Annotated in this window: 18 protein-coding genes and 2 pseudogenes (1 of these 20 running past the window's edge); 17 read left to right on the forward strand and 3 right to left on the reverse strand. The window is 46.1% G+C overall.

Annotated features, from left to right (window positions below):
* From V756_RS0121290 to nrnB, 12 genes are all read left to right on the forward strand, one after another.
* Positions 1–3823 (forward strand): non-ribosomal peptide synthetase (locus V756_RS0121290; protein ID WP_024716447.1); only part of this gene is annotated, 3823 nt, incomplete at its 5' end.
* A gap of 7 nt (positions 3824–3830) precedes the next feature.
* Positions 3831–7673, forward strand: a complete 3843-nt coding sequence (locus tag V756_RS0121295; protein WP_081719956.1) for a non-ribosomal peptide synthetase — start codon at positions 3831–3833, stop codon at positions 7671–7673.
* 107 nt (positions 7674–7780) lie between these two features.
* Positions 7781–8173 (forward strand): DUF1360 domain-containing protein, encoded by a 393-nt coding sequence (locus V756_RS0121300; protein WP_024716449.1) that lies wholly within the window; start codon positions 7781–7783, stop codon positions 8171–8173.
* A gap of 152 nt (positions 8174–8325) precedes the next feature.
* Positions 8326–9858, forward strand: coding sequence for a glycoside hydrolase family 10-like protein (locus V756_RS0121305; protein WP_024716450.1), 1533 nt, complete (start codon positions 8326–8328; stop codon positions 9856–9858).
* Positions 9859–10135: 277 nt separating this feature from the next.
* Entirely contained in the window at positions 10136–11278 is a 1143-nt protein-coding gene (locus tag V756_RS0121310; RefSeq protein WP_024716451.1) for an acyl-CoA dehydrogenase family protein, read from the forward strand.
* 42 nt (positions 11279–11320) lie between these two features.
* A complete protein-coding gene (locus V756_RS0121315) occupies positions 11321–12970 on the forward strand; it encodes an AMP-binding protein (RefSeq protein WP_024716452.1) in 1650 nt (549 codons plus the stop codon).
* Positions 12971–12979: 9 nt separating this feature from the next.
* Positions 12980–14314 (forward strand): acetyl-CoA carboxylase biotin carboxylase subunit, encoded by a 1335-nt coding sequence (locus V756_RS0121320; protein WP_024716453.1) that lies wholly within the window; start codon positions 12980–12982, stop codon positions 14312–14314.
* A 14-nt stretch (positions 14315–14328) separates the two neighbouring features.
* Positions 14329–14550, forward strand: coding sequence for an acetyl-CoA carboxylase biotin carboxyl carrier protein subunit (locus tag V756_RS0121325; protein ID WP_024716454.1), 222 nt, complete (start codon positions 14329–14331; stop codon positions 14548–14550).
* Positions 14551–14564: 14 nt separating this feature from the next.
* Positions 14565–15464: a hydroxymethylglutaryl-CoA lyase gene (ldeG, locus tag V756_RS0121330; RefSeq protein WP_024716455.1), complete on the forward strand. Its 900-nt coding sequence runs from the start codon at positions 14565–14567 to the stop codon at positions 15462–15464.
* Between the two features lie 19 nt (positions 15465–15483).
* Entirely contained in the window at positions 15484–16266 is a 783-nt protein-coding gene (locus V756_RS0121335; RefSeq protein ID WP_024716456.1) for an enoyl-CoA hydratase, read from the forward strand.
* Positions 16267–16276: 10 nt separating this feature from the next.
* Positions 16277–17812 (forward strand): acyl-CoA carboxylase subunit beta, encoded by a 1536-nt coding sequence (locus tag V756_RS0121340; protein ID WP_081719957.1) that lies wholly within the window; start codon positions 16277–16279, stop codon positions 17810–17812.
* A gap of 170 nt (positions 17813–17982) precedes the next feature.
* A complete protein-coding gene (gene nrnB, locus V756_RS0121345) occupies positions 17983–19182 on the forward strand; it encodes an oligoribonuclease NrnB (protein WP_024716458.1) in 1200 nt (399 codons plus the stop codon).
* Between the two features lie 47 nt (positions 19183–19229).
* On the opposite strand, the gene uptA is transcribed toward nrnB, so the two are convergent.
* From uptA to V756_RS0121360, 3 genes and pseudogenes are all read right to left on the reverse strand, one after another.
* The gene (gene uptA / locus V756_RS0121350; RefSeq protein WP_024716459.1) at positions 19230–19826 is read right to left on the reverse strand and encodes an undecaprenyl phosphate transporter UptA; all 597 of its coding nucleotides are present in this window, start codon (positions 19824–19826) and stop codon (positions 19230–19232) included.
* Between the two features lie 61 nt (positions 19827–19887).
* Positions 19888–20469, reverse strand: a pseudogene (locus V756_RS1000000123790) (hypothetical protein).
* Positions 20459–20866: a GtrA family protein gene (locus V756_RS0121360; RefSeq protein WP_024716461.1), complete on the reverse strand. Its 408-nt coding sequence runs from the start codon at positions 20864–20866 to the stop codon at positions 20459–20461. The pseudogene V756_RS1000000123790 and the gene V756_RS0121360 overlap by 11 nt, the downstream one beginning before the upstream one ends.
* 128 nt (positions 20867–20994) lie before the next feature.
* Between V756_RS0121360 and V756_RS1000000124665 the strand changes: the two are divergent.
* The 5 genes and pseudogenes from V756_RS1000000124665 to V756_RS0121390 all read left to right on the forward strand — a co-directional run.
* A pseudogene (locus V756_RS1000000124665) lies at positions 20995–21197 on the forward strand (6-carboxyhexanoate--CoA ligase); the annotation flags it as partial.
* A 703-nt stretch (positions 21198–21900) separates the two neighbouring features.
* Positions 21901–23103, forward strand: a complete 1203-nt coding sequence (fabD, locus tag V756_RS0121375) for an ACP S-malonyltransferase (protein ID WP_024716462.1) — start codon at positions 21901–21903, stop codon at positions 23101–23103.
* Between the two features lie 19 nt (positions 23104–23122).
* Positions 23123–35071, forward strand: a complete 11949-nt coding sequence (locus tag V756_RS0121380) for a non-ribosomal peptide synthetase/type I polyketide synthase (protein ID WP_024716463.1) — start codon at positions 23123–23125, stop codon at positions 35069–35071.
* Positions 35072–35116: 45 nt separating this feature from the next.
* Positions 35117–51211, forward strand: a complete 16095-nt coding sequence (locus V756_RS0121385) for a non-ribosomal peptide synthase/polyketide synthase (protein ID WP_024716464.1) — start codon at positions 35117–35119, stop codon at positions 51209–51211.
* Positions 51212–51299: 88 nt separating this feature from the next.
* A protein-coding gene (locus V756_RS0121390) for a non-ribosomal peptide synthetase (RefSeq protein ID WP_024716465.1) crosses the window boundary here: on the forward strand, positions 51300–57671 show its 5' portion. The gene runs 1446 nt beyond the window's last position; the window shows 6372 of its 7818 coding nt (coding positions 1–6372); the start codon lies at positions 51300–51302; the stop codon falls past the right edge of the window.

A 57671-nucleotide genomic window follows, 5' to 3' on the forward strand; every position in this document is an offset into this window, starting at 1 on the left:
CTTAAGCGGACAGGAGGATATCATCGTCGGCTCGCCAATTGCCGGCCGTCCGCACAAGGATCTGGAGCCGATACTCGGCATGTTCGTGAACACGCTGGCGCTGCGGACACGCCCGGAGGGCGGGAAGCCGTTTGTGCAGTATTTGCAGGAAGTGCGCGCCACAGCATTGGAAGCCTATGAGCATCAGGATTATCCGTTCGAAGAGCTTGTCGATAAGCTTGGAGTGACGCGGGATATGAGCAGAAACCCGCTATTTGATACCATGTTAGTTGTCCAAAATAATGATTACGAGCCATTGCATCTGCATGATTTGCAAATGAAGCCGGCAGAAGTTTCTCATCTCGTTTCTAAATTCGACTTGACACTACAAGCATCTGAGGGTGACGGGAACATTCATTTTCTTTTTGAATATTCAACCGCACTGTTTGAGAAAACCACCATGGAACGCTGGGCATCTCATTTGACAAATGTACTTCGCATCATCGGAAAAAATCCAGAGGTGACACTCAACCGTATCGACATCCTGACCCAAGAAGAGCGGAACCAGCTGCTCAATGAGTTTAACATCAAGAAAGCAAATCAATACGAAGAACAAACAATCAGTCAATTGTTTGAGCAGCAGGCTGCACGAACACCAAAAGCCTCTGCACTTGTCATCGGAGACAAAACACTCACATATCAGGAGCTTGACGAGTGGTCCAATGGAATCGCACACACATTGCGCAGCAGAGGTGTTAAACCGGACACACCAGTAGGTATCATGATGCCTCGTTCGTTCAGCATGATAGCAGCAATACTTGGTGTGTGGAAAGCAGGCGGCTGTTACGTTCCCATTGATCCTGAATACCCATCGGAACGGAAACGCTATATTCTCAGCGATAGCGGAACGAAACTGCTGATGACAGTAAATGAAGCGGATTGGAGAGCTGATGATGATTTTGAAGGAGAGATCTTGACCGTCGAAAACGCGGAGACATACGACAAATCACCGCTGCCGCAAGTATCGTCTGCTCATCATTTAGCCTATATCATTTATACATCAGGAACGACGGGCCGCCCAAAAGGGGTAATGGTCGAGCACCGCAATGTAATCAGTCTCTTAAAGCATCAAAATCTGCCTTTTGAATTTGGCCATGAAGACGTCTGGACGTTTTTTCATTCATATTGCTTTGATTTCTCTGTATGGGAAATGTTTGGTGCGTTATTGAACGGAAGTACACTCGTTGTGGTCTCTAAGGAAACAGCCCGTGACCCTCAGGCATTCCGATTATTGTTAAAGAAAGAACGCGTCACTGTACTCAATCAGACCCCGACAGCTTTTTACGGCCTGATGCATGAAGAGCAAAACCATTCGGATCGATTAAATATCCGATACGTCATTTTTGGCGGCGAAGCTTTACAGCCCGGCATGCTTCAAAGCTGGAATGATAAATATCCTGATACTGATTTGATCAATATGTACGGTATTACAGAAACGACGGTACATGTCACATTCAAAAAATTGTCCGCAGCTGATATTGCCGCAAATAGAAGCAATATCGGACGGCCTCTTTCAACTCTGCAGGCTTATGTGATGGATGCTCATATGAACCTGCAGCCGATCGGAGTTCCAGGGGAGCTTTATATAGGCGGTGAAGGCGTGGCACGGGGATATCTCAACAGAGTTGAGCTGACCGCTGACCGTTTTGTACCCAATCCGTATCTCCCGGGGGACAGATTATACCGAACGGGAGACCTTGCGAAACGCCTGTCAAATGGCGAGCTGGAATACTTAGGCCGCATTGATGATCAGGTGAAAGTCAGAGGGCACCGTATTGAGTTGGGCGAAATCCAAGCGGCTCTTCTTCAGCATCCGATTATTAAAGAGGCAGCTGTCATTACAAGGGCAGATGAGCAAGAACAAACAGCTATTTATGCATACATGGTGACAAAAGATCAACAGGCCGCGAATCCATCAGATATCAGGGCTTCTCTAAAAACCATGCTGCCTGACTTTATGCTGCCGGCCCGTTTGATACAGATTGAAAGCATCCCGCTGACTGTTAATGGAAAGCTTGATCAGAAAGCCCTGCCTGAACCCGAGAAACACGCTTATCCTGCAGATGATATCAGCCCAAGAAACGAGATTGAAAAGGTGGTGGCAGAAATTTGGGAGGAGCTTCTTAATGTGGATGAGCTGGGCGTAAACGCTAATTTCTTTGAGCTGGGCGGAGATTCTATTAAAGCGCTGCAAGTTTGCGCCAGACTGAAGCAGCGCGGATTCGAAACGACAGTACGTGAGATGTTTGAACATCAGACTCTTGGTGAACTGTCCGTTCGGGTTCGAAAAGCCGTGCGCGTCATTGACCAAGCTCCGATTGAGGGAGACGTGCAATGGTCGCCTGTTCAGAAATGGTTTCTTTCTCAAGATATAAAAGAAAAACACCATTTTAATCAGTCCGTCATGCTGCAGCGGAGCACCTCTATACAAGAAGACGCACTGCGCAAAACATTAAAAGCAATAACAAGTCATCATGATGCGCTGCGGATGGTATTTTCACAGAATGAACAAGGAGATTGGGGTCAATATAATCGGCCGATCAGTCATTCGGACGATGCACTGTATGGCCTTCAGATGATTGATTTATCAGCTCCAGAAGGCACTAACGGAAATAGAGCGTATGAGCCTATTATCAAACGCCATGTACGTGATATTCAGCAGAAAATGGATTTGAAGAATGGTCCGCTGCTGCAAGCCGGTCTTTTCCGCACAACTGACGGTGATTTCTTATTTTTATCGGCTCATCACTTCGTCGTTGACGGCATCTCATGGCGGGTTCTGCTTGAAGATTTGTCTTTAGGGTATCGCCAAGCTGCTGGCGGGGAGGATATCAAACTGCCGCCTAAAACAAGCTCGTTTAAAGCGTACGCGAAAAAGCTTTCTGGCTATGCAGAAAGCCAGCAGCTTATAAAACAGCTCAAGTATTGGCGCGAAACCGAAGAATATCAAACAGAGGCACTGCCTTTTGATCACATCGACGGACCCATAGCAAACGAGAGAAAACGATCCACCATTTCGTTTACATTAAACGATAAAGAGACAGCTGCGCTTTTAAAAGATGCCAACAGCGCATACAACACAGATACTCAGGATTTGCTTCTCGCTTCTGTCATTCTCGCGCTGCGCCATTGGACCAATCAATCCGCCTTCAAGCTATCATTAGAAAGCCACGGGCGAGAGGATGTATTAGACGGGGTTGATGTGAGCCGTACGGTTGGATGGTTTACCGCCATTTATCCGTTATTGGTCAAACTGAACGCAGACTTGCCAGATTCGGAAGAAGGCATCGTTCATGTGCTAAAAACAACAAAAGATACACTGAGACGTGTACCGGACAAAGGGTTTGGCTACGGTGTCATCAAATATTTGACACCGCCTGACAAAAAAGACATCCATTTCACAGGCGCGCCAGAAATCAGCTTCAATTATTTGGGGCAATTTGAAAGCGGCAGCCCAGCTGAAGCACCTGAGGAGGACACCTTCTCATTCTCTCCCCTTGGTGCCGGGGATGATATCAGCACAACCTGGAACCGTGAACAGTCGCTGGATATCAGCGCAATCGTTGCAGAAGGAAAACTGTCTGTCAATATGACTTATGACAATGCCCGCTTTCAGCGCAAAACCATCGAACAGCTTAGCGAAACATGCCGTCAATTTTTATTACAGCTGATCGAACACTGCCAGAACAAAAGCGAAACAGAAAAGACCATCAGTGATTTTGATGATCAAGAACTGACCGAGGACGCGCTGCAAGAGATTGCTGATATGCTCAGTTTTCACTAATGAATCCGTGAAGAAAGGTGCAGATACTATGGATAACATCAAAAAAATCAAGAACATTTATCCTCTGAGTCATATGCAGGAGGGAATGCTGTTTCATTCCTTCCTCCGTAAAGAGGAGGGGGCATACGTTGAGCAGTCGCTCTTCACCATTAAAGGGAGCCTCAGTTATGAATGGTTTCAGCGCAGCATTCAAACCATCATCGACCGCCATGACATTTTCAGAACCGTGTTTTTGCCGCACGTCCCGCATTTGTCGGGACCTCGGCAAGTCGTGATGACAGAACGCGAATTCCATTTGTACAGCGAAGACATTTCCCATCTGCCAACAAACGGGCAAAATGAGTATATTGAATGCTTTAAGGAGAAGGACAAGCAAAAAGGCTTTGATTTGCAAAAAGACATGCTGATGCGGATTTATCTATTCAAAACAGCTGAAGAGGAACATGTTTGCATCTGGAGCCACCATCACATTTTAATGGACGGCTGGTGCCTTGGCATCGTTCTTCAGGAATTTATGCGGATTTATCAATCGATTCATGCAGGAAAACCGCTTTCTTTAGACCCTGTCCGTCCGTACAGCACCTATATTTCCTGGCTGACAAACCGTGACAAAGAAACAGCGGCGGAGTACTGGGATTCATATTTAAAAAACTACAGCACCCCGTCACCGCTGCCTCGTGTGTCTGATGAAGAAACAAAAGAGGGTTATCAACGTGAAGATTTGATATTTTCATTAAATAAACCACTGACAGACAAGCTCAAAGAGACTGCCAAACAACATGGCGTCACGCTTGCCACCTTTATTCAGGCAGTTTGGGGTGTGATGCTGCAGCAATATAACCGCACTGACGACGTTGTATTTGGCGCGGTTGTCTCAGGCAGACCGTCAGAAATTCCGGGTGTGGAACAAATGATAGGATTGTTTATCAATACCATTCCGGTTCGCATTAAAACATTTCAAGGCGAAACGTTTCAGGAGCTGGTCAGACGACGCCAGAAAGAAATGCTGGAAGCTGAGCCGTTTACCTGCCAACCTTTATTTGATATTCAGGCAAACACCGCTTTAAAACAGGAACTGATTGATCACATTATTGTCTTTGAAAACTATCCGATACAGCAGAAAATCGCCGATCCCGCTGATCAAACCGAATCACCGCTGCAAATCGATCAAGTGAAGGTATCCGAGCAATCAGGATATCACTTTAATCTTGTCATTGCTCCCGGAGAAGAATTGATCATCAAATTCAGCTATAATGCATTCGTTTACGATGCTGCCTGGATCAGCAGTATCAAAAGGCAATTTACACAAGCGCTAAGCACAGCGGCCCATCACCCTGATACGCCAATTGCTGATTTTTCTTTTCTTGATGCTATAGAAAAAGAACAGATTGTCACACAGTTCAACAATACAAAAACAGAATATCCAAAGAATCATACAATTATAGATTTATTTCGTGAACAAGCAGAAAAGACGCCAGACCATATCGCACTTGTGTGTGGGAATTTGACTTTTTCATATGAAGAACTTGATAAACGCTCTAATTCACTCGCCAGAGCTTTATATCAAAAAGGGTTTCGGAAGAACGAGACAGCCGGCATATTGGCTGCTCATTCTGCCGAATTCATGATCAGTGTGCTTGCCGTTTTAAAAGCAGGGGGAGCATACCTCCCGCTTGATGCCGAGCTTCCGCCTGAACGTGTCAGCTTTATGCTTGAGGAAACGCAGGCAAAAATACTGATTGTTCAAAAGGGGCTGGAGCAAAACGCTGCGTTCTCAGGGACATGTATCATTTCAGATGCGCAGGCATTGACGGAAGAGAATGATATCCCAATCAATATCACCTCCAGCCCGGATGATCTTGCATACATCATGTATACCTCAGGATCAACAGGCCGGCCGAAAGGCGTCATGATCACCAATCGCAATGTCGTGTCCCTTGTCAAAAACAGCAATTACACGTCTGTGTCCGTTGATGACCGATTTATTCTGACTGGATCTATCAGCTTTGACGCCGTCACCTTTGATATGTTCGGGGCACTTTTACATGGTGCAAGTCTTCATATCATTGATAAATCGACACTGCTGTCACCCGATCGGTTTGGGGTATATTTGCTTGAAAATGGCATCACAGTGCTATTTTTAACTACGGCTCTTTTTAATCAGCTGGCACAGGTACAACCAGACATGTTCCGCGGTCTTCATACGTTATATGTCGGAGGCGAAGCACTCACGCCTGCCCTTATGAATGCTGTCAGACACGCCTGTCCAGATTTGGCACTTCATAATATTTACGGGCCTACGGAAAACACGACATTTTCAACCTTTTTTAAGATGGAAAGAGACTATGCAGGACCCATCCCAATCGGAAAACCAATCAGCAATAGCACCGCTTTGATCTTAGATGCAAAAGGCCGTCTTTTGCCGATAGGCGTTCCCGGCGAACTTTGTGTCGGCGGCGATGGAGTTGCAAAAGGCTATTTGAACAGAGATGATCTGACAAAGGCTGCTTTTTCTCCTCATCCTTACTTGTCTGGAGAAAGAATATATCGCACTGGTGATTTGGCGCGCTGGCTGCCCGATGGAAACTTGGAATACATCAGCAGGATTGACAGGCAGGTAAAAATCCGGGGAAAACGAATTGAGCCTGCCGAAATTGAAGCGCGCCTATTAGAAGTGGAAGGCGTGCAGGAAGCGGCAGTGACATTGAGAGAAATTGACGGAGAGGGACAGCTGTACACTCACTACGTCGGCGATGATAAACGAACAGAAAAGGAGATACGTGCCGATTTGGCGCGTGTGCTTCCAGACTATATGATCCCGCAGCACTGGGTGCGTGTAGACCGGATGCCGCTTACCGGAAACGGAAAAATAGACCGCAGCGCTCTTCCTATACCAGAAAATAAACCTGACAAACGGAAGGACATTACACTGCCAAGAAACTTGGTTGAAGAAGAATTGGCGAACATTTGGAAGCATGTTCTCGGAGTCAACCCAATCAGTATTGATGATGACTTCTTTGCTCTTGGCGGACATTCACTAAAAGCGCTGCAAGTCATACACACATTGAAGCATCAGCAGCAAATAGACATACCGATTGATTTCTTATTCGAATATCCGACAATCGCTCAGCTTGCTGAAAAACTTTATTCTAAACAGCTGACAGCGGCAGATGAACAGCATGTGATCAAACTGAACCAGCACGGCGAGCGAAACCTTTTCTGCTTTCCGCCAATATCAGGATTTGGCATTTATTTCAAAGATCTTGCTTTATTGCTGAATGACAAGGCATTTGTCTACGGATTTCACTTTATTGAACATGACAACCGCATTGAACAATATGTCAATTACATCACGGACATACAGCCAGAAGGCCCATACGTGTTATTAGGCTACTCCGCAGGCGGAAACCTGGCCTTTGAAGTGGCGCAGGCGATGGAGCGCAAAGGATTGGATGTCAGTGACCTCATTATCGTGGACGCTTATCTAAAAGAGCGGCCTTTACTTGTCGATACCGTGAATGACGAATCTGCAGTATACCTGCCTGAAGCGGTCAGGGAAAAGGTGATGAAGAAAAAAAGAAATTATCATGAATATTGGGCGCAGCTGCTGAATGAAGGGCACCTCAAAGCGAACATTCATTTCATTGAAGCTGGAATTCAAACCGAAACCAGTGAGAATACAGGCTTAACGAAATGGAAAGGTGCCGCTTACGGAAACTACAGCGAATACACTGGTTTTGGCGCTCATAAAGACATGCTGGAAGGCACATATGCTGAAAAAAACGCTGACATCATCCTCGGCATTTTAGACAAGATCGCTTCAAATAAAGCACTGCTGCACAAACGATAAAGCGATTTAGCGGACAGAGGCATTCTCGGTCCGTCTTTCTTTTTACATCAAGAATGGATATAGAACACGAGGGAATGATAACATCATCCTTTTTGTTGGAGGCTGTTATGGACCATTTCTCTTGGCTTACTTTTATCATGCTGATTTTAGCCAGCTACAGGCTGACACATTTAATTGTATTTGACAAAATCACGGAATTTATCCGGAAACCATTTATGAAAAAGAAAAAAATCGTTGATCAAAACGGTCATGTGAACGAAAAAAGCGTGCCGGCTTCTAACTTTGGATATATGCTCAATTGCTATTGGTGTGCCGGCGTTTGGTGTGCCATCTTGATCGGACTGGGCTATCTCTTTTTGCCTCGTATCGCAGTTCCAGTAATCTTTATTTTAGCCATCGCAGGAGCTCAAGCGATTCTTGAAACAGCTGTCGGGGTCGGCGTAAAACTGATTGATGTGTTAAAGAGCCTGCAAACTATGATAAATGATAAAAAGTCCTAAAGCGGCGGACAAATGCTTCAGGACTTTTTTCGTTTGTCTGGTGATATACACATAAATCCTAATTTCTTCAATTTCATTAAGCACCCTTTTCCCCCCTGGGAATACGGTAATAACGAATAGTGAAAGCGATGTAATGGGGGAGAAGAAATAGAATGAATGTTCGACAAAAGCCGATTGTCCGTTTCCTTGTCAGCTTGATCATCGGGACGTTTGTCATCTCCGTTCCGTTTATGGCCAATGCGCAGCCTGACAGGGAACTGAGAGCCGTATGGATTGCTTCCGTATTAAACATTGATTGGCCGTCAAAAAAGGGGTTATCAGCCGAAGAACAGAAGGCGGAGTATATCAAGCTGCTGGACGATGTGCAGACACTGGGAATGAATGCCGTTATTGTTCAGATTAAACCGACTGCAGACGCCTTTTATCCATCCGATTATGGACCTTGGTCCGAATACTTAACCGGTGTCCAAGGGAAAGACCCGGGCTATGACCCGCTTAAATTTATGATTGAAGAAACCCATAAACGAAATTTGGAGTTTCACGCATGGTTTAATCCTTACCGCATTACGATGAATCATACGGATCTCAATAAATTGTCTGAAGATCACCCGGCAAGAAAGCATCCAGACTGGGTTGCCGCATACGGAAAGCAGCTTTATTATCATCCGGGCATTCCCGAAACCAGAGATTTTATCGTCAAAGGCATTGAAGAAGTGGTCAAACAGTATGATATCGATGCCGTTCATATGGACGATTATTTTTACCCTTATAAAATAGCTGGACAGGAATTTCCTGATCAAGCTCAGTATGAACAATACGGAAAAGACGCTTTTCCCAATATTGATGATTGGCGGCGGGATAACGTGAACCAGCTGGTCAAACAAATCAACGATACGATTAAAGCCGCAAAACCGTATGTCAAATTCGGCATCAGCCCCTTTGGCGTATGGAGAAACGCAGCAGATGACCCGACCGGATCAAACACGAAAGCAGGCGTCAGAAATTATGACGATCTATACGCAGATACGAGACATTGGATTCAACAAGGCGACATTGATTATATCGCCCCGCAAATATATTGGAGCATCGGCTTCAACGCAGCGGCGTACGACGTATTGGCTGATTGGTGGAGCAATGAAGTCAAAAATAAGCCGGTCCATTTATATATTGGCCAGGCAGCTTATAAAATCAATAACAATTTTGACGCGCCATGGTCTGACCCCGAGGAATATGTACGACAAATCAACTTGAACCGTCAACTTGCGCTTGTAAAAGGAAGCATGCATTTCAGCCTTAAAGACCTCAACAAAAATCCGCTCGGCATCAAAGACAGGCTCACCACCGAGCTTTACAGCAAGCCGGCACTCATTCCGGAAATGCCTTGGCTTGACAGTACCGCCCCCAAAAAACCAAAACTTACGAAAGTGACTAAAGACAAAAACGGCAATCTTCTGCACATTCAAGACCACCCATCAAATCAACAATCGAAAGAAACAGCCTATTATGCGATATACAGAGCCGAAGGGAAAAAGCACAAAACATTGCTGGCAACCGCAAGAAAAACAAATGAGCAGCAAACCTACTTAGATGACACGGCAGACCCAAACAAGAAGTACACGTATTATCTCACTTCAGCAGATCGGCTTCATAACGAAAGCAAGGCTTTCAAACGAACAACAAAATAAGAAATGAGAAATGAGAAGGACGGCTTTCTATAGTCGTCTTTTTTTCGGCTGAAGAACCCTCTCGTTCTTTCTCTGTCAAAATCTCGATCTCCCTTTGTAATCATCCCATTATCTTCCTCGTACGATCCAAAAGGCGAGTCATTGCATTTGCTCTATGGATGGCTTACTCATTTTCACTAAAAAATGAACTAATTTCAATTTTCAGATTTCTTTTGTCAGGGAATGATTACAGAACTTGCCTAATAGGATGTTACAAAGATGTGAAGGAGGAAACTACGTGAATTTTGAGCTGACAAAAGAACAGCAAATGGTGCGTGAAATGGTAAAGGATTTTGCGAAAAAAGAAATTGCTCCTCACGCTGAACACGTAGATCAAACGGGCGAGTTCCCGATTCAAACATTTAAAAAAATGGGTGAACTCGGACTGATGGGCATTCCATTTCCAGAAGAATACGGCGGATCGGGAGGAGATACGATTTCATATGCCTTAGCCGTTGAAGAAATCGGCAAAGCCTGCGGCAGTACTGGATTAAGCTATGCAGCAGCGGTCTCACTCGGCGCAAGTCCTCTTTATTATTTCGGAACAGAAGATCAAAAGCGGGCGCATTTGACTCCGCTGGCTTCTGGCAAAGCGCTCGGGTCATTCGGTCTGACGGAACCAAATGCCGGCTCAGATGCAGGAGGCACTCAAACAAAAGCGGTAACAAATGGTGACGAGTATGTCATCAACGGCGAAAAATGCTGGATCACGAATGCAAGCTATGCACGAACGGTGATTGTAACCGCGGTAACAGGCAAAAACAAAGACGGAAAAAACATCATCTCCGCTTTGATCGTGCCAACCGACACACCCGGACTTACGATTACGAGCTCGTACGATAAAATGGGCGTCCGCGGTTCAAATACGGCGGAAATTTTGCTTGAGGATGTCAGAGTGCCTGCTGGCAACTTACTCGGCGATCCGACAAAAGGGTTTAAACAGTTTTTGTACACGCTGGACGGCGGACGGATCTCCATCGCCGCGCTTGCAGTCGGCATCGCTCAAGCGGCATTTGAAGCATCATTAGCCTATGCGAAAGAACGAAAGCAGTTCGGACAGCCGATTTCTTCCTTTCAGGCGATTCAATTTAAGCTTGCCGACATGGCGATGGAAATTGACTTGGCACGGCAAATGGTGTTAAAAGCCGCTTGGCTGAAAGACCATCATCGCCCGTTCACAAAAGAAGCAGCGTATGCCAAGCTGTTCGCATCAGAAATGGCGACAAGAGCTTGCAATCAAGCCATTCAAATCCATGGAGGTTCAGGCTATATGAAAGAATATGGGGTAGAACGGATGCTGCGGGACGCCAAATTAATGGAGATCGGTGAAGGCACATCTGAAATTCAGCGTATTGTGATCGCCAGACAGCTTTTAACATAAAATGCAAACGCTTTCCGATCGCTTGGAAAGGAGGAACAATGTATGGCTGAACTCATCCATTTCACAATCGGCAGGCTGCTCGAACAAACCGCTGAAGCCTATCCTGATCAAGAAGCGGTAGTTTATCCAGACAGACATATCCGCTATACGTACGCCCAATTTAACAGCCTGTGCCGTCAAACCGCTAAAGGACTTATGCGGATGGGAATTAGAAAAGGAGATCATGTCGCCATATGGGCTTCAAATATCCCCGAATGGCTTGCCGTTCAGTTTGCCACCGCAAAAATCGGAGCCGTGCTTGTGACCGTCAATACGAATTATCAAGCTCATGAGCTCGATTACTTGCTGAAGCAATCAGATGCCGCCGCGCTTATTGTCATGGAGTCGTACCGCGGCACTTCTTACACAAACATCTTGAAGAACCTCATTCCCGAGCTGCAAGAAGCAGAGCCCGGCCAGCTGACATCAGAACGATATCCCTTTTTAAAAACGCTGATTTATATCGGTGAAAAACGTGTGCCCGGCATGTATCATTGGAACGATACAGAGATACTGGCGAAAACAGTGACAGATGCTGAGCTGGAAGCGAGAATGAACAGCCTTGAAAAAGACGATGTGATGAACATGCAGTATACATCAGGGACGACGGGGTTTCCTAAAGGAGTCATGCTGACCCATTTTAATGTCATCAATAACGCCGCCAATATCGCAGAATGTATGGCATTAACCTCTCAAGACCGCATGTGCATCCCGGTTCCGTTTTTTCACTGCTTCGGATGCGTGCTCGGGGTTTTGGCGTGTGTGTCGGTCGGAGCAGCCATGATACCTGTACAAGAATTTGATCCCGTTACCGTCCTTAAAACCGTCGAAAAAGAGAAATGCACAGCGCTCCACGGCGTGCCGACCATGTTTATCTCAGAGCTGCATCATCCGGATTTTCATGCATATGATTTATCGACGCTCCGAACAGGCATCATGGCCGGCTCTCCTTGTCCGAGAGAAGTGATGAAAGCCGTCATTGAAAGGATGGGCATGAAAGATATTACGATCGCCTATGGACAAACCGAAGCCTCACCGGTCATTACGCAAACGAGGGCAAATGATTCGTTCATCAGGAGGGTCGAAACAACCGGCCGCGCCCTGCCTCATGCAGAAGTAAAAATTGTAGAACCAGGGACATGCCGAGAAGTTCAAAGAGGCGTGCAAGGTGAGCTATGCACCCGCGGATACCATGTCATGAAAGGCTATTATAAAGATGAAGAAGCGACTAGAAAAGCAATCAATCCCGATGGATGGCTGTACACCGGAGACCTTGCTGTCATGGATGAAGAGGGGTACTGCCGCATTACCGGGAGATTAAAAGACTTGCTCATCAGAGGCGGTGAGAACATTTATCCGCGGGAAATCGAAGAATTTTTATACCGGCATCCCGCTATTTTAGATGTACAGGTCGTTGGTGTGCCTGACGCCAAATTCGGGGAGGAGGCGGCTGCCTGGATTAAGCTGAAAGACGGAAAAACCGCTTCATCTGAAGAGCTTAAAGCCTATTGCAAAGGGAAAATCGCCCGCCACAAAATTCCGCGTTATGTGATTTTTACAGACGAGTACCCGATGACGGCTTCAGGCAAAATTCAAAAATATAAACTGCGTGAAAAAACGATTGAAATGTTCAACTTATCATCATGTCAATGAGGTGAAGTCATGTTTACAAAAGTACTGATCGCCAACCGCGGAGAGATTGCAATGAGAATTATCCGAACGTGTAGCCGTCTCGGTATCCAAACGGTCGCGGTTTATTCAGAAGCAGACAGGGACGCACCCCATACAAAGGCGGCCACAGAGGCTTATTTGATCGGAGAATCAAGAGTCAGTGAAAGTTATTTAAATATAGAGAGAATCATAGAGACGGCGAAAAAAGCAAACGCCGACGCCATCCATCCCGGCTACGGGTTATTATCAGAAAACAGCCGGTTCGCTGAACGCTGCAAGCAAGAAAACATTGTGTTTATCGGCCCTGCACCCGGTATCATCGCAAAGATGGGCAGCAAAATTGAAGCGCGAAAAGCAATGGAAGCGGCCGGTGTCCCTGTCGTTCCCGGTGTTTCTGAATCCCTCGGAGATATCCAGGCGGCCTGCCGTACTGCAAGCCAAATTGGCTATCCAGTCATGCTGAAAGCCTCAGCGGGCGGAGGCGGCATCGGTATGCAGCTTGTTCAAAATGAGGAAGCATTGATAAAGGCGTACGAGGGGAACAAAAAGCGCGCAGCAGATTTTTTCGGCGACGGGTCGATGTATATCGAAAAAGTCATTGAACATGCCCGCCACATTGAAGTTCAGCTTTTGGCCGATCAGTACGGCCATACAGTACACCTGTTTGAGCGCGATTGCTCTGTTCAAAGGCGGCATCAAAAAGTCATTGAAGAAGCGCCGTCACCATTTGTAGACGATGATCTCAGAATGAAGCTCGGGCAAACGGCGGTAAAAGCAGCAAAAGCGATCGGCTATACGAACGCAGGCACCATCGAATTTTTAGTAGATCCGAATCAACACTTTTATTTCCTCGAAATGAATACGAGATTGCAAGTTGAACACCCCGTAACTGAAGAAATAACGGGGCTGGATTTAGTTGAGCAGCAGTTGCGGATAGCTGCGGGCTATACACTCGCATTCTCTCAGCAAGATATCAAACGAAACGGGCATGCGATCGAAGTTCGAATATACGCGGAAGATCCCAAGACATTCTACCCGTCACCAGGTACGATCACTGTGTTTTCACTTCCGAACCAAAAGGGAGTCAGGCACGAATGTGCAGTGGCTAAAGACAGCACTGTTACCCCTTTTTATGATCCAATGATCGCCAAGATGATTGTCAAAGGCCAAACGAGAGCGGAAGCAATTGAAAAGCTGGAGACAGCGCTCCGCGACTACCGGATAGAGGGCATCAAAACAAACCTTCCGCTTCTTATCCAGGCTGCAGAAACAAAAGCATTTAAAGAAGGGGATATCACGACTGACTTTTTGAAACAACACTTATAAAGGAGGCAGCTGTCATGACAGTTAAGATACAAATGGCGGGAAACTTGTGGAAAGTGCATGTCAAAGCCGGCGACCACATTGAAAAAGGCGAGGAAGTTGCCATTTTGGAATCTATGAAAATGGAAATCCCGATCGTTGCAGACAGAAGCGGAACTATAAAAGAAGTCAAAAGACATGAGGGCGATTTCGTGAATGAAGGAGACGTGCTGCTCGAACTGATCGATTCCACCCAATAATCTGGAGGAAGGCCATGTTATATCCTAAAAAAGTGAAGATCAAAGAAGTCGGCCCGCGTGACGGCTTACAAAACGAGAATGTATGGATCGCAACAGAAGATAAAATCTCTTGGATCAACCAGCTTTCCCGGACTGGGCTTTCGTATATCGAAATCACATCCTTCGTTCACCCGAAATGGATCCCGGCGCTTCGAGATGCAATAGACGTGGCAAAAGGCATTAACCGTGAAAAAGGGGTGACGTACGCGGCACTTGTCCCGAACCAAAAGGGGCTGGAGAATGCCCTTAAAGGAGGCATTGACGAAGCCTGCGTCTTTATGTCAGCCAGCGAGACGCATAACAGAAAAAACATCAATAAATCCACTGCTGACACACTTCATATCCTCAAACAAGTAAACGATGACGCAAAAAAAGCAAACCTCACAACAAGAGCCTACCTTTCAACCGTTTTCGGCTGTCCGTACGAAAAAGATGTCCCCCTTGAACAAGTCATCCGCCTTTCTGAAGCATTATTTGAGTTCGGGATTTCTGAATTGTCGCTTGGAGATACGATTGGAGCGGCAAATCCCGTCCAAGTTGAAATCGTTCTTGAAGCTCTTTTGGCACGCTTTCCGGCCAAGCAAATCGCCCTGCATTTTCATGATACGAGAGGAACGGCGCTGGCCAACATGGTCACAGCTCTCCAAATGGGCATTACTGTGTTCGACGGCTCGGCAGGCGGTCTTGGGGGCTGTCCATATGCTCCGGGTTCGTCAGGAAACGCCGCAACTGAGGATATCGTGTATATGCTGGAACAGATGGACATCAAAACCAATGTAAAGCTCGATAAGCTGCTATCTGCGGCCAAATGGATCGAAGAGAAAATGGGCAAACAGCTGCCAAGCCGAAATCTAAAGGTATTCAAATCATCCTGATAAAAGAGAGGACAAAAACATGGAAGAAACGATTCTTTTTACTGTCCAGAATGATCACATTGCCGTCATCACGTTACACAGACCTCAGGCGGCAAATGCTCTTTCAGCTGAAATGCTGAGAAGCCTGCAATCGATTCTTCAGGAAATTGAATTCAACTCAAACATTCGCTGCGTCATCCTCACAGGCACCGGCGAAAAAGCGTTTTGTGCGGGGGCTGACCTAAAAGAAAGGATCAAGCTGAAAGAAGATCAGGTTCTTGAAAGTGTATCTCTCGTTCAAAGAACTGCGGGTTTACTTGAAGCCTTGCCTCATCCAGTCATAGCTGCGATAAACGGAAGCGCATTAGGCGGCGGTCTTGAACTGGCATTGGCATGCGACCTTCGCATCGCAGCTGAAACTGCCGTGCTGGGCCTTCCAGAAACAGGGTTAGCCATTATCCCGGGGGCAGGAGGAACCCAAAGACTGCCTCGTCTGATTGGCAGAGGAAAAGCAAAAGAACTCATTTTCACAGGCAGACGCGTAACAGCACATGAAGCAAAAGAAATAGGTCTTGTAGAGCATGTCACGGCTCCTTGTAACCTTATGCCAAAAGCAGAGGAACTGGCCGCAGCAATTTCTGCCAATGGGCCGATCGCTGTCCGGCAAGCAAAATTCGCGATCAATAAAGGATTGGAGACAGACCTCGCCACAGGTCTGGCAATTGAACAAAAAGCATATGAACATACCATTCCGACAAAAGACAGGAGAGAAGGGCTTCAGGCGTTTCAAGAAAAAAGACGGGCTGTATACAAAGGCATATAAAAGGGAGGACATGCTCATGGATTATGAAAAGGAACGGACAGAGCGGGCCGAAAGGATACAAAAAGGCGGGGCGGAAAAGTATCATCAGAGCAACAAAGAAAAAGGCAAGCTCTTTGTCAGAGCGCGGCTTGCTCTTTTGTTTGATGATGATATTGAGCTTGAAGACGCTTTTTTTGCGGAATGCATGTCAGACGGGCTTCCGGCTGACGGTGTAGTAACTGCCCTCGGCAAAATTGGCGGCCGAACCGTTTGCGTCATGGCCAATGATTCGACGGTGAAAGCAGGCTCATGGGGAGCAAAAACTGTTGAAAAAATCATCCGCATTCAAGAAACAGCCGAAAAATTAAACTGCCCGCTCATTTATTTAGTCGATTCGGCAGGCGCCAGAATCACTGACCAAATCAATGTTTTTCCAGGGAGACGCGGGGCAGGAAGAATTTTTTACAACCAAGTCAAACTATCGGGACGAATTCCGCAGATCTGCCTGCTTTTCGGACCGTCTGCGGCAGGGGGCGCATATATCCCGGCCTTCTGTGACATAGTCGTCATGGTAGACGGTAACGCCTCCATGTATCTAGGCTCGCCGCGGATGGCAGAAATGGTCATTGGCGAAAAAGTGTCTCTCGAGGAAATGGGAGGCGCCCGTATGCATTGCTCAATCTCAGGCTGCGGGGATATTCTTGCAGATACAGAAGAAGAAGCCATACGTTTGGCGCGGACTTATTTGTCGTACTTCCCGGCAAATTACCAAGAAAAAGCGCCCATGCAAGAGAATCACCCGCCAAAACGCTTCGATATCCCTCTTGCCGACATCATTCCGCAAAACCAAAATGCGCCTTTTGATATGAAAGAGCTGATTGAGCGGGTCATTGACGAAGGTTCACTTTTTGAAATCAAGGCTTTATTCGCACCTGAATTAATAACGTGCCTCGCGCGAATTCACGGACAGCCTGTCGGCATTGTTGCAAATCAGCCAAAGGTCAAAGGAGGCGTCTTATTTCACGATTCAGCGGATAAAGCAGCTAAATTTATTACCTTATGTGACGCATTCCATATTCCATTGCTGTTTTTAGCAGATATCCCCGGCTTTATGATCGGCACAAAGGTAGAACAAGCGGGCATTATCAGGCACGGAGCAAAAATGATATCAGCGATGTCGGAAGCAACCGTTCCAAAGCTCTCTGTCATTGTCCGAAAAGCGTACGGAGCGGGTTTGTATGCAATGGCAGGACCGGCCTTTGAACCAGATTGCTGTCTAGCGCTCCCAACCGCCCAAATCGCGGTCATGGGCCCTGAAGCAGCTGTAAACGCCGTTTACGCGAAAAAAATCGCCGAGCTGCCGAAAGAAGAGAGGGCACAATTTATCAGCAGCAAACGCGAGGCATACAAAGAGGACATTAATATCTACCGGCTGGCTTCAGAAATGATTGTCGATGCCGTGATCCCGGCTAATTCGCTGCGTGATGAGCTGGCAAAACGGCTTAAAGCATATTCGACAAAGGAAATGACATTTACCAACCGAAAGCACCCGGTTTATCCTGTATAGAAAAGCAAAGACTTAAGGAGCGCCAAAAGCGCTCTTTTTATATTTACAATAAACACATTATGTAAACTAATCAGTTTTTGCATAAAACCCTATGTTTTTTAGAATAGTAAATAAAGGCTGCCGCATCTCTGGCGGCAATTGTCAGTTCATCATAAAAAGGGGCCTACATTATGTATCATTTATATTCACATAACGACTTGGACGGAGTAGGGTGCGGAATCGTAGCAAAATTGGCATTCGGAAAAAACGTTGAGGTCCGGTATAACTCTGTCAACAGTTTAAACGCACAGGTGCAGTATTTTTTAGAGAAAGCGAAAGAGAGCAACAGACAAGACGCGTTATTCATTACCGATCTCGCCGTCAACGAAGAAAACGAAGAGAGATTGAATGAGTATGTTCATGCGGGCGGGAAGGCGAAGCTCATTGACCATCATAAAACAGCCCTTCATTTAAATGAGCACGAATGGGGATTTGTCCAGGTGGAATACGATGATGGACGGCTCACATCCGCGACATCGCTTTTATATGGCTATCTCATTGAAAATGGCTTCATGAAACCGACAAACGCCTTAGATCAATTTGCAGAGCTCGTCCGCCAATATGATACTTGGGAGTGGGAGCGGTACGATCAAAAACAGGCGAAGCGGCTTAATGATCTGTTCTTTTTGCTGTCAATCGATGAATTTGAAGAAAAAATGATTCAGCGTCTTTCTGCGCATGACAAATTTTTCTTTGATGATTTTGAAGAAAAGCTGCTTGATTTAGAAGACGCGAAAATCGAGCGCTATCTCCGGAGAAAGAAAAGGGAAATGGTGCAAACCTTTGTTCACGAACACTGTGTGGGCATTGTTCACGCAGAATCTTATCATTCTGAGCTGGGAAACAGGCTCGGAAAAGAAAATCCGCACCTCGATTATATTGCGATTTTAAGCATGGGGTCAAAACGGGTCAGCCTGCGCACGATTCATGATTACATCGATGTGTCAGAAATCGCCGGCCGATACGGAGGCGGCGGACATGCTAAGGCATCCGGCTGTTCAATCACCGACGACGTATATGAATTGTTTGTGGCTGAAGCATTCCGAATTGATCCTGTGCGGCCGGATGCTTTCCGTAATATCTATAATGTAAAGGGATCTGCGAACGGATCATTATACGAAAATCGGGAACAAATGAGATTTTTTCTGTTTCCTTTAGACAGCGAGTGGAATATCCAAATGAACGGAGAAACACAGGATGAAACATTCGCAGCGTTTGAAGAAGCTGAATGGTTTATTAAGAGAAATTATGCCGCATCGCTTGTGCGGGACGAAGTATTTGTCGCATTTTTAGCAGAGCATTTGAAGCTGGCAAATCAGCATCACAGGTAAAAAAATATGCATAGGGGAGATCAGCCGTCCCTATGCATATCCGCTAGCTACCGTTTAAAGATGGCTGCCCGTTTTTTAATCACAAAATAAAGCGCAATCACGACAATAGCCAGTATCATAATCGGTGTTGTATAAGTGCCCGCAATGTTCTCAACATGATCCCACTGGCTTCCGAGCTGAATGCCTAAATAAACAAAAAGGATAGACCACGGGATGATCGCAAGCACAGTCAGTGCCACAAATTTAGAAAAAGGCATTTTGGCAATGCCTGCGGGAATCGATATCGCATGTCTGACAACCGGTATAAAACGTGCCGAGAAGACAACTCCAGCGCCGTACTTTTGAAACCAGTTTTCTGACATGTCAATATGATGCTTCTTAATGAATAAGTACTTCCCGTATTTGTCCAAAAACGGTCTGCCGCCATACCGCCCGATCCAATAAATAAAGATCTGGGCAATGGTGCCCCCGATAACACCCGCAATAATGGCGCCAATAAATCCAATCGTGCCTTCCGATACCATATAGCCGCCATAGGCCAATACAATCTCACTCGGAATGATTTCAATCATCAATCCAAGCGCAATACCCGCATATCCCATACTCGTCAGCCATGTTAAAATTTCGCTTATCAAACTGCCCACATTCTTCACAACCTGTCCTAATCTTTTTCACTATTATATGACTGATGAACGAATAAGATGGTTACAATTTTTTTCGCAGCATTTCTTTCGTTTCCCGTTTGATCACATCCTCTAAATAAGCCAAAAGCTGAGATCTCATATCGGGGCGCATTAAGCCGATTTCAGTGCTCGCTTTAAAAAACAGCCCAGCTTATCGCCAATGTCCCATAACGGCGATTTCTGAAGGTGTTCTTGACTATATCCTTCACGTCATACACATCCCATGAGATCCAGAAGTATTTATTATACCATATTTGCTGACATCCTCAGGGTGGACTGGCCGCACGCCGACAAAGCATCGTATACATCTATTAATTACCGTAGAGCTGGTTTTTCAGACACCGTACTATCATCACCTAAGGGCTCATCTCTGATAAAATGCTCCGCACCCAGCACGCATCACCTAATCCGGGCGGCTCTTTCTCGCGGTTGTAATGAATGTTGGCCAAATCTGCGAATCTGCGGCCTCTTCTACAACATATTGGATTGCTGGTTTGTCCACGATTGGGAGCATTTCTTTCCGCCACACTTTTGTCGCCGGCAGAAATCCTAAACCAGCTGCGGGGATGACCGCTTTTCTCACTTTTTTCTCTTCACTCCTGATCCTGTATGTTTTTCAACGAATCTCCAAATACCCAGATTCGGTTTCCGATAAAATTCATCACCATTCCGCCGATAGTGGCAGTGAGCTTACTCACCAAAAGCGAACAGCCGCCTTTTTGAAACAAATAAAGCAGCAAAAAGGTGATCCCCGAGGCAGCAATATTCATCGTGAGAAAACGCACGATCTCTTTCCCGTCAGCCTTATGTTTAACACCAAACGTCCAATTGCGATTCCACACATAGCTGTTGGTGATACCTGCAGAATAGGAACAGATCTGCGCCGGCAGATAAGGGACATGACAAGCGGTAAGAAGAAAGAAGACACCAAAATCGATCAGCGTATTGCCGACACCCACGGTACAAAAACGGCCTAATATCTTTATTTTTTCTTTCAGCATAACGGCACCCGGCTTTGACCTCCCATCATAAAAGATGCAGATGGCTTTCTTATTTGTTGATATGGATTACTTTAGCGGACAGTGTTGAAAAAACAATTAATAAAATATGAACAAAACATGAAAAAGAAATGAGAGCTTCTCCGGATGCCTTCATGAACAAGGCGGAAAACACATTTCCTGATGAGATCGGCTCATCACTTACAGCGTTTACAGGAAGCGGTGGATAGCTTATTACATAAAGGCTTCTCGGACACCATGCAGATGCAGCTTGAAAGCGTTAATGAACCGAGCAAAACGATCCGCCCTATTACCGATTGCCGTACATCAAAGCCTTGTTCACAAAAAGTTGACAAAATATGACGGATTTCGAAAGGGGGTTTGCGAATGATAACGAAATGTCTTATAAAGAAGTACAATGCAAACAGAAATCAGCGGAAGAAGCAGCCGGAATTCAATAGATTGAGAGGTTCCGCGCCTTGATTCCCTATCAGCCAAAACAATTTGTTTCTAATGATAAATTCCTCTTATGAAGATGCAGCTTGCATTCAGCAATGGTGTGGATCGATTTACTGCATCAATCAGTATCCAGGCAAGATCATTCATATCATTCTATGTCATATTTCATCATTGCAGATTTTTCTCATCCATATCCATTCCTTGTACAACATCTAATCGAGCGGAATCAATTTACAATCCTCGACAGATACATAGATGAATTTTTACAATTAATAAATAATGTATAATTTCTGACACAATTATGTCGATAGACCTAAAACATATGAGGGGAGGTCTTAGTGAAGAAGAGTCGGTAACAGCCTTCTATCCCGGCTCTTATCCCCTTTCTTTAAGACTGATTGTTCGGTGCAGCCCCATCTTCTATTTCATGAATAAATGTATCCAGTTCCTTCGTAAAATCGAACAATAACCCCTCCAAAAGTATTCTATACACATTTGTTATAATCATGCTAGGATGTTATATAAAGGCATAATTTGTATGATATTGTATTTCTATTCGATATGATCGGAGGAATCTCATGAACAATCTTGCCTTTTTGTTTCCTGGACAAGGGTCTCAATTTGCAGGAATGGGCAAACATTTTTGGAATGATTTTGCGCTCGCAAAGAGATTGTTTGAAGAAGCCAGTGATGCGATTTCCTTGGATATGAAAAAGCTGTGTTTTGACGCTGATTTGAATGAATTGACAAAGACAATGAACGCGCAGCCGGCAATTTTAACGGTCAGTGTCATTGCTTTTAAAGTGTATATGCAGGAAATAGGGGTGAAGCCGCGCTTTCTTGCAGGTCATAGCTTAGGTGAATATTCAGCGCTTGTCTGTGCCGGCGCTCTTTCTTTTCATGATGCCGTTACACTTGTAAGGCGGCGGGGAATTCTTATGCAAAATGCGGATCCCCAGCAGCAGGGGACAATGGCCGCCGTGACTGAGCTTTCTCTTCAAACATTGCAGGAAATATGTTCGAAAGTGTCGACGGAAGAATGTCCAACAGGTGTTGCCTGCATGAATTCAGACCGGCAGCATGTCATTTCCGGACATCGGCAAGCTGTGGAGCGTGTCATCAGGATAGCGGAGGAAAAGGGAGCTAGACATACTTTTTTGAATGTCAGTGCGCCTTTTCACAGTTCGATGATACAACCAGCATCCGAACAATTCCAGACTGTATTACACCAGTATTCCTTCCGGGATGCCGCATGGCCGATCATTTCAAATGTCACCGCGCGCCCATACAGCAGCGGAAATTCGATCAGCGAACATCTCAAGCAGCACATGACGATGCCGGTAAGATGGGCGGAATCAATGCATCACTTGCTTTTACAAGGAGTCACGGAAGTCATCGAAATGGGGCCGAACAATGTCTTATCCGGTCTGCTGAAAAAAATAACGAATCATATTGCACCTTATCCTTTAGGACAGACATCTGATATTCACCAGCTTTCCAACTCAGCGGAAAGAAATAAACATGTTGTCCGTTTACGCAAAAAACAACTGAATCAATTAATCATTCAATCCACTATTGCGAGAAATTACAACAAGGATTCATTGGCTTATTCCAACATGACGACGCCATTATTTACGCAAATCCAAGAGCTGAAAGAGAGAATGGAAAGACATGACGAAGAGCTTTCAGAACAAGAGCTCGAACATTCGATCCATTTATGCAATTTAATTTGCGAGGCTAAACAGCTTCCAGCTTATGAACAATTGCGGATTTTAAAATAAAGCGCCCAGGAGGGAACCTATGTATACCAGTCAGTTCCAAACCTTAGTCGATGTCATTCGGGAAAGAAGCAATATATCTGATCGCGGGATCCGTTTTATCGAATCCGATAAAAAAGAGACAGTTGTTTCTTACCGCCAATTGTTTGAAGAGGCGAAAGGCTTTCTTGGCTATTTACAGCATATCGGCATTCAGCCCAAGCAGGAAGTTGTATTTCAAATCCAAGAAAACAAATCATTCGTCGTTGCTTTTTGGGCTTGTTTATTAGGAGGAATGATCCCGGTGCCGGTCAGTATCGGAGAAGATGATGACCATAAGCTGAAGGTCTGGCGCATTTGGAATATATTAAATCATCCGTATCTGATTGCCTCTGAAAAAGTATTAGACAAAATAAAGAAATACGCTGCAGAACACGATTTACAAGATTTCCATCAGCAATTAAACGGGAAATCTGACATCATTCAAGATCAAACCTACGATTACCCCGCTTCGTTATATGAACCTGATGCGGATGAACTGGCTTTTATCCAATTTTCTTCAGGATCAACAGGAGATCCAAAAGGAGTCATGTTAACGCATCACAACTTAATACATAACACGTGCGCCATTCGGAATGTCCTGTCCGTTGACTCGAAAGACTCTTTCTTATCCTGGATGCCTTTAACGCATGATATGGGGCTCATCGCCTACCACCTTGTTCCCTTCTTAGTCGGAATCAATCAGCATCTGATGCCTACAGAATTATTTATTCGCAGACCTATGCTTTGGATGAAAAAAGCTCATGAACACAAAGCCAGTATTCTATCCTCTCCTAATTTCGGATACAACTACTTCCTTAAATTTTTGAAAAACGAACCGGACTGGGATTTATCCCACATCAGAGTCATCGCAAACGGTGCAGAACCGATATTGCCGGAGCTCTGTGACGAATTTTTGACCAGATGTGCAGCATTCAATATGAAAAGATCCGCCATTTTGAATGTTTACGGTTTAGCGGAAGCTTCTGTCGGCGCCGCGTCCACTAAACCAGAGGATGAATTCGTTCCCGTTTATCTGCATCGCGACTATTTAAACCTCGGTGAAAGAGCTGTAAAGGTCAGCAAAGAGGATGAACATTGCGCTTCATTCGTCGAAGTGGGACAACCCATTGACTATTGTCAGATCCGAATTTCCAATGGGGAAAATGAAAGAGCAGAAGACGGAATCATCGGTCACATCCAGATTAAAGGAGACAATGTCACTCAAGGATATTATAACAACCCCGAAAGTACGGCCAAAGCGCTGACTTCTGACGGCTGGATAAAAACGGGGGACCTCGGATTCATTAATGAAAGTGGCAACCTAGTCGTAACCGGAAGAGAAAAGGACATTATTTTCGTGAACGGAAAAAATATCTACCCTCACGATATTGAACGGGTTGCGATTGAAATGGAAGAGGTTGAGCTAGGAAGGGTTGCCGCCTGCGGTGTATATGATCAAAAGACGCGAAGCGAAGAAATCGTGCTCTTTGTTGTTTTCAAAAAATCGCCTGAAACATTTGCACCGCTTGTCAAAGAGGTCAAAAAGCATTTATACAAGCGGGGCGGCTGGAGCATAAAAGAAGTCCTCCCGATCAAAAAGCTGCCGAAAACAACGAGCGGGAAGGTGAAACGATATGAACTGGCCAGACAGTATGAGGCAGGGGATTTTTCATCAGAGTCTGCCTCCATTAATGAATGTTTGGAGAGCGGCCCGGAAAAAACCGGACAGACTCCCATTCATGAAATCGAAACGGAATTACTGTCTATCTTTTCCGATGTGCTCGATGGGAAAAAGGTTCACCTCACTGACAGTTATTTTGATATGGGCGCAAATTCATTACAGTTATCGCAGGTTGCCGAGCGTATAGAACAGAGGTTTGGACGCGAGCTTGCCGTCTCCGACCTCTTTACGTATCCTTCTATTACTGATTTGGCGGCATATCTGTCTGAAAGCCGGGCTGAAATCAAGCAGGACGTGACAGCGAAACCAACCCGTGTGACGCCTAAAGACATCGCCATAATCGGAATGTCGCTCAATGTTCCGGGAGCATCGACTACAAGTGATTTTTGGGATTTGCTAGAAAAAGGAGAACACAGCATTCGAGAATACCCTGCATCCCGGCTGAAAGATGCGGCGGATTATTTAAAGTCCATCCAAAGTGACTTCAATGAGAATCAGTTTGTGAAGGGCGGTTATTTAGATGAAATCGACCGCTTTGATTATTCGTTTTTCGGTTTAGCGCCTAAAACCGCTCAGTTTATGGATCCTAACCAAAGACTGTTTTTGCAGTCTGCATGGCATGCGATTGAAGATGCGGGCTATGCCGGGGACGGCATAAACGGGAGCCGGGTCGGGGTATATGCGGGGTACTCGAAGGTGGGCTACGATTATGAACGCCTCCTTTCTGCGAATTATCCGGAGGAACTTCATCAATATATAGTAGGCAATCTTCCTTCCGTGTTAGCCAGCCGGATCGCTTATTTCTTAAATTTAAAAGGGCCGGCGGTCACAGTGGATACGGCCTGTTCTTCATCGCTTACCGCCGTTCATATGGCATGCAAATCTTTAATTTCCGGCGATTGTGACATGGCTCTGGCCGGCGGGATCCGGACATCGCTCTTGCCGATCCGCATCGGACTTGATATGGAATCTTCGGACGGGTACACGAAAACGTTCAGCAAAGATTCAGACGGCACGGGCTCGGGTGAAGGCGCGGCGGCAGTCCTGTTAAAACCTTTGCAGGATGCAGTTCGCGACGGAGACCATATTTACGGCGTGATTAAAGGAAGCGCGATAAATCAAGACGGAACGACCGCCGGGATTACCGCACCGAATCCGGCAGCTCAGACTGAGGTCATTGAGACGGCTTGGAAAGACGCGGGTATTGCTCCTGAAACGCTGTCTTTCATCGAAGCGCATGGCACCGGAACAAAGCTCGGCGATCCGGTTGAATTTAACGGGCTTTGTAAAGCGTTTGAAAAATACACGGCAAAAAAACAATTTTGTGCGATTGGTTCTGTTAAATCGAACATCGGTCATTTGTTTGAAGCAGCTGGCATCGTCGGACTGATCAAATCTGTCCTCATGCTGAATCATAAGAAAAACCCGCCTTTAGCACACTTTAAGGAACCTAATCCGCTCATTCACTTTCACTCTTCACCATTTTATGTGAATCAGGAAGCTGCGGAGTTCACATCCTGTGATGAGCCGCTGCGAGGCGGAATCAGCTCGTTCGGTTTTAGCGGAACGAATGCTCATGTGGTGTTGGAGGAATATACCTCTCAAAGTGAGGATGCACCCGAGGACGAACATGAGCCGCACTTATTTGTTTTATCTGCTCATACTGAAAATTCACTCTATGAACTCGCACAGCAGTACCGGCAATATGTATCGGATGACAGCCAAGCTTCATTGAAGTCCATTTGCTATACAGCCAGTACGGGCAGAGCTCATTTGGATCATGGTATTGCCATGATTGTATTCAGTAAGCAGGAATTATGTGACAAGCTGACTTCCGTAATCCAGGGAGACAGACATCTTCCCGGAGTATACGTTGGTTATAAGAACTTGAAGGAAATGCTGCCTGCCCATAAAGAGGAGCTGAATAAACAAGCATCCGCTCTGATGGAGCAGCGTATACGAACGCATGATGAACGGATCGCATGGCTGAATCGCGCCGCCGAATTATTTGTGCAGGGAGCCGTTATAGAATGGAGCGCCATTTACGCCGGTGAAACCGTACAAAAAACGCCATTACCCCTGTATCCGTTTGAACGGAACCGCTGCTGGGCTGAAGCTGACCAATTGCGCCTAAACGAGGGCCAAGAGAAAGGAGAAGCCGCATTGAACATCAATCAATCGAAGGCGCATATTGAATCCTTCCTGAAAACTGTCATCAGCAATTCTTCCGGAATCAGAGCGGAGGAACTCGATCTGAATGCCCATTTTATCGGGCTCGGAATGGATTCTATCATGCTGTCACAGGTCAAAAAAGCTATCGCGGATGAATTTGGGATAGACATCCCGATGGATCGTTTTTTTGATACGATGAACAACCTTCAAAGTGTCATCGATTACTTGGCTGAGACCGTTCCATCGTCTCATGCATCCGCTCCGGCTCAAGAGAATGTTCCGACGCAGGAAACACTGGTCATCCCAGAAGCACAGCCTGAATCTGATCACAGAGAAGATCACCAAGGGCATATGCTCGAAAAAATAATCGCTTCTCAAAATCAATTAATCCAGGACACCTTGCAAGCTCAGTTAAATAGCTTTAATTTGCTGAGAAACGGCGGTCATCATTCCGATGTGAAAAAACACGATAAAGCAAAAGAGAAATCAATTCCTTCTGTCAAGCAGGGGCCTCCGGCTGTCACTGCAGAAAAGACATTGACTCAAGAAACGAAACCTTATGTTCCTTTTCGGCCTCAGAACCTGCATGAACAGGGACACTATACCGCACGGCAAAAACAATACTTAGAAGATTTCATCGTGAAATACGCAGATAAAACGAAAGGTTCCAAACAGTATACGGACAACACCCGATTTGCTCATGCAAATAACCGTAACTTGTCCAGCTTCCGTTCATATTGGAAGGAAATCGTGTACCCGATTATTGCCGAACGTTCTGACGGTTCCAAGATGTGGGATGTTGACGGCAATGAATACATTGATATCACCATGGGATTCGGGGTTAACCTTTTCGGACACCATCCTTCCTTTATTACACAGGTTATCGATGATTCAGTCCGTTCATCATTGCCTCCGCTCGGCCCAATGTCGAATGTCGCAGGAGAAGTTGCCGATCGGATCCGCACATGCACTGGGGTGGAAAGGGTCGCTTTCTATAATTCCGGAACAGAGGCTGTCATGGTTGCCCTTCGTTTAGCGCGGGCGGCAACAGGAAGAAAGAAAGTTGTGGCCTTCTCGGGATCTTATCACGGTACGTTTGACGGGGTATTAGGGGTTGCCGGCACTAAAGGCGGAGCCTCGTCTGCGAATCCGCTGGCTCCGGGTATACTGCAGAGCTATATGGATGATTTGATTATTTTACATTACAACAATCCCGATTCGCTCGATGTGATTCGCAGCCTTGGTGATGAATTGGCAGCCGTACTGGTGGAACCTGTACAAAGCCGCAGGCCGGATTTGCAGCCGCGGGCATTTTTGAAAGAATTGCGGGCGATCACGCAGCAATCCGGAACAGCTTTGATTATCGATGAAATTATTACCGGATTTCGGATCGGTCTCGGCGGCGCCCAGGAATGGTTCGGTATTCAGGCTGATTTAGTGACCTACGGAAAAATCATCGGCGGCGGACAGCCGTTAGGGATTGTTGCCGGAAAAGCTGAATTCATGAATGCGATCGACGGGGGAACCTGGCAGTATGGGGACGATTCCTATCCGCAAGATGAGGCGAAACGCACGTTTGTGGCCGGCACATTCAATACTCACCCGCTTACCATGAGAATGTCGTTAGCCGTGCTTCGCCATTTACAAACCGAGGGGGAACACCTATATGAACAGCTGAATCAAAAAACAGCCTCCCTGGTTGATCGGCTAAATCGCTTCTTTGAACAATCGCAAGTGCCTATCCGCATGGTTCAATTCGGTTCTTTATTCCGGTTTGTCTCATCGCTTGATAACGACTTGTTCTTTTACCATCTCAATTATAAAGGGATCTATGTGTGGGAAGGACGCAACTGCTTCCTATCCACGGCACATACCGCGGATGATATTGAACATATCATTCAAGCTGTTAAAGACACGGTGAAGGATCTTCGCCGAGGCGGATTTATTCCGGAAGGCCCGGATTCTCCTGATGACGGCGGCCATAACAAATCCGGGGCGTACGAGCTTTCAGATGAACAAAAACAATTGGTCATGGCATCCCATTATGGAAATGAAGCTTCTGCAGCTTTAAACCAGTCCATTATGCTGAAAGTAAAGGGTGAACTGCAGCATACACCATTAAAACAAGCCGTCCGGCATATCGTCGACCGTCATGAAGCTTTACGTACGGTGATTCATCCCGATGACGAGGTACAGCAGGTGCAGGAACGGATGACTATAGAAATACCTGTCATTGATTTTACCGGTCATCCGGAAGAGCAGCGGGAAACAGAAATTCAGAAATGGCTGACTGAAGATGCCAAACGGCCGTTTCACTTCTATGAACAAAAGCCCTTGTTTAGAATCCATGTGCTTACATCGGCCCACAATGAACACCTGATTGTGCTCACGTTTCACCATATCATTGCTGATGGATGGTCGATCGCCGTTTTTGTTCAAGAGCTGGAGAGCAGCTACGCGGCAATCGTACAAGGAAAATCAATTCAGCAAAAAGAGGCCGCTGCTTCATTTCGCCAATATTTAAACTGGCAGCAGGCGCAAATTGCCAGCGGCCATTATGAAGAAGGAGTCCGGTATTGGCGGCATCATTTCTCAGAACCGATACAGCAGGCAGTCCTGCCGGGCGCCGCTTCTGCCCGCCACCAGAACGGATACGAGGGAGACCGGTGTACCGTCCGGCTTGGGCGGCCTTTAAGCGAGGCCTTAAAGTCTTTAAGCATTCGGATGAAAAATAGCGTATTTGTAACGATGCTTGGTGCATTTCACCTTTTTCTGCACCGGCTTACCAAACAGACGGGCCTTGTAATCGGGATGCCGACAGCCGGTCAATCCCATATGAAACAGTATGATCTGATTGGAAATTGCGTCAATATGATTCCGGTAAAAAACACGGCTTCTTCAGAAAGTACTTTATCCGGCTATCTGGGCCGGATGAAAGAAACCGTGAATCAAGCAATGCGCCATCAAGCCGTTCCGATGACACTGGCGGCCAGAGAACTTCCGCACGATCATGTGCCGGACATGCGTATTATTTTTAATTTGGACAGGCCTTTTCGAAAGCTTCACTTCGGAAAGGCGGAAGCTGAGCTCGTTGCTTACCCTATGAAATGCATTTCATACGATCTGTTTCTTAACGTAACGGATGTGGATCAAGAATACATTCTTGATTTTGATTTTAATACGAATGTCGTCAGTCCGGAGATCATGAAAAAGTGGGGAGCGGGCTTTACGACATTGCTGCAAAAGATGGTTGAGGGGGATTCAGTCCCTCTTAACGCCCTGGTGATGTTTTCCGATGAAGAACAGCATGATTTACAAGAACTGTACGCCGAACACCAAAAGCGGGTCTCTTCAATCGTAAGCAATACGGAAAACTTTGCTGATGCCTACGAGGCGCCGGCAAATGAAACGGAGCGGCAGCTGGCGCAGATTTGGGAGGAACTATTCGGCCTTGAGCGGGTTGGCAGATCAGATCGCTTTCTAGATCTGGGAGGAAACTCACTCCAAGCGACGCTTATGCTTTCCAAAGTTCAGAAGACATTTGATCAAAAGGTTTTAATCGGACAATTTTTCAATCACCAGACTGTTAAGGAATTAGCGCGTTTCATTGAGAATGAAAAGAAAGTCATGCACCTCCCGATAAAGGCTGCTGAGAAAAAAGCGTATTACCCAACATCGCCGGCGCAGCAAAGAGTATATTTCCTCCACCAAATGGAGCCGGATCAACTGGCTCAAAATATGTTCGGGCAAATATCAATGATAGGGCAGTACGATGAGCACGCCCTGATTTCTTCCCTTCAGCAAGTCATGAAGCGGCATGAAGCGTTTCGCACGTATTTTGAAATTGCAGATGGCGAAATCGTCCAGAAACTTGAAGATGAAGTGGATTATAACGTTCAAATCCGGACGATGAGCCGGGACGAATTTGACGCCTATGCAGACCGATTTGTAAAACCATTCCGTTTGGAACAAGCTCCTTTGGTTCGCGCGGAACTGATCAAGATCGATAACGAACAGGCTGAGCTGCTCATCGATATGCATCATATTATTTCAGACGGTTATTCCGTCAACATCCTTACAAATGAATTGCTGGCTTTATATCATCAACAACCATTACCGGACATTGAATTTGAATATAAAGATTTCGCAGAATGGCAAAACCAATGGCTGAATGAGGATGTCATGAAGCAGCAAGAAACATATTGGCTGGAACAATTTCAAGACGAAATCCCGGTCCTTCAACTGCCGACAGACGGTTCAAAAGCGGCGGAACAGTCTTCCGAGGGACAGCGCGTGACGTGCTCCTTACAGCCGGATGTCATCCGTTCGCTGCAAGATCTGGCAAAAAAGGCGGGAACGACTCTTTATACGGTGCTTCTGGCCGCCTACAAAGTGCTGCTTCACAAATATACGGGACAAGAAGACATGGTCGTAGGCACGCCTGCTTCAGGAAGAAATCATCCGGATATTGAAAATATCATCGGTATTTTCATACAAACCATCGGAATCCGAACGAAGCCGCACGCCAATCGAAAGTTCTCGGATTACCTGGAAGAAGTAAAGCGGCAGACGCTTGACGCTTTCGAAAACCAAGACTATCCATTCGACAGGCTTGTGGAGAAATTAAATGTCCAGCGGGAAACAACGGGAACATCGCTGTTTAACACGATGTTTGTGTTTCAAAATATTGAATTTCATGAAATCCGGCACGATGAATGTACGTTTAAGGTGAAAGAGCGAAATCCAGGGGTCTCTTTATATGATTTGATGCTGACGGTCGAAGATGCGGGACAACAGATCGAGATGCATTTTGATTTTAAACCGGGACAGTTTGAAAAAGACACCATTGAACAGATCACCAGACACTATACCGGCATTTTAAACAGCCTTGTGGAGCAGCCGGAGATGACTCTGTCTTCCGTTCCTATGCTGTCTGAAACCGAACGGCATCAATTGCTGACGGAGTGTAATGACACAAAGACGCCGTATCCGCATAAGGAAACAGTAACCCGATGGTTTGAAAAACAGGCGGCACAGCGGCCCGATCATGCAGCCGTTATTTTTGGCAATGAGCAGTATACGTACAGACAGCTCAATGAACGGGCGAACCAATTGGCGCGGACGTTACGGATAAAAGGCGTACAAGCGGATCAATTCGTTGCCATCCTTTCTCCGCATTGCCTTGAGCTGATTGTTGGAATTTTGGCAGTTCTGAAATCCGGCGGTGCATATGTGCCTATTGACCCTGAATATCCGGAAGATCGGATTCAATATATGCTGAGAGATTCAAAAGCGGAGGTTGTGTTGACACTTCAGAGCCTGCAAGATCAATTACCGTATGATGGTGACGTTGTGCTTTTGGATGAGGAAAGTTCATATCATGAGGACCGCTCGAATCTTGAATTGGATAGCAATGCACATGATTTGGCCTACATGATCTATACGTCGGGTTCTACGGGAAATCCGAAAGGTGTACTCATCGAGCACCAAGGGCTGGCTAATTATATTTGGTGGGCGAAAGAGGTTTATGTAAAGGGTGAGAAAACCAACTTCCCATTATACTCTTCCATCTCTTTCGATCTGACGGTGACTTCGATATTTACACCGCTGGCTACAGGAAATACCATCATTGTCTTCGATGGAGAGGACAAAAGCGCCGTGCTTTCTGAGATTATAAAGGACACAAGAATAGACATGATCAAATTGACACCGGCACATTTGCATGTCATCAAGGAGATGAATATAGCAGGCGGCACCGCAATACGGAAAATGATTGTGGGCGGAGAAAATTTAAGCACCCGTCTGGCCAAAAGTGTCAGCGAGCAGTTTAAAGGCCGGCTGGACATTTTCAATGAATACGGACCGACGGAAGCTGTCGTCGGATGTATGATTTATCACTTCGACGCAGAACGGGACAAGCGGGAATTTGTACCGATCGGCACTCCGGCTGCCAATACGGATATTTATGTGGCGGATGCAAGCAGAAACCTAGTTCCGATCGGGGTAATCGGCGAAATGTATATCAGCGGCCCGGGTGTGGCCAGAGGGTATTGGAACCGCCCGGATTTAACGGCAGAGAAATTTATTGAAAACCCATTTATACCGGGAGCGAAGATGTACAAAACAGGGGATTTGGCTAAACGATTGAAGGATGGAAATCTTGTATATATTGGGCGCGTTGATGAACAAGTCAAAATCAGGGGACACCGAATCGAGCTTGGGGAAATTGAAGCGGCGATGCATAACGCGGAAGCGGTGCAAAAAGCCGCGGTTACAGTGAAAGAAGAAGAAGACGGCTTAAAACAATTATGCGCGTATTACGTAAGCGACAAGCCTTTAGCGGCTGCGCAGCTTAGGGAACAACTGTCATCGGAGCTTCCGGACTACATGGTTCCTTCTTATTTTGTCCGTCTGGACGATATGCCGTTAACGTCCAACGGGAAAATAAACCGTAAGGCACTGCCCGCGCCAGAAGCGAGTCTGCAGCAGACAGCTGAATATGTTCCGCCGGGCAATGAGGCGGAGTCCAAACTCGCAGATTTATGGCAGGAAGTGCTCGGAATAAGCCGTGCGGGGATTAAACATAATTTCTTTGATCTCGGAGGGAACTCCATTCGCGCAGCGGCCTTAGCCGCCAGAATTCAAAAAGAGCTGGATGTGAATCTGTCTCTAAAAGACATATTCAAGTTTCCTACCATTGAACAATTGGCTGAAAAGACGTTACACATGGACAAAAATCAATATGTACCGATCCCGGCCGCAAAGGAAATGTCCTATTATCCGGTTTCTTCAGCTCAGAGACGGATGTATTTGTTAAGTCACGCAGAAGGCGGCGAGCTGACTTACAATATGACGGGTGCCATGAGCGTGGAAGGAGAAGTTGATCCCGACCGGTTAAACGACGCTTTCCAAAAATTAATCGAGCGTCATGAAGCGTTGCGGACCAGCTTTGAATTATATGAAGGTGAGCCGGCACAGCGAATTCATCAGAGCGTCGAATTTACAATAGAACAAATTCAAGCAAGCGAAGAAGCAGCGGAAGACCGTGTGCTTGAATTCATCCAAGCATTTGATTTAGCCAAACCGCCTCTGATGCGAGCGGGATTAATTGAAATTGAACCTTTGCGGCATGTGCTTGTGGTTGATATGCATCATATCATTTCTGACGGCGTGTCCGTCAATATTATGATGAACGATCTGAGCCAGCTCTACGCAGGGAACCAACCGGACCCGCTTTCAGTTCATTATAAAGATTATGCGGTTTGGCAGCAATCGGACATTCAGAGACGGAACATCAAGAGCCAGGAAGCGTATTGGCTGGATCAGTTTCACGATGACATTCCCGTACTGGATATGCCTGCGGATTATGAGAGACCTGCCATACGCGATTACGAAGGCGAATCCTTCGAATTTGTTATACCGGAACACTTGAAACAGCGTTTAAGCCATATGGAAGAAGAAACAGGCGCAACACTGTATATGATTTTATTGGCGGCCTATACGATTCTTTTATCTAAATACAGCGGACAAGAGGATATTATCGTAGGAACGCCGTCTGCCGGGCGGACTCATTTGGATGTGGAGTCAGTTGTGGGAATGTTCGTCAATACGTTAGTCATTCGGAATCACCCGGCGGGCCGTAAAACATTTGATGCCTACTTAAACGAAGTAAAGGAAAACATGCTGAACGCCTATAAAAACCAAGACTATCCGTTGGAAGAATTGATACAGCATTTACATCTTCCGAAAGATTCAAGCCGCAACCCTTTATTCGATACGATGTTTGTGCTGCAAAATCTCGACCAGGCTGAATTGACATTTGATTCCCTGCAGCTCAAGCCGTATCCATTTCATCATCCGGTTGCCAAGTTCGATTTGACCTTGTCGATTCAGGCGGATCACGACAACTATCACGGGCTGTTTGAATATTCGAAAAAAATGTTTAAGAAAAGCAGAATCGAGATTCTATCAAACGACTATTTACACATCCTATCAGCGATTCTGGAACAGCCGGACATTCTGATCGATCAAATCGGATTGAGCAAAAGTATTGAGGAAGAAGAGAACGCGCTTGATTCTATTCAATTGAACTTTTAGGGAATAGCATTTATTTCTTTAAATTATATAAAATGAGGTGCTCCAATGTCGGTATTTAGAAATCAAGAAACGTACTGGGAAAACCTGTTTAACGAAGAGGACGGCCTAAGCGCATTCCCTTACTTTAAAGCAGCGGACAAAGCGTCATTGGCCCGTACCGGCTATCAGGAAAAATACATCTGCCGTTCCTTATCTCCGGAAGTATCTCAAAGAATCATGACAATGGCGAATCATTCCGATATGGCGGCCTATTTGATTTTATTAGCAGGTATTGAATGCTTGCTGTATAAATATACCGATCGAACGAGCCTGATTCTCGGCATTCCAACGGTATCGAAGCAAAAAAGCAGCCAGTCAGCCGTTAACACCGTTGTTCTTTTGAAAAATACGCTTTCAAACGAGAGTACATTTAAAACCGTGTTTGAACAGCTGAAAGAAGCCGTTAATGATTCTCTGAAAAATCAAAACCTGCCGTTTAGAAAAATGGTTCAGCATCTAAACGTGCATTACAATGATGAGCGTCTGCCGCTGATTCATACTGTCGTTTCGCTTAACGAAATTCATTCTTTGCAATTTAAAGAAGACATTGCAGCCGATACGCTGTTTCACTTTGATTTAGAAAACAACGGGATTCATTTGAAGCTTTTTTATAACGGCAATCTGTACGATGAGCGCTATATGGATCAAATGACAGCCCATTTGGATCAGCTGCTGTCCGTAATCTTGTTTCACCCTCAAGCGGAGATCCATACGGCAGAAATGATACCCGAAGCGGAAAAACAGAAGCTATTGTTTGATTTTAATGACACCGGCAGAGATTTCTCCGGGAAAAGAACCGTGTATCAATTATTTGAAGAGCAAGCAGAAAGAACGCCTGAACATACGGCGGTCAAGTTTAAAAACGCCCATTTGACGTACAGGGAATTGAATGAAAAGGCGAACCGTTTGGCAAGAACATTGCGTAACTGCGGGGTTCACGCCGATACGTTAGTCGCTATTCTGGCTGATCGTTCATTAGAGATGATTGTGTCTATGATAGCCGTTTGGAAGGCGGGGGGCGCTTATGTGCCCCTGGACCCTGAATATCCAAAAGAGCGGCTTCAATATTTGCTTCATGATGCGAATGCGGACATTCTCCTTGTTCAGCATCATTTAAAAAACAGCCTCACCTTTGACCGCCCAACGATCGATCTGAATGATGAAGTATCTTACCATGCGGACGGCTCATTGTTATCACCAATAGCGGAACACAGCCATTTAGCCTATGTTATATACACCTCGGGCACAACAGGAAAGCCGAAAGGGGTCATGATTGAACACGGAGGCATTGTGAACTCGCTTCAGTGGAAAAAGGCGTTTTTCAATCATTCTGCCAAGGATCGCGTGCTTGTCTTGTATCCCTATGTTTTTGATGCATTCATTTTAAATTTCTTCGGCCCGCTCATCTCGGGTGCAACTATGTACCTTTTGCCAAATGAAGAGAATAAAGATCTTTTCGCCATTCAAAATGCCATGAAACAAGAAAGGATTACACATTTTTCAACTTCTCCCCGTCTTCTGAAAACGATGGTCGAACAGATGAACGCGGCCGACTTCATTCATGTTCAGCATGTTGTTGTAGGCGGTGAGCAGCTGGAAAAAGATACAGTTGAGAAGCTGTATTCTCTGCAGCCTCACATTCGAATCAATAATGAATACGGACCGACAGAAAACAGTGTGGTATCTACATTTCATCCTGTTCAGACTGATGATGAACAGATCACAATCGGCAAACCAGTAGCTAACCACCAAACCTATATTTTAGGATCGCACCAGCAAATCCAGCCGATCGGCGTACCGGGAGAGCTGTATGTTGGAGGAGCTGGAGTGGCCCGCGGCTATCTCAATCAGCCTGAATTAACGGAAGAAAAGTTTGTTCAGCATTTGCTCCTCCCTGGTCAAAAGATGTATAAAACGGGTGATCTCGCCAGATGGCTGCCAGATGGAAGAATCGAATATGTAGGGCGGATCGATCATCAAGTGAAAATTCGCGGCTACCGTATCGAGATCGGCGAGGTAGAAGCAGCCATGTGTACTCTGGACAATGTTCGTGAAGCTGCAGTCGTTGCGCGGGAAGACGAAGACGGAGCCAAGCAATTGTATGCCTATTATGTCGGCGATCCTTCTTTGACTGCTGCGCAGTTCAGAGACGTATTATCCCGTAAACTGCCGGATTTTATGATTCCATCCTACTTTATCCAATTGGAACAGATACCGCTCACTTCCAATGGAAAAATTGATTTGAAAGCTTTGCCTGCTGATGAAGAAAATACGCGGACGGATAACGAATACATAGCCCCGAGAAACACAACAGAAGAACTGCTGGCGTCCATCTGGCAAGAAGTATTAGGGGCAGAACGTATCGGAATTCTAGATAATTTCTTTGATTATGGCGGAGATTCGATTAAATCAATTCAGGTGTCTTCCAGATTGTATCAAGCCGGATACAAGGTTGATATGAAACATCTGTTTAAATATCCCGCGATTGCAGAACTAAGTCAATTTGTCGTGCCGATCGGCAGGATGGCTGATCAAGAGGAAGTGACCGGCAGCACAAACCTGACCCCGATACAGCATTGGTTTTTTGAACAAAAAATGCCGCAAGCTCACCATTACAATCAGGCCGTCATGTTATATTCGGCGGAAGGCTTGAAAGAGGCTCCGCTTCGCCGGACGATGGAACGGATCGCGTCGCATCACGATGCCCTTAGGATGATTTTCGAAAAAACACCGAACGGGTACGCTCCGCGAATTACAGGAACAGATGAAAGTGAACTATACCATCTCGAAGTGATGAATTATAAAGAGGAAACCGATCCGGCTCAAGCGATTGCCGATAAAGCGAATGAGATTCAAAGAAGCATGGCATTAGACCGGGGGCCTTTGATGAAGCTTGGTTTGTTCCAATGCCCCGACGGAGATCATTTGCTGATTGCAATTCATCATTTGGTGATTGACGGAGTATCGTGGCGCATTTTACTCGAAGATTTTGCAAGCGGTTATGAGCAGGCAGAGCGCGGACAAACCATCCAGCTTCCGCAAAAAACAGATTCATTTCCATTCTGGGCTGATCAATTGTCCAAATATGCGAAAGAAACCGACATGGAAGAAGAGATTGCTTATTGGGCCGAGCTTTCAAGCACGGAGCCGCAGCCATTGCCTAAGGACAAAATAAGCGAAGGTTCATTATTAAGAGACAGCGAAGAAGTGACGATTCAATGGACAAAAGAGGAAACGGAGCAATTGTTAAAACAAGCGAACCGCGCCTACAACACGGATATCAATGATCTGCTGCTGACTTCGTTAGGTCTCTCCGTTCACAGGTGGACGGGCATGGAAGACATTGCCGTGAATGTGGAAGGGCACGGGAGAGAACCAATTATTCCGGATGCGGATATCTCCCGCACGATAGGATGGTTTACAAGCCAGTACCCTGTCGTCCTGAGAATGGAAGCCGGAAAAGACTTGTCACAGCGGATTAAGACCGTGAAAGAAGGGCTGCGCCGTATCCCGGATAAAGGCATGAATTACAGCATCATCAAATATGTATCCGGACATCCCGAAGCCGACATCCTGCAGCTGAATCCGGAAATATCGTTTAATTACTTGGGGCAGTTTGATCAAAACCTGAATCATCAAGCTTTGCGCATGTCGCCTTTTTCCACAGGGTTATCGATGAACGAAAACCAAGAGAGAACAGCTGTTCTTGATGTAAACGGCATGATTTCTGAAGGGACATTATCGCTGACACTGAGCTACAGCAGCAAACAATACGAAAGACCGACTATGGCGCAATTTGCACGGAACTTGAAAGAAAGTCTGCAAGAAGTCATTGCACATTGCGTAAGCCGGCAGCAGACTTCCCTCACACCAAGTGACATCCTGTTAAAAGACATCTCAATCGACGAACTGGAACAGCTTTTGGAGCAGACGCGTGAATTAGGCGAAGCGGAAAATATTTATCCATTAACGCCGATGCAGAAGGGCATGCTGTTTCACAGCTTATTTGATCCGAATTCAGGTGCTTATTTTCAGCAAACGATGTTTGATCTGCACGGAGAGTTAGACATTGATGCATTTTCAAAAAGCTTGGATGGCTTATCGCAAAAATATGATATTTTCCGGACGAATTTTTACAGAGGCTGGAAAGATCAGCCGCTGCAAATCATATTCAAAACGAAAAAGATCGGGTTTGAATTCATTGACTTACGCGAGATGAAGGAATCACAAAAAGAAGAGATGGTTCAGGAGTATGCCAGAAAAGATAAGATGCGGGGCTTCGACTTAGAGAAAGACGCATTAATGCGGCTACTCATTCTTCGTACAGCTGAAAAGACATACCGTTTTATCTGGAGTTTTCACCATATTTTGATGGACGGCTGGTGCCTGCCGCTGATTACAAAAGAAATATTCGAGCATTACTTTGCCTTGCTTCACAAAAAGCAGCCTGAACAATCGTCCATTACTCCGTACAGTCAATATATTGAATGGCTCGGCCAGCAAGATGCGAAAGAGGCCATGGCTTATTGGGATCAGTACTTGGAGGGATATGAAGAGCAAACCGGCCTCACTAAGGATCACCATGCGGCGCAAGATGAACGATACATTTCGGAGAAAGTGACATGTGAAATAAGCACTGATCTGACTTTGAAAATGAAGCAGACGGCCGGCAGACGCCATGTCACGCTGAACACGCTGCTGCAGACGGCATGGGCGGTTTTGCTGCAGAAATATAACCGAAGCCGGGACGTTGTGTTTGGAAGTGTTGTATCCGGAAGGCCGGCTGGAATTCCAAACGTGGAAACAATGATCGGCTTATTCATTAACACCATTCCCGTCCGGTTCAGGTGTGAAGCCGGGACAACGTTTGCCGAGCTTATGAAAGAGGCGCAGGAAAGAGCTGTAGCATCTCAACAATACGAGACACACCCGTTGTACGATATTCAAGCGCGTACAACGCAAAAGCAAGATTTAATTACACATTTAATGATCTTCGAAAATTATCCTGTTGATCAGTATATGGAGAGCATTGGCCGGCAAAACGGATCATCCATCACCATTTCCAACGTACAAATGGAAGAGCAGACCAACTATGATTTTAATATGACCGTTATACCGGGCGACGAGATGAACATCTCTTTTGAATACAATGCCAATGTGTATGAGCGGGCAAGCATAGAGCGGGTTCGGGAACATTTCATGCAAATCCTGCAACAGGTCGTGACAGATCCGGATATCCGGGTGGATCAAGTAGATTTGTTAACGGAAAGTGAAAAAAGAACCCTTCTGCGGACGCTTAACGACACGGCAGCGCCATTTCCGCAGACGCCGGTACATCAATTATTTGAAGAGCAATCGCAACGTACGCCCGATCAAGCAGCCGTCATTGAAAAGGACAGGCAGCTCACGTACGGAGAGCTCAATAAGCGGGCAAACCGTCTGGCGCGAACGTTAAGAGCGAAAGGAGTGCAGACGGATCAGCCTGTAGCCATCATCAGCAGAAACAGCATCGAATCGGTGGTCGGAATCCTTGCCGTTTTAAAATCAGGCGGCGCCTACGTCCCAATAGATCCGGAATATCCGCAAGACCGTATGCGATATATGCTGGATGACTCCGAAGCCGGAATCGTTTTAATGCAGCGAGATATCAGGAAACAGCTTGCCTATGAAGGCGTCACGGTTTTACTTGATGATGAAAGTTCTTATCACCAAGATGACTCTGACCTTGCTCCGATAAGTGATGCGAGCCATTTGGCATATGTCATTTATACGTCAGGCTCTACAGGCCGGCCAAAAGGCGTACTAATCGAGCACCGCGGCTTGACTAATTATATTTGGTGGGCGAAAGAGGTTTATGTAAAAGGTGAGAAAACCAACTTCCCGTTGTACTCGTCCATCTCTTTTGATCTGACGGTGACTTCTATTTTCACACCGCTTGTCACAGGCAATGCAATCATCGTCTATGACGGAGAGGATAAAACAGCTCTGCTTGAATCGATTGTGCACGACCCGCGGGTGGATATCATCAAATTGACTCCGGCCCATTTGCAGGTTTTGAAAGAAATGAACATTGCCGATCAAACGGCAGTCCGAAGAATGATTGTGGGCGGGGAAAATCTAAGCACCCGGTTAGCCCGCAGCATTTATGAACAGTTCGAAGGCCGGATTGAAATATGCAATGAGTACGGGCCGACGGAAACCGTTGTCGGCTGCATGATTTACCGTTACGATGCCGCAAAGGACAGGCGGGAATCGGTACCGATCGGAACCGCTGCGGCAAATATGAGCATTTATGTGCTGGATGAGAATAGGAAACCCGCACCGATCGGAGTTCCGGGAGAGATCTATATCAGCGGGGCAGGTGTGGCAAGAGGGTATTTGAACCGTCCCGAATTAACGGCAGAGAAATTTGTCGATGACCCGTTTGAACCCGGAGCTAAGATGTATAAGACCGGAGATTTGGCGAAGTGGCTGGCTGACGGGAACATTGAATATGCGGGCAGAATAGATGAACAAGTGAAAATCAGAGGCTACCGTATCGAATTAGGCGAAATCGAGGCGGCACTGCTTCAAGAAGAAGCGGTCAAGGAAGCGGTCGTTACAGCAAGAGTTGACGCCCACGGGTTTAAACAATTGTGTGCATATTACGTGAGCGGCGGGCAAACAACGGCAGCCCGGCTCCGCAAACAATTGTCTCACAGCCTGGCGGGTTATATGGTTCCGGCTTATCTTATCGAGCTTGATGAAATGCCTTTAACGTCTAACGGAAAAATAAACAGAAAAGGACTGCCGGCTCCGGATTTCGAGCTGCAGGACAGAGCAGAGTATAAAGCTCCCCGAACAAAAACGGAAGAAATATTAGTTTCTGCCTGGGAATCGGTATTAGGCGCAGAGAATGTCAGTATTCTTGATAATTTCTTTGAACTTGGCGGAGATTCCATTAAGTCAATCCAAGTGTCATCCAGATTAAAACAGAGCGGATACAAAATGGAAATCAAAGACTTGTTTCAATATGCTACGATTGCCGAATTGAGTCCGCATATCAAGCAGAATCTGCGTACAGCCGATCAAGGTGAGGTCAAAGGAAAAGTCAGCCTGACTCCTATTCAGCATTGGTTTTTTGAACAAACAACAATAGATCCGCATTATTATAATCAAGCCGTCATGCTGCATGCGCCGGAAGGTTTTCAGGAAACGCCGCTTCGTCAAACCCTGCAAAAGATAGCAGAACATCACGATGCGCTCCGGATGACGTTCCAGACTGCGGAAAAGGGTTACGAGGCACATCATGCAGAGATCGCCCAAAGCGGACTGTACAACCTTGAAGTCCTGAACCTGAAAGCAGAATCCGATCCGGGGCAGACCATTGAAGCCAAGGCTGATGAGATACAAAGCAGTATGCATTTAAGTGATGGCCCGTTAATGAAAGCCGGATTGTTTCAATGTGCAGATGGAGATCATTTGCTCATCGCCATCCATCATTTGATTGTAGACGGGGTGTCATGGCGCATTTTACTGGAGGATCTCGTGACCGGCTACAGGCAAGCCGAGAACGGGCAAGTGATTCAACTGCCGCAAAAAACAGATTCTTTCCAATTGTGGGCCAAAAAGCTTTCAGAATATGCGCAAAGTGAAACGATAAAACAAGAACAGGAATATTGGACAAAGATCGAACAGACCGATGTCAAACCGCTGCCTACAGATTTTCAGGAAACCCATACAACTGCAAAAGACAGTGAAACAGCAACTGCGGAATGGACGAAAGAGGAAACGGAGCTCTTATTAAAACAAGCGAATCGCGCTTATAACACAGAAATAAATGATTTGCTTTTAACTTCTCTTGGTCTTTCTATATCCCATTGGTCGGGGCTTGACCGGATTCCGATTCATTTAGAGGGACACGGAAGAGAACAGATCATTCAAGATATGGATATCTCCCGCACGGTCGGCTGGTTTACTAGTCTGTATCCGGTTGTGCTGCACGCGCAGCCAGGCAAAGAAATCTCTGATTATATCAAAACGACCAAAGAAGGACTGCGCCAAATTCCGCATAAAGGGATCGGATATGGAATAGCAAGGTACTTAAGCGGCGGAATGCCATCGAAACTCAATCCTGAGATCAGCTTTAACTACCTGGGACAGTTTGACCAAGATTTACAGCAGCATGGGGTTCAATTATCTTCTTATTCATGCGGTTCAGACTCAAGCGGAAATCAAGAAAGACCGTATGTATTGAATATAAACGGAATGATAACCGAGGGCCGGCTGAAGCTTACGATCAGCTACAGCAGCAAGCAGTACGCAAAAGAAACGATCATGCGGTTATCGGAAACGATTCAAAGCCGCCTGCGGACAATCATTACGCATTGCGTTCAGAAAGAACAAATTGAACTGACGCCAAGCGATATTTTGTTAAAAGGCATGACCATTGAAGAATTGGATCAGCTTCTTATTCAGCTGCCGCATGCAGGTGAGATTGAAAACGTGTATCCGCTCACTCCGATGCAGAAAGGAATGCTCTTCCACAGCTTGCTGGATGAGGACTCACATTCTTATTTTGAACAAGCATCGTTCGATTTGCAGGGAGAGTTAAAGATTGATTGGTTTAAAGAAAGCCTTGAACGATTATTTGAAACATACGCCGTGCTCAGAACCCGTTTTCACAGCGGCTGGAACGATACTCCTTTACAAATTGTCTATAAAACGCAAAAACCGCAAATTCATTTTGCAGATTTGCGTGACATAGAGGAGCACCGGCGTGAGGATGCAATCGCAGCCTATCAAAGAGAAGACAAGGCAAAAGGATTTGACTTGGCTCGCGATCCCCTGATGCGCATAGCGATTTTCCGTATGGAAGACCGCAACTATCATTTGATTTGGAGCTTCCATCATATTGTGATGGATGGCTGGTGTCTGCCTCTTATCACAAATGAAGTGTTTGAGCATTATAACGCCTTACTAGAAGGAAGGGAAACTGAACAGCCGTCAGCAGCTCCTTACAGCGACTATATCGAATGGCTTGACCGCCAAGATCAAGGTGCGTCCAAACGGTACTGGAGCGGTTATCTTGAAGGATACAAAGGTGAAACCCGGATTCTTCATAAAACGCCGCAGCATGAACAAAAAGAATACGCTTATGCCAATGTGATCTGCCAATGTGATCACGAACAGACAAAACAATTACAGCAGATCGCAAATCAGCATCAGGTTACGTTAAATACGTTGATCCAAACGTTGTGGGGAATTTTGTTACAGAAATACAGCGGGTCCGCAGACGTTGTATTTGGCAGTGTCGTGTCGGGAAGGCCGGCGGAAATTCCTGATGTGGAACAGATGATCGGCCTGTTCATCAATACCATTCCGGTTCGGGTCTGCTGCGATGAGACCAGCTCTTTTGCTGATACGATGCAAATGGTTCAACAAAAGGCTTTGGCTTCCCAATCGTACGATACCTATCCTTTATACGAAATTCAGGCACAAACGGAACAAAAGCAGAACCTGATTGACCATATCATGATCTTTGAAAACTATCCGATAGGACAGCAGGTCGAAGAGACGGGACATCATGATACGGAACTGAACATCACGAATTTTCATATGCAGGAACACTCCCATTATGATTTGAATGTGGTTGTCATACCAGGCGAACAGCTGTCCGTTCATTTCGGTTTTAATGAAAACGAATATGAAAAATCAGAAGTCGAACGGCTCTGCGGACATTTTGAACAGCTCATGCAGCAAGTATTACAGCAGCCGTCTGTCAAAATAGAAGAATTGGAGCTTCTCTCTCAGCAAGAAAAAGAACACATGCTCAGCCATCTTCAGTCTGGCGACATGCAATACCAGCGTGAACAAACGATTCATGAGCTGTTTGAGGAACAAGCGCATCGTACGCCGAATCATATTGCAGTTGTATACGAGGGTAAACAATTAACCTACGGAGAACTGAATCGGCGTGCCAATCAGCTTGCGCGAACCTTGCAGGCAAAAGGTGTGCGGACGGATCAGCTTGTCGGCATTATGACTGAACGCTCGCTTGAGATGATTGTAGGCATCTTAGGAGTTTTAAAAGCAGGCGGCGCATATTTGCCGATAGATCCTGATTCTCCGTCTGAACGCATCCGTTATATTTTAAATGATTCAAGCATCAGCGTATTGCTTTACAGCGGGAAGCTTCCGGATGATATCGGCTTCTCAGGAACATGTATCGATCTCATGGAGGAACGTTTCTATCACGAAAAAGACAGCAGTCTTGCACTCTCTTATCAGTCCAGTCAACTGGCCTATGCCATTTATACTTCCGGCACGACAGGCAAGCCTAAAGGCACGTTAATTGAACATCGCCAGGTCATTCACCTGATTGAAGGGCTTCGACGCCAAATTTACTCTGCCTACGATGCGGAGCTGAATGTAGCCATGCTCGCTCCATATTATTTCGATGCTTCTGTTCAGCAAATGTATGCTTCCTTGCTGTCAGGCCATACCTTGTTTATTGTTCCGAAAGAGATTGTGTCAGACGGTGCTGCCTTATGCCGTTACTATCGGCAGCATTCGATTGACATCACTGACGGAACACCTGCCCACTTAAAGCTTTTGATAGCTGCAGGTGATTTGCAGGGAGTCACGCTTCAGCATCTTTTAATCGGAGGAGAGGCTCTTTCCAAAACGACGGTAAATAAGCTCATACAATTATTCGGCGATCATGGCGTTACGCCTGGGATTACCAATGTATATGGGCCTACGGAGACTTGCGTAGACGCGTCTCTGTTCAATATTGAATGTTCTTCCGATGCTTGGGCACGCAGCCAAAGCTATGTCCCTATAGGCAAGCCGTTAGGCAGAAACCGCATGTACATTCTTGATTCAAAAAAACGGCTGCAGCCGGCGGGCGTCCAAGGCGAGCTGTATATTGCAGGGGACGGTGTCGGGCGGGGTTACTTGAACCTGCCGGAACTGACGGACGAAAAATTTGTTGCCGATCCGTTTGTACCGGCGGACCGAATGTACAGAACCGGTGATCTGGCCCGCCTTCTGCCGGATGGAAATATTGAATATATCGGCCGGATTGATGATCAGGTGAAAATTCAAGGTTTTCGGATTGAACTCGGTGAAATCGAATCGGTGATGCTGAACGTTCCTGATATTCAAGAAGCCGCCGCAGCTGCCCTTAAAGATGCAGATGATGAATATTACTTGTGCGGATACTTTGCTGCGGATAAGACAATACAGATCAGTGAACTTCGCGAAAGAATGGCCCGGCATTTACCGGGATATATGATCCCGGCTCATTTTGTTCAGCTGGATAAGATGCCGCTGACGCCAAACGGGAAGTTGAATCGCCAGTTATTGCCGGCTCCGGTCAAAAAGCGTGACAGCGGCATAGAGTACGTCCCGCCGCAAACTTCGGCAGAAATCCAGCTGACAGCAATTTGGGAGGAGGTTCTCGGATTAGAGCAGGTGGGGATCAGAGATCACTTTTTTGAGATCGGCGGACACTCCCTGCGGGCAACGGCGCTGATTGCAAAAATACAAAAGCAAATGCATGTCCAAATTCCTTTGCGGGCCGTCTTCCGTTTCCCAACCATTGAACAGCTCGCGCGGACGATCACGAAGACGGAGCTGACCGGATATACCGCGATTCCTGTAATTGAAAAAAGACCTTATTATCCGGTATCCTCAGCACAAAAACGGTTGTACATCCTTAATCACTTGGAAGGCGGAGAACTCAGTTACAACATGCTGGGCCTGATGGCTGTGGAAGGAAAGCTTGATCGTGACAAGCTGCAGCAAGCCTTCCGCACGCTGATTTTGCGCCATGAATCTTTGCGCACCGGTTTTAAAATGGCTGACGGAGAACCTGTCCAGTATGTCTTGGATCACGCAGCGTTTGAAGCAGAGTGGTACCAAGGGGAAGATGATGATGCGGACCTTTATATCCGCCAATTTATTCGTCCTTTTCACCTGGATGAGCCGCCGCTGCTTCGCGTGGGGCTGATTGAACTTCAACCTGACTGCGGAATTCTGATGTTTGATATGCACCATATTATTTCTGACGGAACATCCATGAGCGTATTGATTAAAGAATTTATCCGGATTTATGAAGGAGAGACATTACCGCCCCTTCGCATCCAGTACAAGGACTACGCAGTATGGCAGACCGGCGAAGCGCGGTTAAAACAGATCCAAAATCAAGAAGCCTATTGGTTAGAGCTGTACAGCGGCGACGTTCCTGTCCTTCATCTGCCGACCGATTATATCCGGCCGTCGGCACGGGATTTTGCGGGAGCCACAATGCAGTTTACGCTTGATAAGCAAAAAAGCGCCGGATTAAAGCAGCTGGCATCCCAAACCGAATCGACTTTATATATGGTGCTCCTTGCGTCTTATACATTATTGCTTTCAAAATACAGCGGCCAGGAAGACATTATTGTCGGCAGTCCTATAGCGGGAAGACCGCACGCCGATTTGGAACCGATTATCGGAATGTTTGTGAATACACTGGCCATGAGAAATTACCCTGAAAAAGGGAAGACGTTCTCTCAGTATCTGTCCGAGGTGAAGGAGAATGCATTAAAAGCTTATGAGCATCAAGATTATCCGTTCGAAGCGCTGATCGATCAACTGAATATCGCCAGAGACTTGAGCCGTAATCCATTGTTTGACACCATGTTTGTGCTTCAAAACACGGAGCAGGAACAGTTAGAGATAAATGACGTCACTTTCAAACCATATCCAAACGGACATACGATGGCTAAATTTGATTTAACCTTAACGGCTGTGGAAGAAGAGTCGGGTATTCAGTTCACGATGGAATACTTGACGGCTCTGTTTAAACCGGAAACGATCGAACGCATGATGGGGCATTTTGTGCAGCTGATTGATTCGATTATTAAACAGCCTGATGCCGAGCTGGCTCGTCTGAATATGATGACCAAGGAAGAGGAAAGAGACATTCAGCAACTCTTTAACGATACTGCAGTTGCGGAAAAACGAATTCCAACTACGGTTCATCAGCTTTTTGAGCAGCAGGCTGAGCTTAACCCGGATCATGAAGCCGTCCGGTTTGGAAATCAGACGCTGACTTATCGTCAGCTGAATGAACGCTCCAATCAGCTGGCTCGCGTCCTTCAAGATAAAGGTATTGGCACTGATCAGGTGGTTGCCGTTCTCACGGATCGCTCAGCAAATATGATCATCGGCATTTTAGCCATATTAAAGGCGGGCGGAGCATTTCTACCTATCGATCCCGAACTTCCTGATGAACGGCGGGCTTTTATGCTGAAAGACAGCGGCGCCAGTGTGCTTTTGTCTGGCGCAGGTTATGCCATTCCGACGCTCTTTAAAGGGGAAGTGCTTCTGCTTGATGATCCGATAATATATCAAGGCAGAGCAGACAATCTTAATCTTTCCTGCTCGGAAAATGATTTAATGTATGTTATTTACACGTCAGGCACAACGGGGCAGCCGAAAGGCGTTCAGCTGGAGCACAAGACCATGACGAATCTGCTCGCTTATGAGCAGGCTCATACGCCGCTTCACTTTGACAGAGTACTGCAATTTGCCGCAATGAGCTTTGATGTCTGCTATCAAGAAATGTTCTCCGCGCTTTCAAGTGGAGGAACACTCTGTATCATCAGCAATGAGGCAAAACGGGAAATACGCCAGCTCAATGAATTTGTCAAAATGCACAGGATACAAACAGCATTTCTTCCGACCGCGTTCCTTAAGCTTCTTGCCTCGGAGAGACACTATTTCGAACCATTTGCCGAGTGCGTGGATCACATCATCGCTGCGGGAGAACAGCTCATCGCAACAAGGATGCTGCGTGACATGCTGGCGCGCCACCAAGTCACATTGCATAATCATTACGGTCCGTCGGAGACGCATGTTGTGACCATGTATACCGTCGATCCTGATACAAATCAGGAGATTCAGCCGATCGGCAAACCGATTTCAAATACGGAGATTTTCATTTTGAATGAAGCCGGAACGCTTCAGCCTGTCGGAATCGTCGGTGAACTTTGTATTTCAGGAGTGAGCCTGGCCAGAGGCTATCATAACAGGGAGTCTTTGACGCTCGAAACTTTTGTTCCCCACCCATATGACTCGAATCAACGGATGTATAAAACAGGCGATCTGGCTCGTTACCTTCCCGACGGAAACATTGAATATGCAGGAAGGAGAGACCATCAGGTCAAAATTCGCGGTTACCGGATTGAACTCGGCGAGGCGGAAGCCGCTCTGCTGAGCCTCGAGCATGTACAGGAAGCAGTCGTTCTGTCCAGAGAAAATGCAGATGGCCAAAGCGATTTATATGCCTATTTTACAGCGGAGCAATCACTCTCGATCAGTCAGCTGAAAGAAAAACTTGCTGGCCAAATACCGGGATACATGATCCCTTCATACTTCATCCAGCTGGAGAAACTGCCGCTAACCGGCAATGGAAAAGTAAATCGAAGAGCATTACCGATGCCTGAAGCAGGTTTGCAAACGGGAACCGACTACGTTGCTCCGCGGACGAATATGGAAGAGCAGCTGATATGCATCTGGCAAGACGTTTTGAAGGTAAAAGAAATAGGTGTAAAAGATAACTTTTTCGATTTGGGCGGCCACTCGTTGCGGGGGATGACACTCATCGCCAAAATTCATAAGCAATTCAGCAAAAACATTTCATTAAGAGAAGTCTTTCAATGTCCGACAGTTGAGGAAATGGCAAAGGCAATTGCAGGAGCTGAAACCAACGGGCCGGATTACATTCCGAAAGCCAAAGCAAAAGATGTCTATCCTGTATCGTCCGTACAGAAAATGGTTTACCTGTCAACACAAATAGAAGGTGGAGAACTGAGCTACAATATGCCGGGAATCCTTACATTAGAAGGAAAACTCGACATGAATCGCTTGCAAACCGCTTTCCAAAGACTGATCCAGCGTCATGAATCGCTGCGTACCGGTTTTGAAATGGTCCGCGGAGAACTGATGCAGGTGATCAAACCGCAAGTGGAGTTTTCGATGGAAAGATACAAGGCAACAGCTGACGAGGTTGAGGAATGTTTCCGCACCTTCGTGCGGCCGTTCGATCTCAGCCAGGCTCCATTACTCAGGGCCGGACTCATCGAGTTAGAACAAGACCTGCATATTTTCATGTTTGACATGCACCACATCATCACGGACGGCGCCTCCATGAACATTTTTGTCGAAGAACTGATTCAATTGTATGACGGCAAAGAGTTAGCTCCGCTCCGTATTCAGTACAAAGACTTTACGGAATGGAAACATCAAAAAGAACAGAGAGAACGAATCAAGAAGCAGGAAGAGTATTGGCTTGGTGTATTTCATGAAGAGCTCCCGTCATTCGAGCTTCCGAAAGATTTTGCGAGACCGCCGGTTAGAAGCTTTGATGGGAAAAGGCACAATTTTACGCTCGATAAGACTGTCACCCAAGGGATAAAGCAGCTGGAAGAATTGACCGGAACGACCGCTTACATGATTTTGTTCTCGGCCTATTCCATACTGCTGGCAAAATACAGCGGTCAAGATGATATCGTCGTCGGCACACCTATTGCGGGGAGACCGCATGCGGATTTGGAACCCATTATCGGAATGTTTGTCAATACATTAGCCATCCGCACCGCTCCGATGGCGGAAAAGACATTTTTGGATTATATAACTGAAACGAAAGAAACCATGCTGAAGGCTTTTGAACATCAAGAGTATCCTTTTGAAGAATTAGTTGAAAAACTGGGTGTAAAACGGGACTTAAGCCGCAATCCATTGTTTGATACGATGTTTGTCCTGCAAAATACGGAACATACGGATATTGAAGTGGACTCTCTCGCAGTCAGACCTTATGAACAAACGGAGACGGCAGCCAAGTTTGATTTACAGCTGAACTTCTTAATAGATCAAGATGAGATTCAGGGCAGTTTTGATTACTGTACAAAACTGTTTAAAAAGAAAACCATTGCTGTATTGGCCAAGGATTACGTCATGATCCTTTCGGCGATTATGAGAAACCCATCCATTCCTTTAAAAGACATTCAATTAAGCGAAAAAGTAAACAAAAGGAAACATCTCGCAAGCACAATCGAATTGGATTTCTAATCACGGGGGCAGCGGCTGTCCCGGCATGAATGCCGCGGCTGCCGCCAGCTGCCTGAAAACAGGAATGAAACCAACTGGAGGGATATGAGTGTCAGAATTCAAACAACAGGAGTTGTTCTGGGGCCGAATGTTTCACACGGAAGACCGTCCTAGTGCATTCCCTTCGTTTCAAATGTCCGACTCAACAGTAAAGCGTGATGCAGCGAGTGGATCTGACTGTATTCACAGTTCATTGAGTGCGGATGTATCACGGCGCATCCTGTCCATGACGAACCAAACGCCAATGGCCGTCTATCTGGTTCTCCTGATCGGAATTGAATCTCTGCTGTACAAATACACAGGAGAAGAGAACGTAATTACAGGGATTCCAACCTTTGAAGACGAAACTGATGAAGATTTTCGTTTAGAACAGCTCATGTTAATCAAGCAGAATATCAATGCCGACAGTACGTTTAAATCGATATTCCACGAACTGAAACATACGCTGGACGAAGCAATCTTATATCAGGACGTTCCCTTTGAAAAAATGGCCGGACAGCTGCAGCTGAACTATAATAAAAATCATTTGCCGATCATCAATACGGTTGTTTCATTAGAGCAAATTCATTCTGATCGTTTCATAGAAACGGCTGCTGCAGATGCTTTGTTTCAGTTTGCTATGGGGGAAGACTCGATAAATGTAAAGTTATGTTTTAATGAACAAGCTTATGACCGCGAGTATATGATACAGGTGATCGGGCATTTAAATCGTCTATTTTCTATCATGTTATTCCAGCCCGACCTCACTCTCGGCCAAGTGGATATCTTGTCTGAAGCGGAGACTAATACTTTTCTCGCTGACTATCATCATACGAAAACTGAATATCCGCGGGATAAGACGATTTATCAGTTATTCGAAGCACAGGTGAAACGAACACCGGATCAACCAGCCATTATTTGCGGAGAAAAGCAATTCACGTATCGCCAGCTCAATGAACGCGCCAATCAATTAGCCCGAACCTTGAGGGCCAAGGGCGTTATGGCGGACCGGCTCACCGCCGTCATCAGTGAACACAGCATCGAACTGGTTGTGGGAATACTGGCCGTATTAAAAGCGGGAGGGGCCTATGTGCCAATTGATCCGGATTATCCGAAGCATCGCATACAGTATATAGTAGAAGACTCCCAAGCTGATATCATCCTGACGCAGAGCCATCTTCAAAAACAGTTGGAACTTGCGGGCACAATGGTTTTCCTCGATCAGGAAAGCTCTTACCACGAAGACGGCTCTGACCTGGAACCGATCAGCAGTACGAAGGATTTGGCTTATGTCATTTATACGTCAGGCTCCACAGGCAAGCCTAAAGGAGTGGCAATTGAGCATCAGGGCTTAACCAATTATATTTGGTGGGCCCGCCGGGTCTATGTCAAAGGGGAAAAAACCAACTTTCCCCTATATTCGTCCATCGCTTTTGATCTGACGATAACGTCTGTTTTCACTCCGCTCATTACAGGAAATTCCATTATTGTCTACAGAGGAGAAAACAGTGCTGCCTTGCTTGATTCCATTATTCAGGATTCAAGGACGGATATTATCAAACTGACCCCGGCGCACTTGCAGTTATTGAAAGAGATGAATATCCCTGCTGAGTGCACCATTCGGAAATTCATTGTCGGCGGTGACAATTTAAGCACGCGGCTCGCCCGAAGCATCAGCGGGAAATTCGGCGGAAAAATCGAAATTTTTAACGAATACGGGCCTACAGAGACAGTCGTCGGCTGTATGATTTATTCCTTTGATCCGCAAAACGACAGACGGGAATCAGTGCCGATCGGAACCGCCGCGGACAACATGAACATTTTCGTGCTGGATAAGAGCATGAAACCGGTGCCGGCCGGCGTCCCGGGAGAAATCTATATCAGCGGGGACGGCATCGCCAGAGGATACTTGAACAGAGCGGAATTAACAGCGGAAAGATTTTTGCAGCACCCCTTTGTGCCAGAGGTGAAAATGTACCGGACGGGAGATTTAGCAAGGCGGCTGCCGGACGGAAATATCGAATATTTAGGCCGGATCGACCACCAGGTGAAAATCCGCGGTTACCGCATTGAAATCGGGGAAGTCGAATCCGCATTTTTCCAAATACCGCCGATTCAAGAAGCTCTCGTTATGGCACAAGAAACCAACGGGGAAACATCCTTGTGCGCCTATTATACCGCACAGCATTCTTTAACCGCAGGCGAAATTCGGGAGCACCTGTCCCGGCAGCTTCCGTCCTATATGATCCCTGCTTATTTTGTACAGCTGGCAGCGATGCCGCTTACTTCCAACGGAAAAATAGATCGTCAGGCGCTGCCTGCTCCAACGGGAAATCTCACTGGCAATCCCTATACAGCTCCGCGGACAGAACTGGAAAAAATACTGGCCGGGGTGTGGGAATCCGTATTAGGCGCCGAACAGGTCGGAATCGATGATCATTTCTTTGAGCTGGGAGGAGATTCGATTAAGTCGATTCAGGTGACCTCAAGCTTATATCAAGCCGGGTATAAGCTTGACATCAAACACTTGTTCAAACACCCGACGATCTCCGGGCTTGCTCCTTTTATTGAGCCCGTTACCCGAATCGCAGAACAAGGGGAGATCAAAGGCCGTACCTTATTGACGCCGATTCAGCATTGGTTTTTCGCCCGGCAATACCCTGATCCGCACCATTATAATCAATCTGTCATGCTTTATTTTAAAGAGGGGTTGGACGAATCGAAGCTTCAGAAAGTCATGAAGAAGATTGCCGAGCATCACGATGCTTTGCGCATGGTCTATGTTCAGGGAGATCATGAATACGAAGCCAGAACCCGCGGGATCAGTGAAGGAGAATTATTCACCCTCGACGTGTTCTCTTTACTCGAAGAAAACAACCCTGCCGAAACGATAGAAACGATAGCAAATGACATTCAGCAATCCATCCATTTAGCCGATGGACCGCTCATGAAACTGGGATTGTTTCAATGTCAGGATGGCGATCATTTGCTGATTGCGATTCATCATCTGGTTGTAGATGGCGTATCGTGGAGGATTTTACTTGAGGATATAACGTCAGCTTATGAGCAGCTCCAAAACGGAGAAGCGCTCACGCTCCCTAAGAAGACGGATTCCTATCTGTTATGGGCTGAACGATTGAAACGTTATGCAGAAAGTCCGGAATTTGAAGCAGAAAATCAATATTGGCTTGAGCAGAGACATATCTCGCAACACAAATTGCCAAAGGACAATGAGCAGGAGACCGGTCTGGCCGAAGACCGGGAAACGATCATCGTCCAATGGACAGAGGAAGAAACCGAGCGTTTATTAAAAAAATCGAACCGGGCCTATACGACTGACATTAATGATTTATTGCTGACCGGACTCGGAATGGCTGTTCATCGCTGGACGGGGCATGAAGAAATTCATGTTCATCTGGAAGGACACGGCAGGGAATCTATTTTTCAAGACGTTGATATCTCACGTACGGTGGGCTGGTTCACAACCCAATACCCGGTTTCTCTTCAAATCCAGGCGGACCGGGACATCTCCCAGTGGATTAGGACGGTGAAAGAACAGCTGCGTCAGATTCCCCAAAAAGGAATAGGATATGGCCTGATGAAATATTTGACCGATCATCCGAAGGCATCAGAATGGACCGGACATCCGGAAATCAGCTTCAATTACCTCGGACAATTTGATCAAGATTTCGAAAATGGAGGAATCGAAGTATCTCCTTACTCCGGAGGGAAAATTGCGAGCGACAGGCATCCCATTGCCTATACGCTTGACATTAACGGCATGATCTCAGACGGCCGGCTGTCATTGGCCATTAGTTACAGCGGTAAACAATATCGAAGAGAAACGATGGAAACATGTGCAGCTCTCTTAAAGAACAGCCTAAAAGAAGTCATCGAACATTGCGCAGCTCAAGAAGACATTCACCTGACGCCAAGCGATATCTCGCTGAAGGACATAACAATCGAGGAATTAGATCAATTTGTTCAGCAAACACAGCATATCGGCGAGATTGAAAATATATATCCTTTAACTCCCATGCAGAAAGGTATGCTGTTCCACAGTTTAATCGATTCGTCTTCCAGAGCTTACTTTGAACAAGCCGCTTTTGATCTCAAAGGCGACTTGGATATCGAGGCATTTTCAATGAGTTTGTCACAGCTGGCGGAAAGACATGAGATTCTCCGGACTCATTTTTATACGGAATGGAAAGATCAGCCTTTACAGATCGTATTCCGAAAAAAACCGATCGAAATAACTGTTGAAGATATTCGAAGCATGAAGAATAAACAACGAAACGAGTTCATTGCCAGCTTTGTACAAAAAGATAAGGCAAGAGGATTCGACCTTATCCAAGATTCGTTAATGCGCGTATCAATCCTTCGTACAGAGGATGACCAAGTCCGATTGATATGGAGCTTCCATCATATTTTAATGGATGGCTGGTGTCTGCCTCTTATTACGAAAGAAGTGTTTGAAACCTATTATGAACTTCTTGAGAGAAGAAAACCGGAGCGGGAAGCCGTCACCCCGTACAGCCGGTATATCGAATGGCTGGAAGATCAGGATCATCAGAACGCTTCAGCCTATTGGCAAAAATATTTGGACGGTTATGAAGGACAAACCGTTTTACTGAAAGAACCTGTCTCAAACCAAGCCAAGGGATATCAAAAACAAATGCTTGCATGCCGTCTCGGAAAGCAGCTATCAGAAGAAATCAGACAGACTGCAAGCAAGCATCACGTCACCGTGAATACGTTCATTCAAAGTGCGTGGGGACTATTGCTGCAAAGATACAACAACAGTCAGGACGTCGTTTTCGGGTCGGTTGTATCCGGACGCCCGGCAGAAATTCCGGGGATTGAATCCATGGTCGGCTTATTTATTAACACCATTCCCGTACGTATTACCGCTCAGCCTGGAATGACTGTGGAACAAGTGTTGAAAATGAGCCAGGAGCAGGCATTGGCTTCTCAAGGGTATGATACATTTCCGTTGTATGAAATTCAGGCTCAAACCGAACAAAAGCAGCAGCTGATCAGTCATATTATGGTATTTGAAAATTATCCGGTCGAGAAACAAATGGAGCATATGAAACCGAATCGTGACGCGCTGGACATTATCAATTTCCATATGGAAGAGCATACCCATTACGATTTCAATTTCATTGTCATGCCCGCGGGAGAAATCGACATTCATTTTGTATACAATAGCAACGTCTATGATCATGCAAGTGTCGAACGGATGCAGACGCATTTCATACAAATCATGAAGCAAATGGCGGACGATCAGGACATTCGCGTTCAAGACCTTGAGATATTAACAGCGGATGAACGATCGCTCCTGATAGACAAGTTCAATGATACGGCGGCAGAGTATCCAAAGGAAAAGACGATTAATCAATTGTTTGAAGAACAAGCGGAGCGGACGCCGGAGCAAGTGGCGATTGTTTTTGAAGATGAGAAACTAACGTATCGACAGCTCAATGAACGGGCTAATCGATTAGCTCGAACATTAAGGGCCAATGGGTTGCAAGCGGACCGGCTCACAGCCATCATCAGCGATCATAGCATCGATCTGGTTGTGGGAATACTGGCTGTATTAAAAGCCGGCGGCGCCTACGTACCTATTGATCCGGATTATCCGAAGCACCGCATACAGTATATATTAGAAGATTCCAAAGCCGAGATTGTCTTGACACAGTACCATCTTCGGCAGAGATCAGCACATGCGGGCACAATCGTTCTCTTAGATGAGGAAAGCTCTTATCACGAAGAGCATTCTAATCTTGAGCGGACCAGCGATGCGAAGGATTTAGCGTATGCGATTTATACATCTGGCTCGACAGGCAATCCCAAAGGCGTACTAATAGAGCATCGAGGCTTAACCAATTATATTTGGTGGGCTGCCAAGGTATATGTCAAGGGGGAAAAAGCCAACTTCCCACTGTACTCCTCCATCGCTTTCGACTTAACGGTAACATCTATCTTCACACCGCTCGTAAGCGGCAATGCCATCATAGTCTTCGGAGGAGAAGACAGGGCTGCCTTGCTTTCATCTATTGTACGGGATTCCAGAGTAGATATTATCAAGCTGACTCCCGCTCATTTGCAGTTATTACATGAAATGGACATTCCACATGAGTGCAGGATCCGGAAACTGATTGTAGGCGGCGACAATTTAAGTGTGAGGCTGGCCCGGAGCATCAGCGAGCAATTTCAAGATCAAATTGAAATCTTTAACGAATACGGGCCAACGGAAACGGTCGTCGGATGTATGATTTATTCCTTTGATCCGCAGAAAGACAGACGAGAATCGGTGCCAATCGGTACGGCCGCGGCCAATATGAATATTTATGTGCTGGATGCGGGGATGAAGCCGGTGCCGATCGGCGTTCCCGGAGAAATATACATTAGCGGGGCCGGCATAGCCAGAGGATATTTG

Source organism: Bacillus tequilensis KCTC 13622 (assembly GCF_000507145.1).
GTDB classification, from domain to species: Bacteria; Bacillota; Bacilli; order Bacillales; family Bacillaceae; genus Bacillus; species Bacillus tequilensis.

Bases quoted from the DNA above. Each gene is read 5' to 3' on its own strand.
- fabD (WP_024716462.1), top strand. From the start codon at position 21,901: ATGAACAATCTTGCCTTTTTGTTTCCTGGACAAGGGTCTCAATTTGCA.
- V756_RS0121325 (WP_024716454.1), top strand. From the start codon at position 14,329: ATGACAGTTAAGATACAAATGGCGGGAAACTTGTGGAAAGTGCATGTC.
- V756_RS0121335 (WP_024716456.1), top strand. From the start codon at position 15,484: ATGGAAGAAACGATTCTTTTTACTGTCCAGAATGATCACATTGCCGTC.
- V756_RS0121315 (WP_024716452.1), top strand. From the start codon at position 11,321: ATGGCTGAACTCATCCATTTCACAATCGGCAGGCTGCTCGAACAAACC.
- V756_RS0121360 (WP_024716461.1), bottom strand. From the start codon at position 20,866: ATGCTGAAAGAAAAAATAAAGATATTAGGCCGTTTTTGTACCGTGGGT.
- V756_RS0121340 (WP_081719957.1), top strand. From the start codon at position 16,277: ATGCTCATGGATTATGAAAAGGAACGGACAGAGCGGGCCGAAAGGATA.
- V756_RS0121385 (WP_024716464.1), top strand. From the start codon at position 35,117: ATGTCGGTATTTAGAAATCAAGAAACGTACTGGGAAAACCTGTTTAAC.
- ldeG (WP_024716455.1), top strand. From the start codon at position 14,565: ATGTTATATCCTAAAAAAGTGAAGATCAAAGAAGTCGGCCCGCGTGAC.
- nrnB (WP_024716458.1), top strand. From the start codon at position 17,983: ATGTATCATTTATATTCACATAACGACTTGGACGGAGTAGGGTGCGGA.
- V756_RS0121380 (WP_024716463.1), top strand. From the start codon at position 23,123: ATGTATACCAGTCAGTTCCAAACCTTAGTCGATGTCATTCGGGAAAGA.
- V756_RS0121320 (WP_024716453.1), top strand. From the start codon at position 12,980: ATGTTTACAAAAGTACTGATCGCCAACCGCGGAGAGATTGCAATGAGA.
- V756_RS0121300 (WP_024716449.1), top strand. From the start codon at position 7,781: ATGGACCATTTCTCTTGGCTTACTTTTATCATGCTGATTTTAGCCAGC.
- V756_RS0121305 (WP_024716450.1), top strand. From the start codon at position 8,326: ATGAATGTTCGACAAAAGCCGATTGTCCGTTTCCTTGTCAGCTTGATC.